Raw genomic sequence first — 57,671 nt, 5'->3', positions numbered from 1 at the left:
GAGGAATATGCAAATAAATTAGGATTAATAGGTGCAATCAGTTGGCATGGAGATGTTTACCATATTGAAGATTTTCATCAGATCGAGGAAGATGAGGGAAGAGTATTTACGAACTCTGAAAATAAAAAAGATAATAATTTAGTTGCACAAACAGGGATAGGTCAGCAGGAAGTAAGAGTCACCCCATTAGGTGTTGCAAATATGATGGCCACAATTGCAAGAGGCGGGGAAAAAGAAATGGTAAGGACTGTTTCTGCTTTGAAATATAAGGATGCTACAACACTACTATCATTTCCGCAAATGAATTTGGAAGGAGAAACAATTTCTCCATTAACCGCTTTAAAACTTCAAAAAATGCTAAGGCATGTTGTTACTAGCCAAAAAGGAACTGGGGTGTCGTTTCAAAACCTTCCATATGAAGTAGCTGGTAAATCCGGTACCGCAGAAACGGGCATTTTTGCTGGAAATGCTCAACTTCATAATAAATGGTTTGCTGGTTATTTTCCTTTTAAAAAGCCTAAGTATGCATTAGTAGCGGTTAATTTAGGTGTTCGGGAAAATGAGGGAGGGGTCAATCCTTTATTTGCAGATATTGTGAATCTATTATACGAAGAAGATCATAAGTAAACCTACATAGGAAAAAAGGGCGAAGTACATTCTTTCTTATGATATTCCTTTCCTCCGGATAGAACTCATGTTATGATATTGACATTGGAAAAGGGAGGTTGAAAGATGGCAAATGATTATAATCATCCAAACCGATCTCGCTCATTACAAAGAGCAAAACGTCGAAAAACAAATATTGTCCTAAATTCATTGATTGTAATCGTATTACTGTTAATCATTATAGTGGCTACCTCTATTTTTTGGAGCGGCGGAAAAAACGATAAAAATACCTCCGCACCTGCCACTACGACACATAAAAAAGCTGCATCCAAAAATACAGATCAATCGAAAAATGAAACAAATGATCAAAACAATGGAAATAACGACAATTCTGCAGATAATAGTAACACAAATGGAAATGATACGGATGATAATCATTCAAATAATTCTAATGTGGATGAGAATGGCGGTAGTAGCTTAGATGACTCTGAAGTTGTTGCTAATGAAGGCAATGATGCAAATGTAGAGAAAACGTATGCAAATCCTAATTGGGCACCAGTTGGCACAAACCAAACGAACGGACATCAATATTCTTCTGATTCAAACTCAGTTGATTGGAAAGAAAAAGAAAAAGCATTATCATATGCTACGGGTATACCTTCCGATCAAATGACCATTTGGTATATGTCACGTGATCAATCTGATTCCTCAGTAATTGGAACAATTACATCAAAGGAATCTAAACAAGCGTATCGTGTATACCTTGAGTGGGTAGATGGCCAAGGTTGGAAACCAACTAAGGTAGAAGAGTTAAAACAAAATGATCGTCATTAGAAAAGCGGAAGCGCCTTGCTCATCGGCGTACGGATTTCGTAGTCTTCGACTGAGATAAAGGAAACACGACGAGGGACGAGTCGATGTTGACTTATCGTAGGGAGGAGACGTAGAAATCCGCTAGCCGATAGGCGCTGGAGCTAGACAGAAAAAGGATATTAATTTGATGAATTAATATCCTTTTTTTGTATCTTTTTTTAACTTAAAATGAACTACTGCAGAAAAGTATCTTTTTCCTGAATCATCTATATGCATTTGATGGGAAACAGATGCAACTTCAAGCATGATTGCTTTATTATGGTCTATTTTTTCATTTATTTGCTTTTCAATTGTATGTAAATCAGTTCCTTCGAAAAATTCGATTTTATCCTCGATCATTTCTAATTGAAAATTCATCCTTATCCCTCCAAACTTATTTTAGCCTTCAAACATAAATCATTCAAGGATTCATAGTATGTTTTCACCTCCATTTGCTTTATAATAATGAAAGTATTGATTTTTTGATTAGAAAGAGGTTTTAAAATGAAAGCAGCTATTATAGGAGCAATGGAAGAAGAAGTAGTTTTATTGCGAAATAATATTGAAAATCCGAAGCTTGAAACAATCGCAGGTTATGAATTTATTTCAGGGACAATGAAAGGGAAAGACGTTGTCCTGCTTCGCTCAGGCATTGGGAAAGTAAATGCCGCTATGTCAACTACGCTTCTTTTACAGGAATTTAAACCGGATGTTGTTATTAATACTGGTTCTGCAGGCGGATTTGATCCAAAACTCCATGTAGGGGATGTGGTGATATCAAGCGAAGTTCGTCATCATGACGTAGATGTAACGGCTTTTGGATATGAGTATGGACAAGTTCCACATATGCCACCGGCTTTTATTGCAGATGAAAAATTAATGAAGATCGCAGAGAATTGCGCTAAAAAAATTAATGATATCCAAGTTGCAAAAGGACTTATAGCTACTGGAGATTCCTTTATGAGTGACCATGAAAGAGTTGAGGCAATTCGTGATAAATTTCAAAATCTGCAAGCTGTTGAAATGGAAGCAGCCGCGATTGCACAAGTTGCTCATCAATTTAATATTCCGTTCGTTATTATCCGTGCCTTATCTGATATTGCAGGACAAGAATCAAATATTTCTTTTGAGCAATTTTTAGAAAAGGCTGCATTTCATTCAGCAACCATGGTAATGGACATCATATCAAATCTTTAGGTGGAAAGAAAAAGGGACAATTCATCACATTAGTCCCCTTTTTTTCCACCCTTCCCTTCATTTACATACCAATTTTCCTATAATTCTATGATAAAGTATAAATATAGTTTCATAGAGAAAGTTAGGTGAGTCAATGTGAATAAGGAAAAGCGAATATATGGAAAAATGAACGATTTTAAAAGATTTGGTTTCACTTTATTAGCATTAACTGCCTTCTTATATTTAGGTGTAGTTATGCCTATTGCAGGAAAAACGTTAGTAAAAACTTATACGTTAATAGGTGGCACTTTTGCCTTGATTATACTTTCTGTAATATGCTTTTTATATTCTTATAAATGCCGAAACCTTTTATTAGAATCTGAAGAGGGACAAGAATATTTGTTTAAAAAATAACGTTGTATAACGTTATTTTTTTTATGAATAATTTATGTATTACCTGTAGATAGAAATGTATTATTTCACCCCAAAATTTACCACGAATTGTAAGCGTTATTATTTTCCTAATATAAACCTTTCTAATTGACATACTAATATACGTGTATGTTATTATAATTTTTGTTTACTTATTTCGCATGCGAAATATTCGAATAGGAATGAAAAATCGAGGAGGGGGGAAATTGAAGCTTCTTAACAATGAAGTAATTGATTCATTTATAAGAATTAACAAAGCTATTTACAGACTCTTAAAAAAAGATGCAGAGTCAATAGGTGTTACAGACGTTCAGCTAAAAGCGCTATATAGAATTCAAGAATATCCAAATATTGGGTTAAGTGAATTAGCGGAAGGCATGAGATTAACAAATAGTACGGTAAGTGGGGTTATTGATAGGCTTGTGAATCAAAAGCTTGTTACTAGGGTAACTTCACCACATGATCGCCGTGCTATTAAGTTACAGCTGACTCCTGAAGGTGAGGATAAAATGGTTAAGTTATTTCAGTCAGATTCCATTCTGATTGAAAAACTAAATGAAATTCAGCAGTTCCCACCTGAAGAGATAAATAAATTGCTCAGCCTACATGAACGAATATTAGAAACATTGACCATTAAGGAGGATTAAATCATCTATGAATGCAAGACGTATGGTTTTAATTAATGTTATTTTACTAATTATCCTTGTTGGAGGAGGATTTACCGGTTACTACTTCTACAATAAATCAGTTACTTATTTGTCTACTGATAACGCACAAATTGCTGGCCAACAGGTTTCTATTGCATCTCCAGCTGCTGGAAAATTAATTGCTTGGAGTGGAAAAGTTGGTCAACAATTTAACAAAGGTGATAAAGTCGGTACAGTAGAAGTGATGGGCGATAAGGGTGTAATGGATATGTCTATTACTGCACCTGCAGACGGAACAGTTGTTCAATCAAGTGCCGTTAAAGATACTTATGTTGGCGCTGGAATTCCTATTGCTCAAAGTTATGATTTGGCTAATTTATGGGTAACGGCGAACGTTAAAGAAACAGATATTAATGATGTAAAAGTTGGTCAAGATGTCGATTTATATGTTGATGCATATCCAAATACTAGTTTAAGCGGGAAAGTACAGAGTATTGGGTTAGCAACAGCAGGCACTTTTTCATTACTACCAAGCAGCAATGCTTCAGGTAACTATACAAAAGAGGTACAAGTCATTCCTGTTAAAATTTCTATCGAAAATTATGGTGGTTTAGATTTAGTTCCTGGTATGAATGTGACTGTGCGAATTCATAAGTAGGTGATAATATCATGACAATATATATCGCTAGTTATATTCTCATTTCGGTTATATTACTTATCTTTGTCAATTTAGCGATAAGAAAAAGTAAAAACAACCGTAAAAATATAAAGGAAGATATACAAGAGAAACAGGACTCATTAAAAACTTCCGAAAAAATTAAGGAAGAACAATTACAGCAACATACGAATGAAAAAATAAATAGTAAAGAAGCTATAGTCGAAGAAGATAAAACGCAGGAAGAACAAGGGACTGTTGCAGACAATTTAATTCGTGAAACATTAAAAGAATCACCTGTCTCAGAACCTGCAGTTGAATATGTTAATGAAGAAGCAGGGAATACGGAAAAAGAATCGGATAAAACTTCTGCGAAGCAAGGTCCAATTATTTCACCGGATATTGCAAAACATCGTGGAAAAATCATTGCTGCCTTGATGCTAGGTGCATTCGTTGCCATCTTAAATCAAACACTTTTAAATGTTGCAATACCACACATTATGAATGATTTAGGAGTTACGGCGAACACAGTTCAATGGTTATCGACGGGATACATGCTAACAAACGGTATCTTCATTCCAATAACTGCCTTTTTAATTGCACGTCTAGGAACTAGAAAACTATTCTTATCGGCCATCTTTGCCTTTACAATAGGGTCTATTATTTGTTCCATTTCTACTGGATTTTCCATGCTTATGTTAGGAAGGGTTATTCAAGCAGCAGGTGCAGGTGTTATTATGCCGCTGTTAATGACAGTATTTATGACCATTTTCCCTCCTGAAAAGCGTGGTGCTGCGATGGGATTAATGGGAGTTGCAATGATTTTTGCTCCTGCTATTGGTCCAACTTTATCAGGATGGTTAATAGGACATTTTTCTTGGAGATTATTGTTTGATATTGTTATTCCTTTTGGCATCCTAGATCTTATCTTAGGTTTTATATGGATGAAGGATGTTACAAAAGTAACCAAACCTAAATTTGATACATGGGGCTTTATTTTCTCTACCCTTGGATTTGGTTTCTTATTATACGGATTCAGTGAAGCAGGAAATGATGGTTGGAGTAGTGCAACAGTTGTTGTTTCTCTCTTAGTTGGGATAGTTGCATTAATTGCATTTATTATCAGAGAATTTTCAACTGATCATCCAATGCTTGATTTGCATGTATTTAAGTACGATATTTTCGCGCTAACAACGGTCATAAGCATGGTAACCAACATGGCAATGTTTGCAGCTATGATCTTATTGCCGATTTACCTGCAAAATATTCGTGGATTTACAGCACTTCAATCAGGTTTAATGATGTTGCCTGGTGCTATTATAATGGGAATCATGTCTCCTATTTCGGGACGATTATTTGACAAGATGGGGGCACGACCACTTGCTATTATTGGTCTAATTATTACTGTTGCGACCACATGGCAATTCACCCATTTAACAATGCAAACTACGTACGGGCATATTATGCTTCTATATGTATTAAGGATGTTTGGTATGTCATTTATTATGATGACAGTTATGACAGAAGGGATGAACCAATTACCGCTTCATTTAACTAGTCATGGTACTGCAGCCTCGAATACAGCTCGTACGATTGCTGGAAGTATCGGAACTGCTTTTCTTGTTACGGTAATGACTACGAGAGCAAGTTTCCATACAGCAAATTATGCAAACGTGATGACTAGTGACAATCCATATTTAGTAAGTAAACTTAGCCAGCTTGGACATGGGCTTGCTCAAATGACAGGACTATCAGACCAAGCAGGGCAATCTTTAGCAATATCCACTATTTATGGAAAAGCTGCTGTCCAATCTACGGTAAATGGAATAAATGATGCTTTTGTAGTTGCGACAGGTATCGCTGCGGTAGCACTGATATTAGCATTCTTTATCAAAAGGTCTAGACCTGCAACAAAGAAATAAATAACTTTTTTAGCCAAAGAGAGGAAACTTTCTTTGGCTTTTTGCATATAGTAAAGGGTCGGCTTTTTTGGGGATACATAGAAAATGTATTTTTATTAAAATTTTTCTAAAAGGAAAAAATATTTTACATTTTTTAAAAATTTATGTTTACTTTTGAATAGTAGTTGGTTATACTTACCTTTGTAAGCAAAAATTTCTTAAAGGAGGTCGTTTGAAATGAAAAAGTTAAAAGTAAACGTTACTGCTTTAATTTCATATTGTTCACATTCGACCTTGGATGGATTGAATTTTCTTTAATCTGACTTTAACTATCCAGCCGTAGGAAGAATGTCTGTCTTCCTACGGCTTTTTTGTGCCCTTTTATAGGTGCGCGCAACTTTTATGCCGCAGGAGGAATCGATATCTTCCTGCGGCTTATTTATGTTTAGGGGGTGAAAACATGACACTTAATCTGATCTTTACAAAAATTAACGTAAAAAAGAAAATCAAAACTATGAAAGAATACAAACATGAGCAAACTATTGCAGATATTATGGAGCAAAACAAATTGAAGCATAATGATATGATGCTAAGACATTATTATTAATTACTTAACTTAAATGTTAATGAACACATGGAGGTGATAATGATGACACTTAATTTGATCTTTACAAAAATTAACATGAAAAAGAAAATCAAATCTATTAAAGAATACAAACATGAGCAAACTATTGCAGATATTATGGAGCAAAACAAATTAAAGTATAACGATATGTTGCTAAGAAATTATTATTAATTACTTAATTCAAATATTAACGAACACATGGAGGTGATAATGATGACACTTAATTTAATTTTTATTACGGTAACAATAAAAAAACGAAGAAAAACGACTGAAGAATATTTACACGAAGAAAACATATCCAAGATCTATGAGGAAAATAAATTAAAGCATAGTGATATTCTTTTAAGAAGTTATTTTTAAAAATTTAAATTGGAAAGGAGAGGTTAATGATGATGTGTGTATTTCAAATTAAAAGATTAAATTTCTTATGGGTGGAGAAAGATACCGCCTAACTACCTATATTAGGGGGAACCGATGATGTTTTTGCGCATATTAGTGCTGACCGTTATTTTGAAAAAAAAACCAAAAAACAGCTGACATTATTATTGTCAGCTGTTTTTATTATGGAATGTGCATAGGTAATAATTACTGAATATTAATATAAGTCAGAAACATCATGAAAACTTACTTATGAATAGATTAAAATAAATATTAATATAGGAAAGGAGATGTGACTAATGGACAAGCATATTCGAATTTCAGGCAGTGAACGAAAGGATTATCCAAATGCAAGAAAACTAGACCGAATGAATAATAATGAACAGATTTCTGTGATGGTCATTGTGCGTAGGTTTAGTAATATTACGAATCCATCTGCAGAAACGAATGAATGTCAATTCTCCAATGAGCATTATACACGAGAAACCTTCTCTCAAGATTATTATATTCATCAAGATGATATAAAAATATTAGAGGAGTTTGTGAAGGATTATGAACTTGTTTTAGAGGAAATAATGTCTTCTGCAGGTATTGCTATTTTATCTGGCACAATCGAGAAATTAAAAATTGCCTTTAATGTTGAAATATCCGACTATGAGCATCCTCAGTTTTCATTTCGCGGCAGAAATGGTTATGTTCATGTTCCTGAAAGGCTTGCTGAAATTATACTAGGAGTTCTTGGTTTGGATAATCGTCCACAAACGAAACCACATTTCCGAGTTTTAAAGGAAACTGAAATCAATATGAGGAAAAACCAAGTGAAATCATCTTTTACTCCCCTAGAGATAGCAAGTCTATATAATTTCCCTAACAACATAGATTGCACTAATCAATGCATCGGTATTATTGAATTAGGTGGAGGATATCGCCAAGAGGATATGGAACAGTATTTCTCGACTTTAGGAGTACCTGCACCAGTAATTACTGATATCGAAGTAGATGGGACAAAAAATACCCCGAATGGTGATGCAAATGGTGCGGATGGTGAAGTAGCTCTTGATATAGAAATAGCCGCAAGCGTTGCACCGAATGCAAAAATTGCTGTGTATTTTGCTCCTAATTCCGATAAAGGATTTTTACAAGCTATTAATACTGCAATCCATGATAAAGTGAATAAACCTTCTGTTATTTCTATAAGTTGGGGGGGACCGGAAAGTTTTTGGACTAAACAAGCAATTCTTGCGATGAATCGTGCATTTAAAGATGCTGCGGCGCTTGGTATTACCATACTCTGTGCCTCAGGAGACAATGGGTCATCTGATGGGGTGGAGGATGGATTAGATCATGTTGATTTCCCAGCATCTAGCCCATTTGTAATCGCATGTGGAGGAACCCGCTTAGAAGCATCAGACGGGAAGATCATACAGGAAATCGTTTGGAATGAGTTAAATAATGGAGCTACCGGAGGAGGAATAAGTACTGTTTTCAAGCTCCCTAAGTGGCAAAATGAGATAGATCTTCTTCGTTCAAAAAATCCAACAAGAAGAGGTGTTCCGGATGTTGCAGGGAATGCAGATCCCCTAACTGGTTATCAAATTTTAGTTAATGGTAAGAAATATATTTTTGGGGGCACTAGCGCGGTTGCCCCGCTATATGCAGGTCTAATTGCGAACATAAATCAACAACTAGGACAAGCTATCGGGTTTGCAAATCCCCTTTTATATCAGGACTTATTCTCCGATAATGGCTTTCGTGATATTACAAGTGGAAATAATGATACTGTTGGAAATGGATCTTATGAAGCAGGGATAGGCTGGGATGCATGTACTGGCCTAGGTAGCATCGATGGAATGAAACTATTAAATACTTTAAAACCATATTATTCTTCGAATATCATTATGAAGTAAGAAATGGAAATGATACACACAGCGGGCAGAAGGGCATATCCTTCTGCTTTTTTTAACGGTAAAGAATATTCTTACAAAAAAATCACTTGCGAAATGAAAAAGTGTGATATGATTGCATTTGTAAATATTTCGATACACTAAACATTTAACTTGAGGGAAGTCTTAAGGAGAGAAGTCATCATGAAGTATTGGAAGCGTAATTTATGGATACTTTGGATTGGGGCGTTTTTTACTTCAGCAAGCTACTCAATGGTAGTTCCTTTTTTACCATTATTTCTTCTTCAAATTGGAGTACATCATCACACAGAATTGTGGTCAGGAATATTATTTAGTGCAGCCTTTTTTGCTGGAGCTATAGCATCTCCCTACTGGGGAATGTTATCAGACAAATATGGACGTAAGCCAATGATTATTAGAGCCGGAATATCATTATTTGTAATATATACATTAACTGCTTTTGTTACAAATCCTTATGAATTACTAATTTTAAGGATTTTACAAGGGCTTTTATCTGGATATATTCCAGGCGCAATTGCACTTATTGGTACGAATACTCCAAACGACAAAGTGGGGTACGCTCTTGCTATGATCTCAACTGCTACAGCCTCTGGTGGAGTAATCGGTCCACTATTAGGCGGCGGTATCGCTGAGTTAGTAGGAAATCGCATTGCCTTCGCAAGTGCAGGAATTCTCGTGTTTATCTCTACATTGTTAGTAATCTTTTGGGTAACAGAAAAAAATTTCACTCCTAGTAAATCAAAGGGTTCAGTTTTAAGTGATATTAAAGAAGCTGCTTCCAATCGTACCTTCATGATTGTGATGGCATTAACGATTATAACGACATGTTCATTGATGACCATAGAACCAGTTCTTCCATTATATATTGTGAGCTTAGGTGGCGCTGCAAAGAGTGCATCATTCATAGCTGGAATTGTTTTTTCTTTGCCTGGAATTGCTAGCGTCATATTTGGACCATTTTGGGGTAGATTCGCAGACAAAGTTGGCTTTCGCAAAGTTTTAATGATTGGCTTATTAGGTGGTGCGATAGGAACATTCGCCCAGATGATATTTGGTCATATATGGGGATTCTCCATTGTCCGTTTTATGTTCGGGATTTTCTTCTGCGCCGTATTTCCTGCGATTAATGGACTTGTTGTCCGTTCAACACCTGAAGACTTTAGAGGACGTGCATTTGGACTAAATCAAACGGCTAACCAAATAGGTGGAATGATCGGCCCCATAATTGGTGGTTTTATCGGAGGTATATTCCCAATTCAAACTGTATTTTTCGCAACAGGAATCCTCTTAATTGCCGCCATGGCCATGGCCTCCTTCACCAAAGAAAAACAAACAAAAAAGACGGGGTGCCAGGCACGATCAGTGGACATTTGATGGTTTTGTCCACTGCATACGGATAGTCGATTATTAAATAAGTCTTAAAAAATTTAGAAGTAAGAAAGCGGTATATATTTCCTAATAAATTTATATACATGGACAGACACAAACAACCTTCGTTTATCATAAGCATTACTATAGGCAAAAGCCTAACGGAGGTGAAAAAATGTCCGGTATCTTAACCGCTATAGGCTATTTATTTAAAGAACTTGTTTTTTTGGTTTCTTATGTAAAAAATAATGCTTTTCCACAGCCTCTTTCAGCCAATGATGAGCGGAAGTACTTACGAAAAATGGCTGAAGGCAATGAAGAAGCCCGGAACATTTTGATTGAACATAATTTACGTCTAGTAGCACACATCGTCAAAAAATTCGAAAATACGGGCGAGGACGTTGAAGACCTAATCTCGATTGGAACAATCGGATTGATTAAAGCTATTGAAAGTTATTCTGAAGGTAAAGGCACAAAACTTGCCACATATGCCGCCCGCTGTATAGAGAATGAAATTTTAATGCATTTACGAGCATTAAAGAAAACCAAAAAGGATATTTCATTACATGATCCAATTGGTCAAGATAAAGAAGGCAATGAAATTTCTTTAATCGATGTATTAAAATCAGATGCTGAAGATGTTTTTGACACCATTCAATTGAGTATGGAATTGGAAAAAGTTAAGGAATATATACGGGTATTAGATGATCGCGAAAAAGAAGTGATAATTGGGAGATTTGGCTTGGATCTACAAAAGGAAAAAACTCAAAGAGAAATCGCAAAGGAGCTAGGTATTTCCAGAAGTTATGTATCACGTATTGAAAAGCGGGCATTAATGAAGATGTTTCACGAATTTTATCGTGCTGAAAAAGAAAAGCTGAAAAAAAATCAACAAGAATAAAAAATTCGGACATATGTGTTTGTCCGAATTTTTTATATACTATTTTTGTATTTGCATAACTTTTGAAAAAGGTGTCTACGTCTAGCTCCAGGTGAAATTTGCACTGCAATTTCAATAGCGCCTATCGGCTAGCGGATTTCTACGTCTCCTCCCTACGATAAGTCAACATCAATTCGTGAACTACCTCACTGTGTTTCCTTTATCTCAGTCGAAGACTACGAAATCCGTACGCCGATGAGCAAGGCGCTTTCGCTTTTGGTTATTTCGGATTCATTGATGTTTAAAATATTAGAAAAATTAATGAAATTAGTATATAATATTCCCGTATAAAACATATATGAGGAGGATTATGATGACAACCAGTACATATTCATTGACATGGGATCTTGATGTATTCTTTCAAGGCGGAAGTAATTCAAATGATTTCCAGACTTTTTTAACACATATAAAAGAAACATTAGGGAATTTTGAACTCCAAGTAAAAGAATGGAATCCAAATATAGTTTTGAGTGAGATTTCTACTTTCACAGCTTTACTTTCAAGCTTACAAAATAGCAGCCAAATGCTTGGACAAGCAGGTGCTTTTGTTGGCTGCCTTCAAGCACAAAATACTCAGGATGATAAAGCAAATGAGCTTAAGGGATCTGTTACAAGTTTAAGAGCGCAGTTACATACTATCCTTACAAACTTCGACGATAAATTGAAAAATATTGATGATGTGGATTGGGAGAAGCTTTTGAACAAAGAAGAAATAAAAGAGCTGGAATTCACATTAACCGAGCGACGTCAAAAAGCGAAAGAAAAACTTTCTAAGGACCAAGAAGCATTATTAAATGCCTTAAGTGTGGACGGATTTCATGGTTGGGAAGATATGTATGATTCCTTAGTAAGTAAAGTGAAAATCGCGATTGAAGAAAATGGAGATAGGAAAGAACTTTCGGTCGGACAGGCACATAACAAATTTTCAAACCCAAATCGTGAAGTAAGAAAAGAAATTTTTCAAAAATGGGAAGAAGCGTGGGGAGATAAAGCTGATTTATTTGCCGCTACTCTAAACCATATAGCTGGTTTTCGCTTATCGGTTTATAAACAACGTGGTTGGAAGGAAGTTTTGAAAGAACCATTAAGCTATAACAGAATGAAAAAAGAAACACTCGATATGATGTGGCAAGTTATTAGCGAGTATAAACAGCCACTTGTTGACTATTTAAATCGCAAAGCAAAGCTTCTTGGAGTTGAAAAACTTAGTTGGTATGACCTAGATGCACCAATTGGAAATGTGAATAGTCAGTTTACCTTTGATGAAGGAGCACAATTCATCATTAAGCATTTTGGAGAATTTGGCGAAAAATTAGCGGGATTCACCGAAAAAGCATTCGAAGATAGTTGGATTGAAGCGGAAGATCGACCAGGAAAAAGTCCAGGTGGATTTTGTACAGGATTTCCATTAAGTAGTCAATCAAGGATTTTTATGACATACTCTGGGACGCCATCAAATGTATCAACATTAGCACATGAATTAGGTCACGCTTTCCATTCCTATGCTCTCCGCGATGTACATCCATTAAAACGAGGTTATGCAATGAATGTTGCAGAGACAGCTTCAACATTCGCGGAAATGATCGTTTCGGATGCATCCGTGAAAAATGCTAAAGATGATCAAGAAAAATTAACATTACTAGAAGATAAAGTACAAAGATCCGTAGCTCTTTTGATGAACATCCATGCACGTTTTCTTTTTGAAACAAGATTCTATGATGAACGTAAAAATGGATTAGTAAGCAAACAACGTTTAAATGAGCTAATGCTTGAAGCACAAAAAGAAGCATATGGAAATGGACTAGAGGAGTACCATCCATTATTCTGGGCTTCGAAATTGCATTTCTTTATTACAGGGGTACCTTTTTACAACTTCCCTTATACTTTTGGATACTTATTCTCTTTAGGTATTTACGCTCAAGCGTTACAAGAAGGCAAAGGTTATGAAGAAAAATATATGGCTCTTTTACGTGACACAGGATCGATGAATGTGGAAGATTTGGCATTAAAACATTTGAATGTCGATTTGACACAAAGAGATTTCTGGGAAGCAGGAGTCAAGCTTTGTATAAAAGACGTGGAAGAATTTTTGGAAATGACAAAATAACAAAAAATCCGGCATGATGCCGGATTTTTTATACTTTCTTCAGTTTAAACGAAGAAACCATCAAAATGGACAAAATAATAATAATGAATAAATATGAATGCGATGGGATAAACCGAGTCCCTAAGTAGCTTAAAGTAAGCAGACAACCTGCAGCTGTTATTGGCAAACCTGTAAAATATCCGTTACTTTCTGTAATGTTGAACCTCGCTAAGCGAAAAGCTCCACATCCAATATATAGAACTGTAAAAAATAATCCCGGAAATCCAAACAAATTTAATATTCCTTGGTATAATAATAAAGCTGGTGCGACACCAAATGATATAATATCACTCATAGAGTCGAGTTGCTTACCAAGATCTGATTCGATATTTAATTTTCTCGCTATCAAGCCATCAAATCGATCAGCAAGAGCAGCAAGAAAAATTAACAGCAAACTTAAGCTTAATTGTCCACGGACTGCGACCAAAATCGCAAATCCCCCTAAACTTAAATTTGTTAATGTCATCAAATTTGCCGTTTGTGCTCTAAGCTTTTTAATGGTTTGATCAAATACACTGGACCAAAACAAACCCTATCACCCCCTGTAAGAAGGATTTTAATTTCACTTTTTTATCTATATTATATTATTATATGCCTAAACTCATATAAAGTTAAGAAATATTTTTTTTGAATATGGAGGTTATACTTTGAAGACTTGGTTATATAGATTGTTAATCGAACTAACTAATCACAAATTTACGTCACACTTATTGAAAAATTTTGCTGGTTCAAAATGGAGTAAACCATTGATTCCGTCATATGCAAAAATTTACCGTATTAATCAAGCGGAAATGATGCATGATATTCAATCATATTCCAGTTTACACGATTTTTTTACAAGAAAATTAAAACCTGGTGCCCGTACTTTTACGGCCGAGAGTGATACGGTTACAAGCCCTGTTGACGGGGTATTAGAAGACTATGGAATTATCGACGTAGATAAAATGATAACGGTGAAAGGGAAGCAATATTCCATAAAAGAGATGGTAGGAGATGATGAACACGTAAAAAGATATATTGGAGGAAAGTTCCTAATTCTTTATTTAAGTCCAAGCCATTATCATCGTATACATAGCCCAATAGATGGGGAAGTCATAACGCAATATTCTTTAGGAACGAAATCATATCCTGTAAATCGCTATGGATTAAAATATGGGAAGTCTCCATTAGCGAAAAATTATCGATTAATTACAGAATTAAAGACGAATGATCGTCATTTATTAGTTGTCAAAGTCGGTGCAATGTTTATTAATTCTATAGAATGCATTGCAACACACGAAAATTGGAAAAAGGGCGAAGAAGTTGCTTATTTTTCATTTGGTTCTACTGTTGTGCTATTATTCGAAAAGGATTCCTTCGAGATGAAAGATCATATCCATGTTCCTTTTGATATTAGAGTTGGAGAGCCATTAGGGAAAATAAAATAAAAGAAAAAATCCCTGCCAAAACAGCAGGGATCTACATATTGTCCAGCGCAAGCAGCCATCGACTAGCGGATTTATGCGGGCATCAAGTGAAATTAAACTTCAAATTTCAGTCATCCGTACGCCGATGGACGAGGCGCTAATGCATTTCTTATTAGGAAGAAATTTTAATTCTATGTGTTAATGAGCGACGATGAATCTCTAACTCAATGAGGCGGATAAAATCCTGGCTTAAATGTAATTCTTTTGCTTTAAAATAGGATTCGATTAATAATTCATTTGATAATTTTCTCATAAGCCATCACCTCCACTATGACGTTCTAAAATATTTAATTGCTGAATATTATGTAGGTTGTCATGTTGTAATTTAACTCTATCAAACAATAAGGAATAGAACAAGCGTTCCAACTATCCACAATGAGCGGTGGATAACCTGTTATTAACTTGTTTATAATTGGAAGAAGCATATATGAAATCAGTGTGTAAAATGTGAATAAACTTATCCACAACTGTTGGGAATAGGTGGATTTTGTCGAATTTTCTTTATACTAAATATATTTTGCAATATGCATACAAATAGTTTTTCTTCTTTGATTATCAAAAAATAATTGATATGATTAAACGGTAAAAATAGATTGGAGTGTACATGATTTTGCTATTAAATAAATTTTTGCCTAATGAACATGTTAAAGATGTTTTTCAAATAGACCCGGAAAGTTTAAAAGCTAGAGGGGTAAAAGCTATTATTACGGATTTGGATAATACATTAGTAGAATGGGATCGTCCAAATGCAACACCAAATCTAATCAAATGGTTTTCTAAGATGAAAGAATATAATATTCTTGTCACGATCGTTTCTAATAATAATGAAAAAAGAGTAAAGGCATTTGCTGACCCACTTGAAATCCCGTTTATATTTCAGGCAAGAAAACCGCTTGCAATGGCATTTAATAAAGCAGTTGCAAAGATGGGAGTAAAAAAAGAAGAAACGGTTGTGATTGGTGATCAATTACTTACTGATGTACTTGGTGGGAATAGAAGTGGTTTTTATACTATTTTAGTTGTTCCTGTTGCACAATCGGACGGTTTGGCAACCCGTTTCAATAGGATGATTGAACGAAGAATAATGTCTTGGTTTAAGAGAAAAGGATTATTACAATGGGAGGATAAAATGTGAATAGTTCAGAAATAACATGTATTGGATGTGGGGTTGCGATTCAAACCGATGACCCAAAACTAATAGGATATGCACCGCCTTCCTCGTTAGGGAAGGAATCGGTTATCTGTCAACGCTGTTTTCGACTTAAGCATTATAATGAAGTGCAAGATGTTTCTTTAACAGATGATGATTTTTTGAAAATATTAAATGGATTATCAGACGTCGATGGGCTTATTGTAAAAATAGTAGACATTTTTGACTTCAATGGTAGCTGGCTACCGGGCTTACATCGCTTTGTAGGAAAAAATCCTATTTTACTCATTGGTAATAAAGAAGATTTATTGCCTAAATCAGTGAAAAGATCAAAGCTCATTCAATGGATGAAGCATGAAGCGAAACAATTAGGGCTTCAGCCAATTGATGTTTTATTAGTAAGTGCTACAAAAGGTAGCTCCATAAGCGAAGCAATTGACGCAATCGAATATTATCGAAATGGCAAAGATGTTTACGTTGTCGGATGTACCAATGTAGGGAAGTCTACCTTTATTAATAGGATAATCAAAAATGTGGCAGGGGAAGAGGATGTTATTACAACTTCTCATTTTCCGGGGACAACTCTTGATATGATTGAAATTCCTTTAGATGATGGAAGTGATTTAGTAGACACTCCGGGGATTATCAATCACCATCAAATGGCCCATTTTGTTGATAAAAAGGATTTAAAACTTATTACACCAAAGAAAGAGATAAAACCAATGGTTTTTCAGCTTAATGAGGAGCAAACATTATTCTTTGGAGGATTAGCACGCCTTGATTATATAAAAGGTGGGAGACGTTCTCTAATTTGTCATGTTTCAAATGAGCTGAAGATTCATCGCACTAAGATGGAAAATGCTGAATCCTTATATAAAAACCATGTTGGAGAACTTCTTCAACCTCCAAGGAAAAATGATTTGGAGGAATTTCCTCCTTTAGTTCGTCATGAATTTTCTCTTAAACAAGGAAAAACTGATATAGTTTTTTCAGGTCTGGGCTGGGTAACTATTAATGATCCGGGAGCGGTTGTCGCAGCTTATGTTCCAAAAGGTGTTAGTGTGCTGACACGTCCATCTTTGATATAATACATTTTGTCTTTGGATAGCTTTAGCGCCTATCGGCTAGCGGATTTCTACGTCTCTTCCTTGCAGGTAAGGGCATCAGGTACTCGGTGAAATTTAAAATGCTAATTTCACTCAACTGTACGCCGATGGGCAAGGCGTTTGAACTTTTCTAATTTAGGGGGGATTTTATGAAACGGTTATTCGGAGTGATTGGAGACCCAATTTCCCATTCCATGTCCCCGATGATGCATAATGATGCATTTAAAAATGTAAAAATTGACGGATACTATCATCCATATAGAATTGCACCTGAGGACTTAGCGACTGCTATAAAGGGAATGAAAGTGATAGGCATAGAGGGATTTAATGTTACGATACCTCATAAATCCTCTATACTTCCATCGCTGGATCGATTAGACCCGCTTGCAAAAGCAATTGGAGCCGTAAATACAGTAGTTCGTGAAGGAAATGACTTCGTAGGCTATAATTCAGATGGTTTAGGTTTTATTCGTTCCTTGCAGGAAAGATGGAAAGAGGATTTTAAAAAGGAAAAGACGCTTATTATAGGTGCAGGCGGTGCTGCTAAGGCAATTTATTATTCGCTTGCGTCAGTTGGCGTGCAAAGAATAGATATATGTAATCGTACAACCGCTAGAGCCGGGGGCCTAGTGGAATATTGTCCTTTCAAGTGCGAAACAAATATTTTGGATCTAAACCAAGCTAGACAAAATTTAGGAGCATATTCTTTAGTGATACAAACGACTTCGATTGGAATGAGTCCAAATATAGATGAAATTCCTTTTAATCTAGAGAATATGCTACCAAACACACATGCAGTAGATATAATTTATAACCCATTAGAAACAAAATTTTTAAAAGAGGCAAGGCTAAAAGGTGCCACGATTCAAAATGGTATTGGAATGTTCGTGCATCAAGGTGCCATTGCCTTTGAAAAATGGACAGGTATAAAGCCTGATATCAATCGTATGGAATCTATTGTTCTTCAACATTTAGGAGGTTAAAAGTATATGTTAACTGGTAAACAAAAACGTTTTTTACGTTCACAAGCTCATCATTTAAATCCAATTTTCCAAGTTGGAAAAGGTGGAGTAAATGATAATATGATAAAACAGATTAGTAATGCTCTTGAGGCACGTGAGCTTTTTAAAGTAAGTGTACTGCAAAATTGTGATGTAGATAGGGATACGGTTGCAGAACAGCTCGCAGTAGGAGCAAAAGCGGAAGTTGTACAAATAATTGGAAATACGATTGTATTATATAAGGAATCAAAAGAAAATAAACAAATTCAGCTTCCATAGAGGCTCTTTTCTTCAACTTTGTAGCTTTTAAAGATGAAAGTCCTGAAAACATCGCTAATTAGGTTATGAATGAATAGCCCATATAAGAAAAGATACCTTGAAATTAAGTCCGTATTAGGATTAATAGCCATTTACGAAAAACATTCTCCATTGAAGGTGGAAAAAATGAAGAGACGAGTGGGGATTTTAGGAGGGACATTTGACCCTCCGCATCTCGGTCATTTAATCATAGCGAATGAAGTACTGCAGGCGCTAGAACTTGATGAAATTCGATTTATGCCAAATCAGGAGCCGCCACACAAACAAAAGGATAGATGGATTTCGAATGATGATCGCATTAATATGATAAAATTATCGATAGCAGATCATCCTTGTTTCGTATTGGAAACAATTGAACTGGAAAGAGAAGGAAGCTCTTATACATATGATACTATTAGACTTTTGCGTGATAGGGAGCCAGATATCGAATTTTATTTTATTATTGGAGCAGATATGATCGAATACTTACCTAAATGGTATAAAATTGATCAATTGCTAGAGTTGATACAGTTTGTCGGTGTAAATCGTCCGAACCATTCTCAAAAAACGGATTACCCGATCCACCACGTTACAATTCCGGAAATCAATATTTCTTCAACACTAATAAGGACAAGGATATTTGATAAAAAGTCTGTGAAATATTTAATTTTAGAGAAAGTTTGGAACTATATTAAGGAGCGTCATTTATATGGATCGAAATAATGCCTTGAATATAGTAAAGGCACAAATTACAGAAAAACGCTATATTCATACTATAGGGGTAATGGAAACAGCCATCCAGTTAGCAATAAAGTATGGTGCTGATCAAAAGAAAGCGGAAACGTCCGCTATTTTTCATGACTATGCAAAATTTCGACCGCTAAGTGAAATGAAAAGGATCATCGTCGAACAACATTTTGATCCTCGACTTCTACAATTTAACCCTGAGTTATGGCATGCTCCAGTTGGTGCTTATTTGGTTGAAAAAGAAGTGGGAATACGTGATGTACAAGTATTAAATGCAATTCGTTTCCATACTTCTGGTAGAATAGAGATGTCATTGCTAGATAAAATTATTTATCTTGCCGATTATATAGAGCCTGGCCGGAATTTCCCAGGTGTTGAAGAAGCAAGAGAGTTAGCTCAGATAAGTCTGGATAAGGCATTAATCTATTCTGTTCGAAATACGATCCAATATTTATTAAAGCGAAATCAGACAGTATATCCTGATACGATTGACTTTTACAATGATCTTATTATGAAAGGTGAAGATGTAAGATAATGAAAAATCATGAGTTATTATCTTTAACGGTTAAGGCTGCCGATGATAAAAGAGCCGAAAATATTGTTGTCTTAAATATGAATGGAATATCCTTAATTGCCGATTATTTTTTAATTTGCCATGGAAATTCCGATAAACAAGTACAAGCAATTGCAAGAGAAATTAAAGATAAAGCAGAAGAGATAGGTTACAATGTTAAAAAAATGGAGGGCTTTGATGAAGGGAAATGGGTATTAATAGATCTTGGAGATATTGTTGCCCATGTATTTCATCGGGACGAAAGAACATACTACAATCTTGAAAGACTGTGGGGAGATGCTCCGACGGTTAATGTTCTAAGTGAGTGATGACGATGACGTATGGAGAATTTGCATATGTATATGATTACCTTATGAAGGATGTTCCTTATGATGAATGGTTGAATTTTTTACAAACCAAAGTCACAAAGTATCAACATACTCCAGGGAATCGTATACTAGAAGTCGCATGTGGCACCGGTGAATTGTCAATAAGGTTGGCGAAAGCTGGTTTTGAAACAACAGGTGTTGATTTATCAGAGGATATGCTTACCGTTGCAAGTCAAAAATCAGTTCAAAACCATGTGAATATTGCTTTTTTTCAACAGAACATGTGTGAGTTAGAAGATTTGGGACAGTATGATATTGTGACCATTTTTTGTGATTCTTTAAATTACTTAAAGAATCCAGAAGAGGTTAAAGAAACGTTTCGAAGGGTATATGCACATCTGAAAAAAGATGGACTATTTGTATTTGATGTCCATTCGATTAATAAAGTGGAAAATATCTTTGCTAACCAAACGTATGCTGATAATGATGATACTGTTTCATATATTTGGAACTGTTTCGAAGGTGAATATCCATATTCTGTTGAGCACGAGCTTACTTTTTTTCTATATGATGAGGAAATAAAAACGTATAATCGATTTGATGAAGTGCATGTTCAACGTACATACACAGAACATGATTATACCGAATGGTTACATACAGCTGGTTTTCAAATTCTTGAAGTAAATGCTGATTTTCATCATGACAACCCGGACAAAACTTCAGAGAGAATCTTCTTTACTTGCAAAAAATGAGTGGGGGTTATAAACCTCCGCTCATTTTTTTTGAAATAATTTCAATTATTTTGCAGGAAATTCGAATAAGATGTTGAATAATTTGAATAAGCTAAACTCCAAATTGTTTTGTTACAACTTCAACATCCTCGTTAAACTTCTCATGGGTAGCGATAAAAATATTTTCGAAAACATCCCCTAGCTCGTTTTCTAAGACTTTTATTCCTTCACCTGTAATACCGCCTTTTACACAAACTTTTTCCTGTAGTGTAGGAAGAGTATAGTATCCTTTTTTCAATAAGTCACCTAAACCTACAAGCATTTCTCCTGCTAAAATAGTCGCAGTAGATGTATCAATACTTGTCTTTTTAACCGCTGCATCGATGAATGCCTGTGTTAAATAACTAAAAAAAGCAGGACCACAACTTACAATATCTGAAGAAACACGTGTAATATTTTGGTCTATTTCGAGGGGGATAGAAATAGATGACAGTAATTCTTTTATGGTTCTTTTCCAGTTTTCGTCACAAGACGGTGAGAACGTTATTAAGGAAACTCCCGCTAATGCCCGATTGGTTATGCTTGGAATTGCTCTTGCACATGAACACTGTGTGACGGACGAGAGTTGTTCAACAGAAACGGAACTTGTAATAGAAACCAAACATTTATCTTTTGTAAACAAATCTTTGTATTTTGTTAATAATGGATGAAAATCTAATGGTTTCACACACAAGAAAATTAAATCACATGAATGGATTAACTCAGGTATTTCATTGCAAATATGGATTAAGGGATATTTATTCTGCAAGTTTTTAGCTTTTGCTATCGTTCTATTTGTAATATAAAGATTGGAAGGAGAAATTGCCTTACTGTCTACGAAGGATTCCACCAAAATAGTCCCCATATTTCCAGTTCCAATGATGCCTATTTTCACTTTTTCTCTCCTCCTTTACGAAAGGCTCTTTTCTTAAACTTTGTGCTTTTGTAAAAGAAAATCTTATAAATTCCTTATTCGGCTTAGAATGGATATCCATTTCAAGAAAAGATGCCCCGAAACTAAGTCTAATTTAGGATTAAAAAAATTACGAAAAGCAATAATTTATAGGAAAACGTCCTCATGAGAAAATTATGGCCATAATTAACCTTCGTTTTGTCGTTACTATTCCTTCATAAAACTCTATGTCATTTCCTATGTGAATATTCATCACAACATTATACTACACTGCGAAAAGGTGGTTTGTATGAAAGAACTATTATTAAAAAATAAAATCATTATTTTAGGAATTGCCGTCATCGGAATAGCAATAAGCATTTATTTTTTTCAACAAAAATCAAATGGAAAGGAAGATACTGAATTTTCATTCTCTCAGATTGATAAAGTGCAAAAGGACGAGAATAATCAAGTCGAGAAGAAGCCAACTGGAAAAATGTTTATAGATGTGAAAGGAGCTGTGGTACACCCGGGAGTTTATGAAGCAATGGAAGATGACAGAGTGTTAGATTTAATTCAGAGGGCTGGAGGTTTTCATAAAAAAGCTGATCAGCGAAAAGTAAATTTGGCGCAAAAAATACATGATGAAATGGTTATTTATGTCCCAACAAATGAAGAGGACGTAGATGCAGATATAAATATTACGACAACTCCTCAACATCAAGATAATGACCAAGTCAATATTAATACTGCAACGGCAGAACAATTGCAAACACTAACGGGGATAGGTCCTTCAAAAGCAGCGGCAATCATGGAATATCGAGAAAAGAATGACGGTTTCAAAAAAGTGGAGGAAATAAAGAACGTAACAGGAATAGGGGATAAAACATTTGAAAAATTAAAGGACTCTATTACTGTCCAGTAATGTTACACTTATAAATACAAGTATATAGATCATAGAAAGGGGGAAATTCGAGAATGGAAAGAATCTCTTGGAACCAATATTTTATGGCGCAAAGTTTTTTATTATCTTCCCGAAGCACATGTACACGATTAACGGTTGGTGCCACGATTGTACGTGATAAAAGAATTATCGCAGGAGGATATAATGGATCAATAGCCGGCGGTGAGCATTGTATTGATGAAGGATGCTATGTCATTGATAATCATTGTGTAAGGACCATCCATGCTGAAATGAATGCTATTCTCCAATGTGCGAAATTCGGGGTTCCTACGAATGGTGCAGAAATATATGTTACGCATTTCCCATGCTTACAATGCTGTAAAGCAATTATCCAAGCAGGCATAAAAGCAGTTTATTATGCGCACGATTACAAAAATCATCCATATGCTATAGAACTTTTTCATAAAGCAGGTGTATATACAGAGCAAGTCCCATTTGATCAAAATTCCTTGGATCTTACGGCAAATGAAAAAGCTGATTTTGTTCAGTCCCTTATAAAATTATTAGAGGAAAAAGGAATAGATGATCAGTCATTAGCTTCTTTACAATTACAAGTTGATAAATTATTTTAAAAAACAGCCCTTTTCTTAAAACCTAAATAAATAGTAGGTGGAGGTTTTTGCTTCCACTTATTATGCAAAGGAGAGTATATGCAAGGATATTGGTTATACGCAGCAGTAGCCTCGCTAAGTGCAACTTCACTGGCATTACATGTTCATTGGGGGCTAACCTTAACATTCCATCTTTTTTGTCTTCGTAGTTTCCTTACTAAAAAAAGAAAGCTAATGTTGATAACTATATTGGCGTACATCCTCTTTTTTACAATAAGTACCTTCAGCAATAATTCCCATCACAAAACAAATTTTCATCCAAATCAAAGTGAATTTCAAATTACTTTTCAAAATAAACCTTTAATTGATGGAAACAAATTAAGTGCTACTGTCCAAACAGATAAAAAAGAAGATGTAGTTCTAAGCTATATAATTAAAAGTGAAGCAGATAAACAATCGCTAGAAAAACTTCTTCAACCCGGTGTTACATGTAACTTAGTAGGAGTATTATCCGTGCCAGAGAAAAATAGAAATGAGCATTTATTTAATTACAAACAATATCTTTTTAGGCAGAATATCCATTGGCAGCTTAAAGTAGATGAATTTACTAAATGTATAGATGATAGAAAGGGAGTATTGAATAAAATTAAACGCTTGCGAGAAATTGCGCTCCTAAACATTGAACAACAATATCCAACTGCAATAATTCCTTATGCTAAAGCTCTCCTTTTTGGAGATCGAATCGATTTTGATGATGAAACGTACTCTTTGTACCAACGATTAGGAATTGTCCATTTATTAGCGATTTCTGGCTTGCATGTATCTCTAATATTTTGGGGGTTTTATTTTATACTTATCCGAATCGGTATAACGAGAGAAATGAGTTCGAAAATAATTATTCTAATCTTGCCTGTATACACTGTATTGAGTGGGGCAAATCCACCAGTTATCCGTGCAGGCATAATGTTAATCATCATCCTACTCTCCACCCATTCTAAACTATCATTGACCTCATTAGATGGGCTAGCCATTAGCTTCTTACTATTTTTGATAAAAAATCCATTTATCCTTTTTAATGTTGGCTTTCAATTATCTTTCATCGTAACTTTGTCAATCCTTTTATCATCACAGACAATAATGAAACGATACAAAAACAGTGTAATACAATTGATTGTGATCTCCTTGATTTCTCAAATTTCCTCCCTCTCTATTATGATTTACCAGTTTTATCAAATTTCAATCGTGAGTATTGTTAGTAATCTTTTCTTTGTCCCATTATACAGCTTTGTTATTTTACCGCTTTTGATCTTTTCTTTTTTTGCACAATTTATTTTTCCGTTGTTATTCAGCTTGATAAAGCAATGTTTACTGTTCATTATTTTTTTATCGGAAAAGCTGGCGCAATTACTGGATTTTAAATGGGCGGTTTTAATTGTTGGAAGGCCGGGTATATGGGTATTGATTTTTATCATCGCAGCAAGTTTATTTTTGTTTTACCAATGGGAACATAGTATGAAAATATTTACTTCTGGATTGCCGCTTCTAATTGTTGTTAGTTTATACATGACAGCAAAATTTTACAATCCATACGGTGAAATTGACTTTGTTGATATTGGTCAGGGAGATTGTATACTTATCCATCTTCCTTATCATCAAGGGACCTACCTTATTGATACCGGCGGGACTATTGAGTTTGAAGTACCAGAATGGGCTAAGAGAAAACGCAACTTTACCATTGGAAATGATGTATTAATACCTTTTTTAAAAGGAAAAGGAATTACCAAAATTGACAAATTGATTTTGACTCATAGTGATGCAGATCATATGGGGGCAGCGAAAGAGCTTATTGGAAATATAAAAGTAAGCCATGTTTATATTCCTCCGAACGCTACGACTAAACCATTAATGTACGATACAGTAATTGCTTTCCAAAAGGAAAATACCCCAATATTAGAAGTGAAAGCTGGCTTTGGATGGGTAAATAGAGAAGGGGAATTTCGAATAGTTTCGCCATTTGATAATAACTATGATGGTAATAATCATTCATTAGTACTGCGTGCTGTGGTTGGCGGGAAAAGTTGGCTGTTTACCGGTGATTTAGAAAAGGAGGGGGAAGAAAAGCTAATCCATTCCTATCCATTTCACGTAGATGTGTTAAAGGTTGGACATCATGGGAGTAGAACATCAACCACCCAACCGTTCCTCGAAAATATTCAACCATCCATTGCGATTATTTCAGTAGGAAAAAACAACCGATATGGCCATCCTACGGACGAAGTTCTGAAGCGTTTAAATAATGCGCATATTAAAATTTATAGAACAGATGAACAAGGCGAAATAATGTATAAATTTAAAGGAAAAAAAGGAACTTTTCATACGATACTTCCATAAAATATTGTAAGATTTTACGGGAAATAAAAAAGGAGTTTGCAAAAGCAAACTCCTTCACAAACTCATTATAATTATCCAACGAGCTTGATGACAGTTGCGATAATGAACATAATTGCAAAAAATGCAAATGACACTCCGAATCCAATCCCAGAATCGATTGCGTCATTTCCTTTATACTGTACATGTTTTTCAAATTCGTTCACAACTACCCCTCCTATTTCCACTTTAGTATAGACGATTCAGTCTGAAAAAGCTATAGTAACCGTCTAATTTCCTTCGCTGACAAGAGTTAACACAAATACTTTTCACTATTAAGGTGAAAATATTATTACTCAAGATTTCCGTTAATGAAAAAGTATCCTAGGTCTTTTTCATTGGCGTTTATTATAGATAATGGAGATTGACTCTTCAAACACGAGAGTTAATCTCCTCTTGTCAAAATCACAATCCTTTTTTACGATAGAGATAAGATAAAATAAGAAAGAAGGCATTTGATGATTGACATTTGGAAAAAAATTGAACGAAAGCAATTTTCGCCGATATATCTATTATATGGAATGGAAAGCTTTTTAATCAATGAGACAAAACAAAAATTATTGAAAAATATGTTAACAGATGAGGAATTGGATTTTAATTTTGCTAATTATGATCTCGAAGAAGTATCATTAGATATTGCAATTGAGGATGCGGAGACACTTCCTTTTATGGGAGAAAAAAGACTGATCTTTTTACATAATCCATATTTTTTAACTTCTGAAAAACAAAAATCAAAGGTAGAGCATGATATTTCTAAATTGGAAGCTTATCTAGAGGAACCTGTTCCGTATAGTACGATTGTATTTGTTGCGCCATATGAAAAACTGGACGAACGAAAAAAAATTACAAAGCAACTAAAACGATTGGCAGAAGTATTCGAAGCGAAAAAATTAAGTGAACAGGAATTAAGAGCATGGATTCGTCATCGTGCAGAAGCAAATCACGTAGAAATTAACGATGAAGCCATTGAAATGTTAATGATGCTTTCAGGCACAAATTTAATGATGCTAGCAAGTGAAGTAGATAAACTATCCCTTTTTTCCGAGCAGAGTATTGATAAACATACAGTAGAAATGCTAGCTTCCAAATCCTTGGAACAAAATATTTTTTCGTTAGTTGATAAAGTAATTCAACGGAAAATTGATGAAGCTTTGCGAATATATTATGATCTTTTAAAGCAAAACGAAGAACCAATAAAAATTCTTTCGATTATTGCAAATCAATTTAGATTGTTATATCAAACAAAGGAATTAACAAGACGTGGGTATGGACAACAGCAAATTGCTAGTTTCCTTAAGATTCACCCATATAGAATAAAGCTTGCTGCTGGACAAGCAAAAATGTTTACGGAAGATGAGCTAAATAAAATGATGATGTGGATAGCTGACGCGGATCTTCAAATGAAGACAAGTTCTTTACCAAAATCTATGTTAATTGAAATGTTATTATTTAGGATCCAACGAAGTAAATAATATGGAAATAAAAAAAAACGATCCATTCTGGATCGTTTTTATTATGCATTTGCAACAGTTAATTTTTTCATTAAGCGTGCTTTTTGTCTGTTTGCAGTGTTTTTATGAATAAGACCGTTAGAAGCAGCTTTATCAAGTTGCTTAACAGCAGTAGCTAATAATGTTTTAGCGTTTTCATCTTTATTTACAACTGCAGCTTCGAATTTCTTCACAGCCGTACGCATAGTTGATTTTTGAGCTGAGTTTTGTGCATTACGCTCTTCGCTTGTTTTAACGCGTTTGATAGCAGATTTAATATTTGGCATTTATTTCACCTCCTACGAGTAATAAAGAAATCACTACTCGACTTTCACAGTAAGAACAAGTGATATTTTATCAAACGAGTGGTGATTTTGCAATACTAATAGACAAAAACAGAATTTATCTATAAATGGAAAAGGGTATTTAGGATTCTTTTCTTTATCAAAAACGTAATAGTAGAACCTAAAATGAATGAATTTTAATTTGTAAGGTAATCATGTAAATTATGGATAAATTCTAAGTGATTTAAGAAAAAAAGGAGGAATAGGATTGAAAAGGGAAGAAAAGCTGGATTTAAGTTTGTATTCAGTAAGAACCGATCTAGCCCTCGAAGCACGCGAAATGGTTGTAGAGGATCGAAAACATAAACTGAATGATGAAAAAGCTACAGAAATTGATGGCGTTATTGTTAAAGAACGAACCGTAGACGATATAAAAATTTCAACAGTCGAAATTACAAAAGAAGGAGAACAGGTGATTGGAAAAAAGGCAGGATATTACTTAACTATTGAAGTCCAAGGTATCCGCCAACATGATACGGTATTACAGCAAAAAGTGGAAAAGGTCTTTGCAAACGAATTTAGTCAATTTCTTAAGCAACTAAATATCCCGAAAGATGCCAGTTGCTTAATCGTTGGATTAGGAAATTGGAATGTTACGCCTGACGCATTAGGTCCAATGGTTTGTGAAAATGTAATCGTAACTCGGCATTTATTTCAACTTGATCCAGATAATGTAGAAGAAGGTTATCGATCTGTAAGTGCCTTAGCACCTGGAGTAATGGGGTTAACAGGGATTGAAACAAGCGATATTATTTTTGGTGTTGCAGAAAAAGCAAAACCTGATTTTATTATTGCAATTGATGCTTTGGCATCTCGCTCTATTGAAAGAGTGAATGCAACCATCCAAATCTCAGATACTGGCATTCATCCTGGATCTGGAGTGGGGAACAAACGAAAGGAATTAAGCAAAGAAACATTGGGTGTGCCTGTTATCGCTATTGGAGTCCCCACAGTTGTCGACGCAGTTTCTATTACAAGTGATACTATTGATTATCTATTAAAACACTTCGGGAAAGAAATGAGAGAAGGGGGCAGGCCGTCTAGTTCGCTTGCACCGTCTGGGATGACATTTGGAGAAAAACGTGTGTTAACAGAAGCTGATTTACCCGGTGAGGAGCATCGAAAAATGTTCTTGGGGATGATTGGTGGCCTTGAGGATGAAGAAAAACGGCGTCTTATCCATGAAGTATTAGCGCCGCTTGGTCATAATTTAATGGTTACACCAAAGGAAGTGGATCTCTTCATAGAGGACATGTCAAATTTAATAGCAACGGGGTTAAATGCAGCTCTCCATCAAGTGGTTGATCAAACGGATAGCGGTTATAAAACAAGGTAAATGGTGACCATCTTTGAAATTGATTGTTATTTTTCGTAAATGGTTAATAACCTTAACGTGGACTTTATGTCGGGGCATCTTTTTTTAAGAAATTCTTCTTTCTTAATCTGAACAAGGATATGTATAAGGTTTCTGTTAACAAAGCAACACTGATTAAGAAAAGAGCCATTAAAGCTAGCAAATTTTGTTCTACTTTCTCTAGTAATTTCATACATTGTAATAGATTAGCTACGAGAGGGTGGAACAAATGAAACCATACAAAAATCAAAGCTTTGTTATCACATTACAATTATCTAGTATTTTGAAATTCATTGGTATTATCGTTCTAACCCTTATTCTTATTTTTTCATTAACAGGAATATTAACGACGATAAAACCTGGATATAGAATGAATTCAAATCTAGTAACAGATGCAAGTTCACATATGTCAGGACAAGTTCTCTATCATCTTATGGCGTCGGAAAGTCATGTATTAAGTTCTGGTATACAGAAAACCAGTGATTCTGTATCTCTAGGAAATATTATTTTTAATCTAGTGACAAATGTTAGTTTTAAAGACCCAAGAAGTTTTATCAGTAGAGAGCTTCCAGGATTTTATATGTTTGATAGTAAAATACTCGTAGCAGGAGAAGGATTAAATTATACGAACCTCCCGATTGAATCAGTTCCACCGGATGGAGTATTTCATTCGAAAAAGGATCCGGATTTAAAAAATACAGAAAATATTATGGATACCAATAAATCGAAGGATTCCAATAAACAAAACACAACATTATCGACAGGGAAAAAGAAGGTAGTATTCCTGTATTTTACTCATACTAGAGAATCATACTTACCATATTTAAAAGGGGTAACAGACCCAAATGCGGCAAGCCACTCGAAAATCAACGTGACAATGGTCGGTGAAAAGTTTAAAGAGGAATTAGAGGATCGTGGTATTGGAACGTTTATTGATAAAACGGACGTTCAAAGTCTCTTGTTAAAAAAGGGTTGGAAATATGGGCAGTCCTATCTCGAGTCGAGAACACTCGTTCGAGAAGCGATGGCTGGGAATCGAAATCTAAATTATTTTATTGATATTCATCGTGATTCGGAACGAAAGCAGAAAACAACTGTGAAAATAAATGGTCAATCATATGCAAAGATTTCTTTTGTTATCGGTGGAGAAAATCCTAATCATGAAAAGAATTCTCAACTTGCAAAGGAATTGCACAGGCGTCTTGAAAAAAGATATAAGGGATTGAGTAAAGGGGTAATTCAAAAGGCTGGTGCAAGTACTAACGGAAAATTTAATCAAGACCTTTCATCCAATTCATTTTTAATTGAAGTAGGTGGAGTCGATAATACGTTTGAAGAAATGTATAGATCGGTAACTGCCCTTGCAGATGTATTTAGTGACTATTATTGGCAGGCAGAAAAGGTAGATGGAGAGCAGCCACCTGTAAAAAATTAAGATAGCGGAATTTCAAGGTGCTTCATTAAAATAAAGGAATGATGAAAATGACAAGGTTTTTTATTAAATGTTCCTTGCTTATCGCATTATTATTTGTAGGTGTTTTAGTAGGCATGGAAAAAGCGAATGAGGGAATGGTTAAGATGAAGGGATATAATGATCCAACATTACAATCCCCCGTTACTTTTCATGAAAAAAACAATGGAAATACGGAAACTTCTGGATTAGGAAAAAAAACAACATCCCATAATTTGGATGAAAAAAAAGAACATTTGCAAAATATTAAAGCATTTAATCTTTTCTCATCATTAGGAAAAGCATTAACGAACATTATTTCTTCCATGACAGAAAAAATCATTGAACTTGTATCTTCAATAATATAAATGGAAAAAGCATCCAACTATAAAAACGGATGCTTTTCTTTATGTCTAGCTAAGCGGCTTGCACTTTTCTTGTTGTCTAGCTCCAAGTGAAATTTGTACTTCAATTTCAATAGCGCCTATCGGCTAGCGGATTTCTACGTCTCCTCCCTACGATAAGCGGGCATCAGGTGAAATTGGAAATGCTAATTTCACTCGGTAAAATTAAACTTCAAATTTTACTCGGTGAAAATGGTAGTTCAATTTTCAATAACTCGTGAACTACCTCGTTGTGTTTCCTTTATCTCAGTCGCAGACTACGAAGGTGAAATTGGGAGTACAAATTTCACTCATCCGTACGCCGATGAGCAAGGCGTTTGCGCTTTTCTTGTTGAATCTTAAAATACGTGCTGATATAATCAAAAATAGTGTATACGTGTCGATTAACAGGAGTGAAACATTATGAATCATGAAGAAAAACTACAACGACAAGCAAAAATTCGCAACTTTTCTATTATTGCACATATCGATCATGGCAAATCTACCTTAGCAGATCGTATATTAGAAAAAACAAACGCATTAACCTCTCGTGAAATGAAGGCTCAATTGCTAGATTCTATGGATCTTGAACGTGAGCGTGGGATAACAATAAAATTAAACGCAGTCCAATTAAAATATACAGCTAAAGATGGAGAGAATTACATTCTCCACTTAATTGATACTCCAGGACATGTTGATTTTACTTATGAAGTTTCAAGGAGTTTGGCGGCATGTGAAGGTGCAATACTCGTCGTGGATGCTGCTCAAGGTATTGAAGCTCAAACATTAGCAAATGTCTATTTAGCACTTGATAATAATCTAGAAATATTACCAGTTATCAATAAAATAGATTTACCTGCTGCCGATCCAGAGAGGGTAAGACAAGAAGTTGAGGATGTGATCGGACTTGATGCATCTGAGGCTGTTCTAGCTTCGGCAAAGGCTGGTATCGGTATTGAAGAAATTCTCGAGCAAATTGTCGAGAAGGTGCCAGCACCAGCTGGTGATCCAGATGCACCTTTAAAAGCACTTATTTTTGATTCCCTATATGATGCATATCGTGGAGTTATTGCATATATCCGTGTGGTTGAAGGATCTGTAAAAGTAGGCGATAAAATCCGAATGATGGCAACAGGAAAAGAATTTGAAGTGACGGAAGTTGGGGTTCACACGCCAAAACAAACGCTATGTGATGAACTTACTGTAGGTGACGTAGGATTCCTAACGGCGGCTATAAAAAATGTTGGAGATACTCGCGTTGGGGATACAATTACAAGCGCTAAAAACCCTGCAAATGTGCCACTCCCTGGTTATAGAAAGTTAAATCCAATGGTTTATTGTGGTCTTTATCCAATTGACTCGGCTAAATTTAATGATTTACGAGATGCATTGGAAAAACTTGAATTAAACGACTCATCTCTTCAATTTGAACCGGAAACATCCCAAGCTCTTGGCTTTGGATTCCGCTGTGGATTTCTAGGATTGCTACACATGGAAATTATCCAAGAACGTATTGAACGGGAATTTAAAATTGATTTAATTACAACGGCTCCAAGTGTTATTTATACTGTTCACTTAACGGATGGAACGGAATTGAATGTAGATAACCCATCAAATATGCCTGATCCGCAAAAAATTGATAGGGTTGAAGAGCCATATGTAAAAGCATCGATAATGGTTCCTAATGATTATGTTGGAGCGGTTATGGAACTGTCTCAGGCTAAACGCGGTAATTTTATTGATATGCAGTATTTGGATGATATCCGTGTAAATGTTGTTTATGAAATCCCACTTTCTGAAATTGTTTATGATTTCTTTGATCAATTGAAATCTAGCACAAAAGGATATGCTTCATTTGATTATGAATTAATTGGCTATAAGCCTTCCAAGCTAGTGAAAATGGATATTCTTTTGAACACTGAAAAGGTTGATGCATTAAGCTTTATTGTTCACCGTGATTTTGCATATGAACGTGGAAAGATAATTGTAGAAAAGTTAAAAGAAATTATTCCACGCCAACAGTTTGAGGTACCTATTCAAGCTGCTGTTGGTCAAAAGATAGTTGCCCGTTCAACTATTAAAGCAATGCGTAAGAATGTACTTGCCAAATGTTACGGAGGCGACATTTCACGAAAACGTAAACTTCTTGAGAAACAAAAAGAAGGGAAAAAGCGCATGAAGCAAGTAGGTTCTGTTGAAGTGCCTCAAGAAGCATTTATGGCTATTCTCAAAATGGACGATAACAATCCAAAATAGTGGTATTTTAAGGGGGGAGTATGCTAAGGGAAGTAGAACTCCCTCTTTTCTATTCTATAAATTGATAGGTCGTGATGTAATGGAAGCTGCATATATTCATATTCCTTTTTGTGAACATATTTGTTATTACTGTGATTTTAATAAAGTGTTTTTAAAGGGCCAGCCAGTGGAAGAATATATTGAAGGATTATTAAAAGAAATGAAACTACAATTGGATAGTACTCCAACAAAGGAATTAAAAACTATTTTTGTAGGAGGAGGTACGCCAACTGTCCTAAACGAATCCCAGTTGGATAAGCTATGCAACGGAATTCGGTCTATCCTTCCTTTTTACAATGGTGAGTTTACATTCGAAGCAAACCCAGGTGATTTATCGGATGAAAAGCTAAGGATCTTACGTGAATATGGAGTGAATCGCTTAAGCTTTGGGGTTCAGTCATTTAATGATGATTTATTAAAAAAAATTGGCCGTACACATACTTCTGCAGATGTATTTGAAACGTTAGCAAAAGCAGAAAAAACAGGATTTGAAAATATTAGTATTGATTTAATTTACGGTCTTCCTGGGCAAACCGAGGAGGATTTCCGTTCCACTTTAAAGACTGCTTTATTATTAAATCTTCCTCATTATTCTAGTTACTCATTAATTGTTGAACCGAAAACTGTCTTTTATAATTTAATGAAAAAAGGGAAGCTTCATCTTCCATCAGAGGAAGCTGATGCCAAGATGTATCAGCTCTTAATGACAGAAATGGATAAATACGGATTAAACCAATACGAAATCAGCAATTTTTCTAAACTTGGATACGAAAGTAAACATAATCTCGTTTATTGGAAAAATGAAGAGTATTTCGGTTTCGGTGCGGGTGCACATGGTTATGTTAATCAAGTAAGAAGTTCAAACTATGGGCCAGTTAAAAAGTATCTTACCCCATTGGAAAAGGATGAACTGCCTATCTTTGAACAGCACAAACTTACGAAACAGGAAATGATGGAAGAGGAAATGTTTTTAGGCTTAAGGAAAAATGACGGTGTAAGTTTATTGCATTTTAAGGAAAAATATAATGAAGATGTTTTAAAAATATTTGCAAATGCTATTTCTGAAATGGTTGAAAAAAAGCTTCTAGAAGTAACAGATGATAGGATCAAATTGACAAAAGAAGGCAGATTTATCGGGAACGAAGTATTTCAGGCTTTTCTTATGAATTAGAAATTATATAAATTTTATACTGTGTTTGACCTTTTATAAAAGTTGTCTACGTCTAGCTTCAGGTGAAATTTGCACTTCAATTTCAATAGCGCCTATCGGCTAGCGGATTTCTACGTCTCCTCCCTACGATAAGTCAACATCAGGTGAAATTGGTACTTCAAATTTCACTCGGTGAAAATGGTAGTTCAATTTTCAATAGCTCGTGAACTACCGAGCACGGTTTCCTTTATCTCAGTCGCAGACTACGAAATCCGTACGCCGATGTGCAAGGCGCCCCGCGCATTTGATCTACTGTGCAAATATGTTGACATTATCGACCTGTTTTGATAATTTATTATTAGATTTAGCACTCATCCTCGAAGAGTGCTAACAGAGGTGATAGAAGTTGTTATCAGATCGTCAACTCCTTATATTACAAGTAATTATTGATGATTTTATTCGGTCTGCACAACCAGTGGGTTCAAGAACTCTTTCCAAAAAAGAAGAAATTTCATTTAGTTCTGCTACGATCCGAAATGAAATGGCTGACCTTGAAGAGTTAGGTTTTATTGAAAAGACTCATACATCGTCAGGCAGAATTCCTTCAGAGAAAGGGTATCGCTATTATGTTGATCATATTCTGTCACCACAAAAGCTTGATTCAAAAGATATTTCACTGATTCATTCCATCTTCGCAGAAAGAATTTACGAGCTTGAAAATATTGTTCAAAAATCAGCGAAAATACTATCTGAATTGACAAATTACACAGCAATCCTACTTGGACCGGATGTTAAGGAAACAAAATTAAAACATTTGCAAATTGTTCCACTTAATAATGATACTGCTATAGCGATTATTATTACGGACACCGGCCACGTTGAAAATAGGATGTTTACGTTTCCGCATGGATTCAATGTCGGTGAACTGGAACGTATGGTGAATATACTTAATGAGCGATTGGTTAATGTTCCTATTCATGATTTGAAGGATAAGATCTACAAGGAAGTTGCTGAAATTTTAAAGCAACATATTCATAATTATGATTCCATGTTATATACCATTTCTGAAACATTGATGATACCTGATCATGAAAAAATCTTTTTCGGCGGGAAAGCAAATATGCTTAATCAACCCGAGTTTCATGATATCCAAAAAATTCGTTCATTAATGGATATGATAGAACGTGAACAAGGATTTTATGATTTATTCAGACAAATCCCAAAAGGTATTCATGTCAAAATCGGGAAAGAAAACAAGTTGTCAGTAATGGAAAATTGTAGTCTTATTACAGCAACATATTCGGTTAGAAATGAACCGGTTGGAACAATTGCCATTTTAGGCCCAACAAGAATGGAATATTCAAGGGTAATTAGCTTGTTAGACTTTTTAAGTAATGATATGTCCAGAGTGCTTACGAAATTGTATCAAGCCTAACAGAGCTGGATATATTTAAAGGTAACTGGAGATTAGCGAGTCTTGCTAATTTCTAGTTATTTTCAATGACTTATAAAGAATAGATATTTCTTTTTATGTCCTTAAGGGAGGTGAATGCAGATGGCAGATGAAAAAAAGCTGACAGAAGAAATGGAACAAACAGAAGAAAACCACAGCGAAAGTGTAGAAGAAATCTTTGCTGAAGAAAATAATTCTTCAGATGATAATAATGCAAATGTGGAAACAAACTTGGTTCAAGAACAAATTCAAGAGCTTGAAGAAAAATTAAAGGAATCAGAAAATCGCTATCTCAGATTGCGCGCAGATTTTGATAATTTCCGAAGACGTGTCGGGATCGAACGCGAATCAAGTGAAAAATATAGAGCACAGAATTTAATTACAAATCTATTGCCTGCTATTGATAATTTCGAACGCGCAATGCAAATTACACCAGATAATGAGCAAGTATCACAGCTTATGCAAGGAATGGATATGGTGTACAGAAGCATTATTGAAGCATTGAAACAAGAAGGTGCCGTATCGATTGAATCTGTAGGGAAGGAATTCGACCCGCAATATCATCAAGCAATCATGCAAGTGGAAGATGAAAACTACGGATCTAATACAGTAGTTGAAGAGTTCCAAAAGGGCTATGTTTTAAATGACCGTGTTATCCGACCATCTATGGTAAAGGTCAATCAGTAATCTATACATATTAAAGAGTAGGAGGAAAAAACATGAGCAAAATTATTGGTATTGACTTAGGTACAACTAACTCATGTGTATCAGTCCTTGAGGGTGGCGAACCAAAGGTAATTCCTAATCCGGAGGGAAATCGAACAACACCTTCAGTAGTTGCATTTAAAAATGGTGAACGTCAAGTGGGTGAGGTTGCAAAGCGTCAAGCAATTACGAATCCCAATACGATTATATCGATTAAACGCCATATGGGAACAAGCTATAAAGAAACAATTGAAGGCAAAGAATATTCTCCACAAGAACTTTCTGCTATGATCCTTCAATATTTGAAATCATATGCAGAGGAATACTTAGGAGAAAAAGTTGATAAGGCTGTTATTACCGTACCTGCATATTTTAATGATGCGGAACGTCAAGCGACAAAAGATGCTGGGAAAATTGCCGGTTTAGAAGTTGAACGTATCATCAATGAGCCGACTGCTGCAGCATTAGCATACGGTTTAGATAAAATGGATCAAGATCAAACTATCCTAGTATATGACCTTGGTGGTGGTACATTCGACGTTTCTATTTTGGAACTTGGAGACGGTGTATTTGAAGTACGTGCTACTGCTGGTGATAATAGATTAGGTGGGGACGATTTTGACCAAGTCGTTATCGATTATTTAGTAGCGGAATTTAAGAAAGAGAATGGAATTGATCTTTCAAAAGATAGAATGGCTTTACAGCGTCTAAAGGATGCTGCTGAAAAAGCGAAAAAAGATTTATCCGGTGTTACTTCTACACAAATCTCATTACCATTTATTACAGCTGGCGAAGCAGGTCCATTACATTTAGAACTTACACTTACACGTGCTAAATTTGATGAACTTTCTGCTGGTTTAGTAGAGCGTACAATGGGACCAACTCGTCAAGCGTTAAAGGATGCAGGTTTGTCACCTTCTGAAATCGATAAGGTTATTTTAGTAGGAGGATCTACGCGTATTCCTGCTGTACAAGATGCAATTCGCAAAGAAGTTGGTAAAGAACCACATAAAGGGGTAAACCCAGATGAAGTTGTTGCAATGGGTGCAGCAATTCAAGGTGGTGTATTAACAGGAGATGTGAAGGACGTTGTACTTCTTGATGTAACTCCACTTTCATTAGGTATTGAGACAATGGGATCAGTATTTACAAAGTTAATTGATCGCAATACAACGATTCCAACATCTAAGTCACAAGTATTCTCAACTGCTGCTGATAGCCAAACAGCTGTTGATATTCATGTATTGCAAGGTGAACGTCCAATGGCAGCGGACAACAAAACACTTGGTCGCTTCCAATTATCTGATATTCCGCCAGCACCGCGAGGAATTCCACAAATTGAAGTTACATTCGATATTGATAAAAACGGTATTGTAAATGTAAGTGCTAAAGATTTAGGAACTGGAAAACAACAAAACATTACGATTAAATCCTCCACAGGCCTTTCTGATGAAGAAATTGATCGTATGGTGAAAGAAGCAGAAGAAAATGCGGAAGCAGATAAAGAGCGTAAGGAAGAAGTTGAATTACGCAATGAGGCAGATCAGCTCATCTTTACAACCGAAAAAACATTAAAAGATCTTGAAGGAAAAGTCGATCAAGAAGAAGTGAAAAAGGCGGAAGATGCAAAAGATGCCTTAAAAGCTGCAGTAGAGAAAAATGAATTAAATGAAATTCGTGAAAAGAAAGAAGCACTTCAAGAGATTGTGCAAAACTTGTCTGTGAAATTATATGAAGAAGCTGCAAAACAAGCGCAAGCTTCACAAAATGCTGAGGGCCAAGAAGGTTCTAAAAAAGCTGACGATGTTGTAGATGCGGAATTTGAAGAAGTCAAGGACGATAAATAGAAAAGCGAAGGCGCCTTGCTCATCGACGTACAAACTGTAGGGCTTCGACTGAGATAAAGGAAACACAGTGAGGTAACTCAGGAACTGATGTTGACTTATCGTAGGGAGGAGACCGGAAGTTTGCTAGTCGATAGGCTCCGTAGCTAGACAAATAGAAAAGCGATGGGAGTTTTTTGAAATTCCCGTAAAGAATAAAAGTCAAAGTCAGGTCCATCTTGGCTTTGACTTTTCTTATGATGTATTCTTTTATTGATTGTTCCTACTGTGAATGTTAAAATAACCTTTATGTTAAGTGTTTCGGGAGTGTGTTTGTATGAGTAAAAGGGATTATTATGAAGTATTAGGATTACAGAAAAATGCTACAAAAGATGAAATAAAAAAAGCGTATCGAAAATTATCAAAACAATACCATCCGGATATTAATAAAGCTCCAGATGCAGCTGATAAATTTATAGAAATTAAAGAAGCATATGAAGTACTAAGTGAAGACGACAAACGTGCACATTATGATCAGTTTGGGCACACAGATCCGAATCAAGGTTTTGGCGGTGCAAGTGATTTTGGTGGTTTTGGTGGCTTTGAGGATATTTTTAGTACGTTCTTTGGTGGCGGTGGCGGTAGACGCCGTGATCCGAATGCACCAAGACAAGGGGCGGATCTTCAATATACGATGGCATTATCTTTTGAAGATGCTGTTTTTGGAAAAGAAACAGAAATCGAAATACCACGAGAAGAAGAATGTGATACTTGTCATGGAACAGGTGCGAAGCCTGGAACAAATCCGGAAACATGTTCACATTGTCATGGAAGCGGTCAATTAAATACAGAGCAAAATACACCTTTTGGAAAAATTGTAAACAGAAGAGTTTGCCATTATTGTAGTGGAACCGGGAAAATGATTAAAGATAAGTGTAAAACTTGTGGCGGTGCTGGAAAAGTTAAGAAACGCCGAAAAATTAATGTCAAAATTCCTGCAGGTATTGATGACGGACAACAATTACGTGTGACTGGTCAAGGGGAGCCAGGTATTAACGGTGGACCTTCAGGTGATCTTTACGTTGTATTCCATGTAAGAGAACATGAGTTTTTCGAACGTGATGGCGATGATATCTACTGTGAAATTCCAATTACCTTTGCTCAAGCTGCATTAGGTGATGAAATAGAAGTGCCAACATTGCATGGAAAAGTTAAGTTGAAAGTTCCAGCTGGAACACAAACAGGCACAAAATTCCGTTTGCGCGGAAAAGGTGTACCAAATGTTAGAGGCTATGGAGTTGGTGACCAGAACATCCATGTGAAGGTGATAACTCCAACGAAATTAACGGATGGACAAAAACAACTACTTCGGGAATTCAGTGAAATAAGTGGAAATGTTCCTGATGAACAGCATGAAACATTTTTCGGCAAAATGAAGAAAGCTTTTAAAGGGGAATAATGGATGAATGGAGTTGGCAGGTTTTGAAATGGTCTGAGATCATGATTCACACTACAAATGAAGCAATTGAACCAATCTCAAATATTTTACACGAGGCAGGTGCAAGCGGGGTTGTAATTGAAGACCCATTTGAACTCATTAAAGAACGCGAAGATCAGTTTGGAGAAATCTACCAACTTGATCCAGGAGATTACCCCGAAGAAGGCGTTATTATGAAAGCGTATTTGCCTGTTAATAGCTTTTTAGGTGAAACCGTAGAAGAAATAAAGCAAGCAATAACGAATTTAGCATTATTCAATATTGATATAGGCAAGAATAATGTTTCCATCAGCGAAGTGAACGAGGAAGAATGGGCAACTGCTTGGAAAAAATATTATAATCCTGTTAAAATCTCGGCGAAATTTACAATTGTGCCTACGTGGGAACATTATGAGCCGGTTAATAGTGATGAATTAATTATTGAATTAGATCCCGGTATGGCATTTGGCACCGGAACACATCCAACAACTGTAATGTGTATTCAAGCATTGGAACGCACGGTTAAAGAGAACGATCACGTCATTGATGTTGGAACGGGATCAGGGGTCTTAAGCATTGCTGCTGCACTACTTGGAGCAAATAAAGTTACCGCACTTGATCTTGATGAAGTTGCCGTTCAATCTGCTAAATTAAATATTAAACTGAATAAGGTTCAAGAAGTTGTTTCGGTTTCTAAAAATGATTTATTAAATGGTGTCGATAGGCAAGCAGATGTTGTGGTAGCAAATATTTTAGCAGAAGTCATCATGCGTTTTACGGACGATGTTGCTAAGGCAGTGAAAAAAGATGGTTATTTTATTGCTTCGGGAATTATTCAACAAAAGAAAAATGAAGTGAAAGAAGCAATCATTCAATCTGGCTTTTCCATTGAAGAAACGATTGCAATGGAAGATTGGATTGCATTTATTGCAAAGCGTAGGTGAAATAGTTTGCAACGCTATTTTTTAGATGAACAGTATACAGGTGAGAATGAAATATCCTTAAAAGGTGATTATTTTCATCATATTGCACATGTGATGAGAATGTCTTCTGGTGATAAAATTTATCTAGTATTTCATGAGAAGAAGGCGTGTATAGCAGAAATAGTGGATATTTCCAATGATGAGGTTATTACTTCTATTGTAAAATGGGAAGAAATGAATAAAGAAATGCCTGTTCATGTTACCATTGCGAGCGGACTGCCTAAAGGGGATAAATTAGAACTAATCATCCAAAAAGGAACTGAACTCGGTGCATTTCAATTTATCCCTTTTATTGCGGATCGCTCGATCGTTAAATGGGACGTAAAGAAGGAAAAAAAGCTTGCCAGATGGGAAAAAATTGCGGAAGAAGCAGCGGAACAGTCTCATCGTCAGCATAAACCAGCAATACTACCACCAGTCCCTTTTAAAGAGTTACTTAAAATTAGTTCCAACTATACTCATAAAATTGTTGCGTATGAAGAAAATGCGAAACAAGGTGAAAGTACAAATTTTGCTAAATTGCTAGCAAAATTTAATCCCGAAGATACGGTTTTAATTGTTTTTGGACCAGAAGGCGGGATATCAAATTCGGAAATTGAGCTGTTAAAGAATAATGACTTTGAAATTTGTGGGTTTGGACCGAGAATTCTTAGAACAGAAACCGCACCATTATATGCTTTATCGGCAATTTCCTATCATTTAGAATTAATGAGGTGAAAAACAATGTCCTCTGTAGCATTTCATACTTTAGGTTGTAAAGTTAACCATTATGAAACAGAAGCGATATGGCAATTGTTTAAACAACAAGGCTATGAACGGGTTGAGTTTGAATCAACATCAGATGTTTATGTCATAAATACTTGTACAGTAACTAACACTGGTGATAAAAAAAGCCGTCAAGTTATCAGACGAGCAGTTCGTAAAAATCCAGATGCAGTTATTTGCGTAACAGGATGCTATGCTCAAACATCACCGGCTGAAATTATGGCAATCCCAGGTGTTGATATAGTAGTAGGTACTCAAGACCGTGTGAAAATGCTTGAGTATATTGAACAATATAAAACAGAACGCCAACCAATTAATGGCGTGAAAAATATTATGAAAAATCGTGTATATGAAGAATTAGATGTTCCAGCATTTACGGATCGTACACGCGCATCATTAAAAATTCAAGAAGGTTGTAATAACTTTTGCACTTTCTGTATTATTCCTTGGGCACGCGGACTAATGCGCTCACGGGATCCGAAAGAGGTTATCCGTCAGGCACAAGGATTAGTAGATGCAGGTTATAAAGAAATTGTTTTAACAGGTATTCATACTGGTGGTTACGGTCAAGATCTAAAGGATTATAACTTAGCGATGCTATTAAGTGATATGGAAGCAGAAGTCAAAGGGTTAAAACGAATTAGAATCTCGTCAATTGAAGCAAGTCAGCTGACAGATGAAGTAATTGAAGTAATCGAGAAATCTAAATTAATTGTTAGACATATGCATATTCCATTACAGTCTGGTTCAGACACTGTTTTAAAAAGAATGAGACGTAAATACACGATGGCGGAATACGCAGAAAGACTTGTGAAGCTAAAGAAAGCATTACCAGGTCTTGCGGTAACATCTGATGTTATTGTTGGTTTTCCTGGTGAAACCGAAGAAGAGTTTATGGAAACATATAATTTTATAAAAGATCATCAATTCTCTGAGCTTCATGTATTCCCATATTCAAAACGTACTGGAACACCTGCAGCTAGAATGACAGATCAAATTGATGAAGAAGTGAAAAATGAACGAGTACATCGTCTGATTGCTCTTTCAGATCAACTTGCAAAAGAATACTCTTCCCAATTCGAAAACGAAGTATTAGAGGTCATTCCAGAAGAAAAGTTTAAAGAAGATCCAAATAGTGGCTTATATGAGGGCTATACGGATAATTATTTGAAGGTAGTTTTCCCTGCTACGGAAGATATGGTTGGAAAGCTTGTAAGAGTGAAAATAACAAAAGCAGGATATCCTTATAATGAGGGACAGTTTGTTCGCATTATGGATGATACCGTTGATAAAACCGAACTTAAGGCAATATAAAGCTACAGAAATTTTCTGTAGCTTTTTTTATCGTTTAGGAAATTATAAAATTCAAGCTTGTGGATAATTTTTCAACAAATTGTCTACGTCTAGCTTCAGGTGAAATTTGCACTTCAATTTCAATAGCGCCTATCGGCTAGCGGATTTCTCCGTCTCCTCCTTACGATAAGTCAACATCAGGTAAAATTACACTTCAAATTTTACTCGGTGAAAATGGTAGTGCAATTTTCAATTGCTCGTGAACTACCGAGCACGGTTTCCTTTATCTCAGTCGAAGACTACGAAATCCGTACGCCGATGAGCAAGGCGCTTGCGCATTTGTTCTAAAGTTTCTAAAGAAAATTTTATTATTTAATGGGCAAACTGATAGTGCTCGAACCTAAGTAAAGAAAATGGTATAGTAAGCAGTAATGAACATATAGTAGGAGGAGTTTATTATGAATCAAACAATTGCCAAAATGATTGATCATACACAATTAAAGGCTGACGCAACAAAAGATCAAATACATACACTATGTCTGGAAGCAAAAGAATATTCTTTTGCATCTGTTTGTGTAAATCCAACATGGGTACAATATTGTGCGGAACGGCTAAAAGGTACAGAGGTAAAGGTCTGCACTGTAATTGGCTTTCCTCTTGGGGCGAGTACACCTGAGACAAAAGCATTTGAAACAAAGAATGCAATTGAAAATGGTGCCGGTGAAATAGACATGGTCATCAATATTAGCGCATTAAAAAGCGGTGATAATGAGCTAGTAGAGAACGATATAAAAGCGGTGATAGATGCTGCAAAAGGAAAAGCCTTAACAAAGGTAATTATTGAAACATGCTTATTAACGGATGATGAAAAAGTTCATGCTTGTGAGATTGCCGTTAAAGCAGGTGCAGATTTTGTGAAAACCTCCACAGGGTTTTCTACTGGTGGAGCGACTACAGAAGATATTTCCTTAATGAGAAAAACAGTCGGACCAGATATCGGTGTAAAAGCTTCAGGTGGCGTTAGAAGTGTAGAAGATGCAAAGGCTATGATAGAAGCAGGTGCTACACGTATAGGTGCAAGCTCTGGCGTGAAAATTGTACAAGGATTAACAAGTGATACGGACTATTAATTAAAAAACGAGGATTTGATCTCTATTTTTTTAATTAATTATCGTTTTTTTACCATGAATTTTCACAATAAGTCGTCCGAATTTAGTAGCAAATGGCAATACTAAAATGGATGAAAACAAATTAAAAATAACACTCGCATGGGCAAGCTGTGTTTCGGGATAAGAAGATAGCTCTTGGCATATGGATGATAATTGACTTAAAAATGGCAAACAAATAAGTGCACCGCCTACATTAAGCCAAATATGTGCATAAGCCGTTAATCTAGCTTCTTCTCCTGCTCCAATACTTGCTAATAGACCTGTAATACATGTACCAATATTTGCTCCAATCATTATGACAATACCTGTTTCGAGTGAAAATATGTGGACGCTTAAAAAACTCATTGCTATACCAGTCATAACAGTGCCAGATTGGATACAGGCTGTAATGATTATTCCGACTATAAATGCGTACAGAAAGTGATCATTTAATAATATCAATAATTTTTGTGTAACCGGTAATTGCGTTAAGGGGATAGCCAACCGTTCAAAGGATCTCATTGAAGAAAATATTAATGCGAAACCAATAAAACACAAGCCTAAGCTTTTTAATTTTGTTTTATGGAAAAACATACATATAATTCCCAAAACGAAAAAGGGGATGACAAGAATAGTTAAATTAAATGACAGGAATTCTAATGTAAAAGTAGTGCCGATATTTGTTCCTAATATAATTCCAATTGTTTGTGGAAATGCTAATACCCCAGCTGCAACTAACCCCACTGTAATCACCATGACAGCACCACTACTCTGCAGGATAGGAGTCATAATAATTCCTACAAGCATTCCTTTAAAAGGAGTATTCGTCACTTGTTTTAGCCATTTTTCCATTGCTTTGCCGGATAAATTAAAGAGACCCATTCTTAACCAGGTAATCCCCAAAATAAAAATTCCTACTAGACATATAAAAAGGATTATATGCAACATGTCCTACCACCTCTAATTAAATGTATGCATGAGGTGAAAAGACATGATTATAAGTTGTATATTTAATAAACTATTCGAATTTACAGATTTCCTTATGATTAGCAAAACAATTGAATATCCTGCTATAATGTTATTATTTAAGACACTCTTTCATTTTTTTATTTTAAAGTTGACTTATTGTTTTTTGGAAGATTGTTGACCTAAAATGAAGGTTATATTATAATTGCAAGGTACATGGTTTTTTACATGCGTGAACATGTAACCGTAGTGTGTTCGGAGGGAGGGAAAGAGAGATGTCAAAAACAGTTGTTCGTAAAAACGAATCGCTTGAAGATGCTCTTCGCCGCTTCAAACGCTCAGTTTCTAAAACGGGAACTTTGCAAGAATATAGAAAGCGCGAATTTTATGAAAAACCAAGCGTAAGACGTAAGAAAAAGTCTGAAGCTGCTAGAAAACGTAAGTTCTAATTGAGGGTGAAAATATGGGTCTTCTCGAGCGTTTAAATGAAGATATGAAAAAAGCAATGAAAAACAAAGAAAAAGAAAAACTCTCTGTCATTCGTTTGCTTAAAGCTTCATTACAAAACGAAGCGATTAAGCTAAAAAAGGAAAATTTAACTGAAGAAGAAGAGTTGACAATCCTTTCTCGCGAAGTTAAGCAACGTAAAGACTCCCTCCAAGAATTTAGTGATGCAGGTCGTGAAGATCTAGTTGAAAAAATTCAAACGGAATTGACTTTTGTAAATATATATATGCCAAAACAGCTAACAGAAGAAGAATTGACTGCGATTGTTGAAGAAACGATTCGTGAAGTAAATGCAACCTCAAAAGCTGATATAGGTAAAGTCATGAATGCCATTATGCCGAAAGTAAAAGGTAAGGCAGATGGAGCAACCGTAAACAAGAGAGTACAGCAGCTTTTATCTTAAAATGATAAAAAAGGTCGAGAAGGGAACTTTTCGACCTTTTTTATTTAGAAGGCATCGTAAGAAAATTTTTTCTTTTGGAAATGCTTCATTTTTTTGAAACTTACAAAGCTTTTTAATCGTAGAATAGGTAAAATGGGGGTGATTAGCTTTGCAAAAAAAATGTGCTGGAATCATCGGGTTTTGCATCTTAATGATGACAGTAAATATTCCTGTTCATGCTGCGGTGAATCAAGGGATAATTGTTGCTCCAAATAGTCCTATTGAAAATTTCGCAAACTTTCTTACAGATCCAATTGTAGTGACAATTCTATTATGTTTTGCAAGTTTAGGATTCGTGATGGAAATGTATACACCGAAATTTGGATTGTATGGGATTATTGGAATCATCGCACTTGTATTATTTTATTTTAGCCATATAGTGACGGGTGATGCGAGTTTCAATTCTCTTATTCTATTTTTTATTGGGGTTGTACTAATTATCGCTGAACTCTTTTTACCAGGTGCAATTGCCGGGTTTTTAGGAGTTTTGGCCATTATCGGTTCCTTATTGATGACTGGCGGTAATCTCCTTTATACAGGGATTTCTATTATGATTGCACTTCTCATCACTATCATTGCTATGATTGTTATGATAAAGGTGTTCGGAAGAAGAATGAAACTATTTAAAAGAATTGTTTTGTCAGATTCAGCAAGTACCGAGAAAGGTTATGTATCAAATGTAAACCGAACCGATATACTCGGACATATTGGTAAAACAATCACTCCATTAAGACCAGCAGGCACCATTGATATTAATGGAGAACGTTTAGATGTGGTGGCTGAAGGAGTGTTTATTGCCAAAGATGTTGATGTCAAGGTAATAAAAGTAGAAGGAGTTAGAATTGTCGTCAGACAAAATTAACATTAAAAGATTCGTTGAATGAGGAGGAATTAATTTGGTAATAGAAGCTGGTACTGTATTATTAATTGTTGGAATTATCGCTGCTGTTATTATCATAGGTATTTTACTAACATTTGTGCCTGTGATGCTTTGGATTTCGGCGCTAGCGGCAGGGGTTCGGATTGGAATCTTCACGTTAGTTGGGATGAGACTAAGAAGGGTTATACCAAGTAGAGTCATTAATCCACTCATAAAAGCAAGAAAAGCTGGAATTGAAGTGAGTATTAATCAATTGGAAAGCCACTATCTTGCTGGTGGTAATGTAGACAGAGTAGTAAATGCTTTAATTGCAGCGCATAGAGCAAATATTGAACTATCATTTGAAAGATGTGCAGCGATTGATTTGGCCGGACGTAATGTTTTAGAAGCAGTCCAAATGAGTGTTAATCCAAAGGTTATTGAAACACCATTTATTGCCGGTGTTGCCATGAATGGGATTGAAGTGAAGGCGAAAGCTAGGATAACAGTACGTGCAAATATTGAAAGATTAGTCGGTGGAGCGGGTGAAGAAACGGTTGTCGCTCGTGTCGGAGAAGGGATTGTCAGTACGATTGGTTCTTCTACAGATCATAATAAGGTACTCGAAAATCCGGATTTAATTTCTAAAACTGTCTTATCGAAAGGCCTAGATGCCGGAACAGCATTTGAAATTCTTTCTATTGATATAGCGGATGTGGAAATCGGTAAAAACATCGGTGCAGAGCTTCAAACAGAACAAGCAGAAGCTGATAAGAAGATTGCTCAAGCGAAGGCTGAGGAACGTCGCGCAATGGCGGTAGCAACGGAACAAGAAATGAAAGCACGTGTCCAAGAAATGAGGGCAAAAGTAGTAGAATCAGAGGCAGATGTTCCGTTAGCGATGGCAGAAGCTTTAAGAACAGGAAATCTAGGTGTAATGGATTACATGAACTTCAAGAATATCGAATCGGATACGGATATGAGAGGATCCATTGGGAAAATGACTGGAGATAGAAAAGATCCAAATAAGCCTGAATAAAATATCGCAGGAGGGAAGGAGGTTTTCCTTTGGAAGCGATTTTAATTGCGATAATCGTTGGTATTATAGGAGCAATTGCTAATAAGAATAAACTTGAAAAAGCTAAAAGTAACAAACAAACTTCGACTCCAAGATCCCTTTTTGGAGAAATGCAAAAAACTTTTGAAGAAAATATAAAAAAAATCTCTCCAGAAGTGGTTTCTGCGCCTGCTCCGAAAAAGCATGAAAACGATAAAATTTATCGAGATAAGAAACTGGAAGCTGAATTACAAACGGACCACTTGAAAAATCAAGAGGAGATTTATGTAAAGAGAATCGAGCAAATAAACAAAAAAGTAGAAGATATAAAAACAGGGGAAACTCACCCGCTAATAAATGATGGTAATGATTTAGTAAAAGGAATCATTTTAGCGGAGGTACTTGGTCCTCCTCGTTCAAAAAAACCATATAGAAGAAATTGAAAAAATCCGTGCCACTATGTTGTGGCACGGATTTTTTATCTGTCTAGCTCCAGGTGAAAATACACTACAATTTTCACTCGGTGAAATTTGCACTACAATTTCAATAACGCCTATCGGCTAGTGGATTTCTCCGTCTCCTCCCTACGATAAGTCAACATCGACTGTTCCTTGTCGTGTTTCCTTAATCTTGCGTCGAAGACTACGAAGGTGAAATTGGAAGTACAAATTTCACTCATCCATACGCCGATGTGCAAGGCGTTTCCGCTTTTCTAAATTAATAAGAAATTAAGTGCTGAATCCTCAATTATTTTCATAAATATGATATGAAAGGGGGTTCTTTTCTATGGCAAAAAAATGGAGCCGACTTCTGCAAAGATTAATGACCAACACGATGCAACTTCCACAGGATGTCATGATGGACCTGCCGCGTATTACCATGATTGGCCAAATTCATATTTACATAGAAAATCACCGCGGACTTCTTGCCTTCTCTGACCAAGAAGTAAGGCTGCTTCTCAAACAAGGTCAATTACTTATTATCGGGAAATCGTTTGTTATTAAAACCATTTTACCAGAAGAGATATTGTTGGAAGGGAAAATAGATGCTGTCAAGTTTTTGAATGAATAGGAGTGACGAAGTGTGAAAAATCATTGGGTTACATTTCTAGGTGGTACCATTCATGTTAAAGTGGAAGGGAAAGGGGGAGAGCGATTTATAAATCAACTCACCCGCTCCCGTTTAATGATATGGAATGTAAAGCGCCAAGGTACTGATGCTATTACTTTTTATATTCGGTTGCAGGATCTTCATAAGCTAAGGCATCAAGCTAGAAAATTTGATTATCGTATTTCTTTTATAAGTGGACAAGGTCTACCGTTTCTTTGGAAAAGAACATTAAAAAATGCCGGTTTTTTAACAGGTCTAATCTTATTTTTTATCATAATCACATTGCTCTCTAATGTCGTTTGGGGAATACAAATAAAAGGGGCAAGCCCGCAAACTGAACACCAAATCAAAAAAGAATTAACTAAAATGGGAATTCAAGTTGGTAAATTACAATTTAATATGGATAGCCTTGAGTCTATTCAACATGAACTTACAAATAAAGTTCCAAACATTACTTGGGTTGGTGTTGACTTGCATGGGACAACCTTCCAATTGCAAGTAGTAGAAAAAAATACACCAAAACCAAAAAAGATATTAAGTCCAAGACATTTAGTAGCCAATCAAAAAGCGGTTATTGTTGATATGTTTGTAGAAGCAGGTATTCCGGTAGTGAAAGTAAATCAGTTTGTAAAAAAAGGGCAATTGCTCGTTTCTGGTTTAATTGGAAGGGAAGAAGATCAAAAGCCCGTTGCAGCAATAGGAAAAGTATATGGAAAGACATGGTATAAATCGGATGTTGAGCTCCCATTACAATCAGAATTTCAAGTATTTACCGGTAATGAACAAAAAAAATATTCCTTAAAAATAGGTTCTTTCAGTATGCCTTTTTGGGGATTTGGTAAGATAAAATATAAAGCATATGAAACAGAGAAGAATGTACATCCTATTAAGTTTTTAAAATGGAAGCTCCCTATTGATTACGTAAAAAAAAGTGTACGTGAAAAGGAATTGGCTAAAAGGGATTACACAAAAACACAAGCAATTAGTGCAGCAAAAGAGCTTGCCGTAAATGATTTAAAAACAAAAATTCCAAATGATGCAAAAATCGTGGATGAATATATTTTGCATGAACAAGTGGAGAATGGTAAAGTTAATTTATCAATCTATTTCCAAGTTATTGAAGACATAGCGGAGGCAAAACCAATCGTTCAAGGAGACTAAGAATGTCAATAGAAATCATTACAGCAAAGATTCAATTACAAAACCCAAATGAAGCCATTTCTTTATTTGGAGTATCCGATAGTAATTTAAAATTACTAGAGGATTCTTATAAGATATCTATTATTACAAGAGGTGAATCTGTTCATATTTCTGGTAATTCGGAGGATGTCGAACGGGTAAATAATGTTTTAGAAAGTTTATTAATCATTATCAGAAAAGGGATTAATATAGGCTCCCGGGATGTTCTATATGCCATTCAATTGGAGCACAAGGGAACATTGGAATTCTTTGCAGATATGTATAATGAAGAAATTACGAAAACGGCTAAAGGTAAATCAATCCGTGTCAAAACATTAGGCCAAAAACAATATATCACAGCTATAAAAAAACATGATTTAGTGTTCGGGATTGGGCCGGCAGGTACAGGGAAAACGTATTTAGCTGTTGTGATGGCTGTTCATGCACTAAAGAATGGAATGGTGAAAAAAATCATTTTAACTAGACCAGCAGTGGAAGCCGGAGAAAGCCTCGGTTTTTTACCAGGTGATTTGAAAGAAAAGGTTGACCCCTATTTACGCCCGCTATATGATGCCCTGCACGACATTTTGGGCAGTGAGCATACAGCACGTCTGATAGAACGTGAAACGATTGAAATTGCCCCTCTTGCGTACATGAGAGGAAGAACCTTAGACGATGCTTTTGTCATATTGGATGAAGCACAAAATACCACGCATGCCCAAATGAAAATGTTTTTAACTAGGCTAGGGTTTAATTCTAAAATGGTCATAACTGGCGATAGAACACAAGTTGATTTGCCAAAAGGTGCAATGTCGGGACTAGCTGAAGCAGAAAAAATTTTAAGTGGTATACCAAAAATTTCCTTTATATATCTCGAACAAACTGATATTGTTCGTCACCCACTAGTAGCAAGGATAATCGAAGCGTACAGTCAACATTCTTCCTGATTTGATGGGATTCTAATTAATATATCCTATAAATACAAAGGTGAAATATCGTAACAGTCTTGTTGCGGGGCATCTTATCCTAAAAGATCATATATAAAGATGAGCAAAGATTAGTTGTGATTTATTTTAAAAATGCAAAAATTTAAGAAAAGAGCCGTACCTGAACATAGACTGTTCAGGTATTTTTTTAAAATAAAGTGCAATAATGTACAAAAACTGATATCATTTTACATAATTAGGTATGATATAAACTTTTTAATGGGTATAATTAACGGTGATCTTGGGTAAAATTGTAAATTTGTAATATTGAAATATTAAGGTGGTGGGAGAACAGCGTGAATATTCAAGACTACATTGGAAAAATTCGTACTCTACTAAGCTATAAAGTCTTTACCATTATTACACTCCTTTTATTATCGGTATTAATATATGGGGTCCTATATTATAATGTTAAGCCGCAAACGTATAATATGGAGTTATTTTCCATAGCAGATAAAACAGTTCGTTCTCCTAAAACGGTTGAAGATGAAGCAAAAACAAATGAAGAACGCCAAAAAGCAGCGGATGAAGTTGGTAGGATATATACGTTTAAAAAGGAAACTTTACAAAATAGAGTTTCCCTAATAAACTCTATTTTCGATTTTGTTAATGATGTAAATTATGAGCCTGGTTTACCAGAAAACACAAAAGATAAGCAGAAAAAAAAATCCGATGCCGAGAAATTAGAAATATTAAAGGATGATTTATCAAAAAATGTGAACGAAGATGTTACCAAGAGAATACCGGATGACATATTTTATACTTTGTTGAAAACGAATCATTATGATTTGGAGGATGCGAGGAATATTGTGATTCAGCAAGTGGAATCACTTATGAGTGACAAAATTAGAGAGGATCAAGTTTCACAAACAAGATTAAAAATTGCGGATAGAATCAATCAATCTAATTTAGGAAGGGACTTGAGAGAAGCAGCAGTTGAGCTTGGTAAATACGCGATTGTCCCTAATGATATCTATGATCCTAGTTTAACAGAGGCTAGGCAAAAACAAGCAATGGAAAATGTTGAACCAGTAAAAATTTTGCAAGGTCAGGTTATTGTCCAGGAAGGGCATCTTATTGATAGAGATATCTACCACCAATTACAATTACTTGGTTTATTAAAGAGTAATCCTACAGTAAAACCTTTTTACGGCTTAGCTTTGTTTGTCTTATTAATGATAAGTCCAATATATATTTATATAAGGAATACTTCGTACTCAGAAGAAAAAAAGCAAACATATTTAGTTCTTATTAGTTTCATTTTTATCATCTCCCTATTATTGTTGAGGATTATTGGATTTATTGATAACACGAACTTACCTAATTTAGGTTATATTTATCCTGCTGCATTGGCACCTATGTTAATTCGAGTTATGTTAAATGAGCGTTTTGCATTTATTGTAACCATTTTGTTGGCTGCTTGTGGGAGTATTATATTTAGAGATGAATTAGCTGGCACTATTAATATTGAGATAGCAGTTTACATTTTATTTAGTGGTATTGCTGGCATCCTTTTTTTATCGAATCGTAATCGTCGCTCCAATATTTTACAAGCAGGTTTGTTTGTATCCATCATTAATTTAATGATGATATTTGCATTAATTCTATTAGGAAATGGACAGTTTTCAAAGATCGAGTACATATATTTCATCGTGTTTGCTCTTGTTTCTGGTTTATTGTCAGCAGTATTAACAATTGGTCTCGTCCCATTTTTTGAAGCGGGTTTTGGGATATTATCCACCATTAAATTAATTGAACTTTCAAATCCGAACCACCCTTTATTGAAAAAGATTTTAACAGAAGCACCTGGAACATATCATCATAGTGTAATGGTTGCAAACTTAGCTGAGGCGGCATGTGAAGCTGTAGGTGCAAATGGTTTCTTGGCTAGAGTAGGATGTTATTATCACGATATTGGTAAGACAAAACGTCCGCAGTTTTTTATTGAAAATCAAATTAACATGGAAAATCCACACAATCATTTATCTCCGGAAGTGAGCAGGGATATCATTATTGCACATGCATTAGACGGAGGAAAAATGTTAAGAAAACATAAATTTCCTAAGGAGATTATCGATATCGCTGAACAACATCATGGTACGACTTTGTTGAAATATTTTTATGTAAAGGCAAAGGAAGAAAACCCAAATGTTGATATAGAATCGTTTCGTTATCCAGGACCAAAGCCACAGACGAAAGAAATTGCTATAATAAGTATCGCTGATAGTGTTGAAGCTGCAGTTCGATCGATGGCACATCCGTCACCAGATCAAATAAAAGAACTCATTCATCATATTGTTCAGGATCGCTTGCAGGATGGACAATTAAACGAATGTGATATAACCTTAAAAGAGCTAGAGGTTATAAAGAAGACATTTTGTGAGACATTAAATGGTATATTTCATTCGCGAATTGAATATCCAGAATAAGAAAAGCGAAAGGCGCATTGCCCAACGGCGAATGGATGAGTAAAATTTGAAGTTTAATTTTCCCGAGTAAAATTTGAAGTTTAATTTTCCCTGATGTTGACTTTTCGTAGGGAGGAGACGGAGAAATCCACTAGCCGATAGGCGCCGGAGCTAGACAAGATAAATTTGATTTAGAGGTGGATATTATGTCCTTGTCCATTGATTTTATGGATGAAACAAATGAAATAACAAAAGAAGATTTTGATTTAGTAGAGAATCTATTGAACTTTGTTGCTAATAAATTGGAAATAGAAAATGAAAGTGAAGTTTCTGTTACCTTTGTGTCAAACGAAAAAATTCAAGTAATCAATAAGGAATTTCGGGATAAAGATTTGCCTACAGACGTTATCTCCTTTGCCATGGAAGAATTAGGAGAAGGAGAAATGGAGATCAATGGAGTTGATATTCCAAGAATACTCGGAGATATAATTATTTCTGTAACAAAAGCACATGAACAGGCTAATGATTATGGTCATCCGTTTACTCGTGAATTAGGATTTTTGGCCCTTCATGGATTTTTGCATCTTCTCGGCTATGATCATATGACAGAAGAGGATGAGAAAGAAATGTTTGGACTTCAAAAGGATCTTTTAGATGAATATGGACTTAAACGATAAAAAAAAGACGCCTTTTTCAAAAACATTTTCCTGTGCATTCTATGGAATTGTTCATGGTTTAGAGCATGAAAGAAACTTTAAAATACATACTGCTGCAGCAATTTTAGCAACTTTATTAAGTTTCCTTTTGCAAATTTCTTCGGTGGAATGGTTATTTGTTATTGTTTCTATTTTTGGGGTTTTTACTTTAGAGTTATTGAATTCTGCAATTGAAAGAGTAGTGGATTTGACGACATCGGAATATCAACCATTGGCAAAGCAGGCAAAGGATTTAGCTGCAGGTGCTGTCTTGGTCTATTCTATAATGTCTGTCATTATAGCCTGCATTATCTTCATTCCAAAACTTGCACACCTATTTTTGATTTACATATGGTAATAATAAGAACATGATGTATGGGTGTAACAATTTTCCCCGTAAGGAATTTGAATCCACTTTTTATTTGAGTTAAAATAAGTTTATCCAATTTTTCAGTGGATAAACTTTTTTAATCAGATTTTTTAATATTTTCAAACTAATTAAAAATATTCTATAATTTATGACAATTTTGTGATAAAATAAGATTTGAAGGGAAAAGGAATATGAATTTAGAGCATTTAATTGAGGAAGCAAAATTAGCAAGAAATAAAGCATACGTACCGTATTCAAAGTTTGCTGTTGGTGCAGCGTTACTCACAAGTGACGGAAAAATTTATCATGGCTGTAATATAGAAAATGCAGCATATAGTGTCGCGAATTGTGCGGAACGTACTGCGTTATTTAAAGCATATTCAGAAGGAGATAAATCCTTTACTGCTTTAGCTGTAACAGCAGATACTAACCGTCCAGTACCTCCATGTGGAGTTTGTCGTCAAGTTATCTCAGAGCTTTGCCCAAAGGATATGAAGATTATTCTTACAAATTTAAAGGGTGATATAAAAGAATTAACAGTTGAAGAGCTATTGCCTGGTGCATTTTCTCCGGAGGATTTAAATGAATAATAATCAATTTGAAGAAAATGCATATAAATCTGGTTTTATTTCGATAATCGGCCGCCCGAATGTAGGAAAATCTACGTACTTAAATAGAGTAATTGGGCAAAAAATTGCAATTATGAGCGATAAACCACAAACAACTAGAAATAAAGTTCAAGGTGTCTATACAACAAATGATTCTCAAATGATCTTTATTGATACTCCGGGCATTCATAAACCAAAACATAAACTTGGCGATTTCATGATGAAGGTTGCAACCAATACTCTAAGAGAAGTCGACTTAATATTATTTATGATAAATGCTGCCGAAGGCTTAGGACGTGGTGATGAATTTATCATAGAAAAATTGAAAGAATTTAGAACTCCTGTATTCCTTGTTATTAATAAAATTGACCAAATACATCCTGACGAGTTATTTTCAATCACCAATCAGTACAAGGATCTTTTTGATTTCAAGGAAATAATTCCGATATCAGCATTGCAAGGGAATAATACCGAACGATTATTAGATCAAATCAAAAAGTATTTGCCTATTGGTCCGCAATATTATCCTGCAGATCAGATTACAGACCACCCAGAACGATTTATCGTTTCCGAGTTGATACGGGAAAAGGTGTTACATTTAACTCGCGAAGAGATTCCACATTCCATTGCTGTTCTTATTGATAAAATGGAAAAAAAATCAGAATCCGATATTGTTCACGTAATGGCAACGATTGTGGTTGAACGCTCCTCGCAAAAGGGTATTATTATTGGTAAACAAGGGAGTATGCTGAAAGAAGTTGGAAAAAGGGCTCGGGTTGATATAGAAAATTTACTTGGATCGAAGGTTTTTCTGGAATTATGGGTAAAGGTCCAAAAGGATTGGAGAAATAAAATTAATCAGCTGCGAGATTTTGGATTTAGGGAAGATGAATACTAAGGTTAGCCTTAAGTTGTGGTTTAGTGATGGATTATGCATCCTATTTCGTTAGTAATTTTTACGTCACATGATTTCAAGAAATCTCGGTGAAACTAATATTAGCATCACAAAAGATTTCATGAGTTTTCACAACATGAAAGGCGGGGGTTTATATGCTAGAGTTTACATGGAAATTTTTTACTGAAACTGGTAGTATTGATACCTATTTGCTTTTTAAGGAACTGGAAAAAGAAGGACAAGATGAACCTATGAAAACAGAGCATGAAATCTCAGAAATTGATTATCCGATTTCCTGATATGTTTCTTCTGTTATCACCTGAATGAGGCAATAGATTGCTTTGGTAGGTGGACATGATGCTTCAAAAATGTGAAGGTATTGTAATTAGAACTCATGATTATAGTGAATCCAACAAAATCGTAAATGTATATACACGTGAATTTGGGAAACTGGGTATGATGGCAAGAGGTGCAAAAAAACCGAAAAGCCGTCTATCTGCTGTTTCCCAGCTTTTTACTTACGGATATTTTCTTGTACAGACAGGTAATGGTCTCGGGACCTTGCAGCAAGGAGAAATGATTTCTTCAATGAGATCTATTCGAGAAGATATCTTTAAAACCGCATATGCTTCTTACATTGTGGATCTTTTAGATAGAAGTGTAGAAGAAAGACAACGTAATCCTTTTCTATTTGAACTTTTATTTCAAACATTAAATTATATTAATGAAGATGTTGATCTAGATATAATTACAAATATATTTGAGATGAAAATGTTAAATGTTTTAGGGTTATATCCTGTGATGAATCAATGTGCGGTTTGTGGTAGTAATGATGGAAAATTTGCATTCTCCATTCGGGAAAATGGTCTCATTTGTCATAGATGTTTCCAAAAGGATCCATATCTTTTGCCAGTTTCACAAGGTACCATTCGACTTCTTAGGCTATTTTACTTTATTGATATTGGGAGATTAGGTAACATATCTGTAAAGCCTGAGACGAAAAAGGAACTTCGCACAACTATAACAATGTATTATGATGAATACTCTGGATTACATTTGAAATCAAAAAAATTTATAGATCAAATTGAAAAATTTAAAGATATTCTTTAACTATGCAATAACAAGAAGGCTCTTTATTTCGCCTGAGAAATGAGAGTCTTTATTTATGCACCTTACTGTTGCAAATTACTTTTCAAATTTTATAATTAGTATATAATAATTCTTATAAAAGTATAACACATCTGTACGTTTTTGAATTGGGGGTGTAAACGATAGAACTTAATAAGAGGCAACAACAAATTTTACAAATTGTAAAAGATAATGGTCCAATAACAGGGGAACATATTGCTGAAAAACTTATGCTGACAAGAGCGACATTAAGGCCGGATTTAGCCATTTTGACCATGGCAGGTTATTTAGATGCACGCCCAAGAGTAGGTTACTTCTATACAGGGAAAACAGGCGCACAGCTTCTTACAGAAAACCTAAATAAAATCTTTGTAAGAGACTATCAATCTATGCCGGTAGTAGTAAATGAAAATATTTCTGTATATGATGCAATTGTAAATGTGT

At 35.3% G+C, this 57,671-nt stretch carries 63 protein-coding genes (2 of these 63 cut by a window edge); 56 read left to right on the top strand and 7 right to left on the bottom strand.

Annotated features, from left to right (window positions below):
• Together AC3WJF_RS07855 and AC3WJF_RS07850 are read left to right on the top strand one after the other, a co-directional pair.
• Positions 1–627, top strand: partial view of a peptidoglycan D,D-transpeptidase FtsI family protein gene (locus tag AC3WJF_RS07855; RefSeq protein WP_492450927.1) — the 3' portion only. Its footprint begins 1,122 nt before the window's first position; the window shows 627 of its 1,749 coding nt (coding positions 1,123–1,749); its start codon lies beyond the left edge, outside the window; the stop codon is at positions 625–627.
• Between the two features lie 105 nt (positions 628–732).
• Complete coding sequence (locus AC3WJF_RS07850; protein WP_492450925.1) at positions 733–1,440, top strand: YrrS family protein; 708 nt, start codon at positions 733–735, stop codon at positions 1,438–1,440.
• 171 nt (positions 1,441–1,611) lie between these two features.
• Here AC3WJF_RS07850 and AC3WJF_RS07845 read toward each other — a convergent pair whose 3' ends face one another.
• Positions 1,612–1,836, bottom strand: coding sequence for a YrzA family protein (locus AC3WJF_RS07845; protein WP_492450923.1), 225 nt, complete (start codon positions 1,834–1,836; stop codon positions 1,612–1,614).
• A 126-nt stretch (positions 1,837–1,962) separates the two neighbouring features.
• On the opposite strand from AC3WJF_RS07845, the gene mtnN reads away from it, so the two are divergent.
• From mtnN to AC3WJF_RS07785, 12 genes are all read left to right on the top strand, one after another.
• Positions 1,963–2,655: a 5'-methylthioadenosine/S-adenosylhomocysteine nucleosidase gene (gene mtnN, locus AC3WJF_RS07840; RefSeq protein WP_492450922.1), complete on the top strand. Its 693-nt coding sequence runs from the start codon at positions 1,963–1,965 to the stop codon at positions 2,653–2,655.
• A 135-nt stretch (positions 2,656–2,790) separates the two neighbouring features.
• Positions 2,791–3,048, top strand: a complete 258-nt coding sequence (locus AC3WJF_RS07835) for a YrhC family protein (RefSeq protein ID WP_492450921.1) — start codon at positions 2,791–2,793, stop codon at positions 3,046–3,048.
• Between the two features lie 224 nt (positions 3,049–3,272).
• Complete coding sequence (locus tag AC3WJF_RS07830; protein WP_492450919.1) at positions 3,273–3,713, top strand: MarR family winged helix-turn-helix transcriptional regulator; 441 nt, start codon at positions 3,273–3,275, stop codon at positions 3,711–3,713.
• A gap of 7 nt (positions 3,714–3,720) precedes the next feature.
• Entirely contained in the window at positions 3,721–4,371 is a 651-nt protein-coding gene (locus tag AC3WJF_RS07825) for a biotin/lipoyl-containing protein (protein ID WP_492450917.1), read from the top strand.
• Positions 4,372–4,382: 11 nt separating this feature from the next.
• The gene (locus AC3WJF_RS07820; RefSeq protein ID WP_492450915.1) at positions 4,383–6,290 is read left to right on the top strand and encodes a DHA2 family efflux MFS transporter permease subunit; all 1,908 of its coding nucleotides are present in this window, start codon (positions 4,383–4,385) and stop codon (positions 6,288–6,290) included.
• A 439-nt stretch (positions 6,291–6,729) separates the two neighbouring features.
• Positions 6,730–6,876: a YrzI family small protein gene (locus tag AC3WJF_RS07815; RefSeq protein ID WP_492450913.1), complete on the top strand. Its 147-nt coding sequence runs from the start codon at positions 6,730–6,732 to the stop codon at positions 6,874–6,876.
• A gap of 39 nt (positions 6,877–6,915) precedes the next feature.
• Complete coding sequence (locus AC3WJF_RS07810; RefSeq protein WP_492450911.1) at positions 6,916–7,065, top strand: hypothetical protein; 150 nt, start codon at positions 6,916–6,918, stop codon at positions 7,063–7,065.
• A gap of 39 nt (positions 7,066–7,104) precedes the next feature.
• Positions 7,105–7,254 carry a YrzI family small protein gene (locus AC3WJF_RS07805; RefSeq protein WP_492450909.1) on the top strand — a complete coding sequence of 50 codons (150 nt, stop codon included), beginning with the start codon at positions 7,105–7,107 and terminating at the stop codon, positions 7,252–7,254.
• 317 nt (positions 7,255–7,571) lie between these two features.
• Complete coding sequence (locus tag AC3WJF_RS07800; RefSeq protein ID WP_492450907.1) at positions 7,572–9,179, top strand: S53 family peptidase; 1,608 nt, start codon at positions 7,572–7,574, stop codon at positions 9,177–9,179.
• A 180-nt stretch (positions 9,180–9,359) separates the two neighbouring features.
• Positions 9,360–10,571 (top strand): MFS transporter, encoded by a 1,212-nt coding sequence (locus tag AC3WJF_RS07795; RefSeq protein ID WP_492450905.1) that lies wholly within the window; start codon positions 9,360–9,362, stop codon positions 10,569–10,571.
• 169 nt (positions 10,572–10,740) lie between these two features.
• Complete coding sequence (gene sigK, locus AC3WJF_RS07790) at positions 10,741–11,466, top strand: RNA polymerase sporulation sigma factor SigK (RefSeq protein WP_492450904.1); 726 nt, start codon at positions 10,741–10,743, stop codon at positions 11,464–11,466.
• Positions 11,467–11,818: 352 nt separating this feature from the next.
• Entirely contained in the window at positions 11,819–13,612 is a 1,794-nt protein-coding gene (locus tag AC3WJF_RS07785) for a M3 family oligoendopeptidase (RefSeq protein ID WP_492450902.1), read from the top strand.
• Between the two features lie 28 nt (positions 13,613–13,640).
• Here the strand turns inward: AC3WJF_RS07785 and pssA are convergent, their stop codons facing one another.
• The gene (gene pssA, locus AC3WJF_RS07780) at positions 13,641–14,180 is read right to left on the bottom strand and encodes a CDP-diacylglycerol--serine O-phosphatidyltransferase (protein WP_492450900.1); all 540 of its coding nucleotides are present in this window, start codon (positions 14,178–14,180) and stop codon (positions 13,641–13,643) included.
• Positions 14,181–14,298: 118 nt separating this feature from the next.
• On the opposite strand from pssA, the gene AC3WJF_RS07775 reads away from it, so the two are divergent.
• Entirely contained in the window at positions 14,299–15,078 is a 780-nt protein-coding gene (locus AC3WJF_RS07775) for a phosphatidylserine decarboxylase (protein ID WP_492450898.1), read from the top strand.
• A gap of 151 nt (positions 15,079–15,229) precedes the next feature.
• Here AC3WJF_RS07775 and AC3WJF_RS07770 read toward each other — a convergent pair whose 3' ends face one another.
• Positions 15,230–15,370 carry a sporulation histidine kinase inhibitor Sda gene (locus AC3WJF_RS07770; RefSeq protein ID WP_492450896.1) on the bottom strand — a complete coding sequence of 47 codons (141 nt, stop codon included), beginning with the start codon at positions 15,368–15,370 and terminating at the stop codon, positions 15,230–15,232.
• Between the two features lie 351 nt (positions 15,371–15,721).
• Here AC3WJF_RS07770 and AC3WJF_RS07765 point away from each other — a divergent pair, with 351 nt between their 5' ends.
• The 8 genes from AC3WJF_RS07765 to AC3WJF_RS07730 all read left to right on the top strand — a co-directional run bounded on the left by AC3WJF_RS07765 (position 15,722) and on the right by AC3WJF_RS07730 (position 21,052).
• Positions 15,722–16,252, top strand: a complete 531-nt coding sequence (locus tag AC3WJF_RS07765; protein ID WP_492450894.1) for a YqeG family HAD IIIA-type phosphatase — start codon at positions 15,722–15,724, stop codon at positions 16,250–16,252.
• A complete protein-coding gene (yqeH, locus tag AC3WJF_RS07760) occupies positions 16,249–17,355 on the top strand; it encodes a ribosome biogenesis GTPase YqeH (protein WP_492450892.1) in 1,107 nt (368 codons plus the stop codon). Before AC3WJF_RS07765 ends, yqeH begins: the two co-directional genes overlap by 4 nt.
• Before the next feature lie 167 nt (positions 17,356–17,522).
• Positions 17,523–18,356, top strand: a complete 834-nt coding sequence (gene aroE, locus AC3WJF_RS07755; RefSeq protein WP_492450891.1) for a shikimate dehydrogenase — start codon at positions 17,523–17,525, stop codon at positions 18,354–18,356.
• A gap of 6 nt (positions 18,357–18,362) precedes the next feature.
• Entirely contained in the window at positions 18,363–18,653 is a 291-nt protein-coding gene (yhbY, locus tag AC3WJF_RS07750; RefSeq protein WP_492450890.1) for a ribosome assembly RNA-binding protein YhbY, read from the top strand.
• Positions 18,654–18,818: 165 nt separating this feature from the next.
• Positions 18,819–19,394: a nicotinate-nucleotide adenylyltransferase gene (locus AC3WJF_RS07745; protein ID WP_492450889.1), complete on the top strand. Its 576-nt coding sequence runs from the start codon at positions 18,819–18,821 to the stop codon at positions 19,392–19,394.
• On the top strand, positions 19,381–19,953 hold the full coding sequence (gene yqeK, locus AC3WJF_RS07740; RefSeq protein ID WP_492450888.1) for a bis(5'-nucleosyl)-tetraphosphatase (symmetrical) YqeK: 573 nt from the start codon (positions 19,381–19,383) through the stop codon (positions 19,951–19,953). The genes AC3WJF_RS07745 and yqeK overlap by 14 nt, the downstream gene beginning before the upstream one ends.
• Positions 19,953–20,300 (top strand): ribosome silencing factor, encoded by a 348-nt coding sequence (gene rsfS / locus AC3WJF_RS07735; protein ID WP_492450886.1) that lies wholly within the window; start codon positions 19,953–19,955, stop codon positions 20,298–20,300. Before yqeK ends, rsfS begins: the two co-directional genes overlap by 1 nt.
• Positions 20,301–20,305: 5 nt before the next feature.
• Positions 20,306–21,052 carry a class I SAM-dependent DNA methyltransferase gene (locus AC3WJF_RS07730; protein WP_492450884.1) on the top strand — a complete coding sequence of 249 codons (747 nt, stop codon included), beginning with the start codon at positions 20,306–20,308 and terminating at the stop codon, positions 21,050–21,052.
• A gap of 91 nt (positions 21,053–21,143) precedes the next feature.
• Here AC3WJF_RS07730 and comER read toward each other — a convergent pair whose 3' ends face one another.
• Positions 21,144–21,965 carry a late competence protein ComER gene (gene comER, locus AC3WJF_RS07725; RefSeq protein ID WP_492450882.1) on the bottom strand — a complete coding sequence of 274 codons (822 nt, stop codon included), beginning with the start codon at positions 21,963–21,965 and terminating at the stop codon, positions 21,144–21,146.
• Positions 21,966–22,272: 307 nt separating this feature from the next.
• On the opposite strand from comER, the gene AC3WJF_RS07720 reads away from it, so the two are divergent.
• From AC3WJF_RS07720 to AC3WJF_RS07710, 3 genes are all read left to right on the top strand, one after another.
• Positions 22,273–22,887 carry a helix-hairpin-helix domain-containing protein gene (locus tag AC3WJF_RS07720; protein ID WP_492450881.1) on the top strand — a complete coding sequence of 205 codons (615 nt, stop codon included), beginning with the start codon at positions 22,273–22,275 and terminating at the stop codon, positions 22,885–22,887.
• A gap of 53 nt (positions 22,888–22,940) precedes the next feature.
• The gene (locus AC3WJF_RS07715) at positions 22,941–23,498 is read left to right on the top strand and encodes a ComE operon protein 2 (protein WP_492450880.1); all 558 of its coding nucleotides are present in this window, start codon (positions 22,941–22,943) and stop codon (positions 23,496–23,498) included.
• 78 nt (positions 23,499–23,576) lie between these two features.
• On the top strand, positions 23,577–25,868 hold the full coding sequence (locus tag AC3WJF_RS07710; protein WP_492450879.1) for a DNA internalization-related competence protein ComEC/Rec2: 2,292 nt from the start codon (positions 23,577–23,579) through the stop codon (positions 25,866–25,868).
• A 71-nt stretch (positions 25,869–25,939) separates the two neighbouring features.
• On the opposite strand, the gene AC3WJF_RS07705 is transcribed toward AC3WJF_RS07710, so the two are convergent.
• A complete protein-coding gene (locus tag AC3WJF_RS07705) occupies positions 25,940–26,071 on the bottom strand; it encodes a YqzM family protein (RefSeq protein ID WP_492450877.1) in 132 nt (43 codons plus the stop codon).
• A gap of 288 nt (positions 26,072–26,359) precedes the next feature.
• On the opposite strand from AC3WJF_RS07705, the gene holA reads away from it, so the two are divergent.
• Positions 26,360–27,376: a DNA polymerase III subunit delta gene (gene holA / locus AC3WJF_RS07700; protein WP_492450876.1), complete on the top strand. Its 1,017-nt coding sequence runs from the start codon at positions 26,360–26,362 to the stop codon at positions 27,374–27,376.
• A 41-nt stretch (positions 27,377–27,417) separates the two neighbouring features.
• Here the strand turns inward: holA and rpsT are convergent, their stop codons facing one another.
• The gene (rpsT, locus tag AC3WJF_RS07695; RefSeq protein ID WP_492450875.1) at positions 27,418–27,681 is read right to left on the bottom strand and encodes a 30S ribosomal protein S20; all 264 of its coding nucleotides are present in this window, start codon (positions 27,679–27,681) and stop codon (positions 27,418–27,420) included.
• 265 nt (positions 27,682–27,946) lie between these two features.
• On the opposite strand from rpsT, the gene gpr reads away from it, so the two are divergent.
• The 13 genes from gpr (at position 27,947) to deoC (ending at position 43,999) form a co-directional block, all read left to right on the top strand.
• Positions 27,947–29,074 (top strand): GPR endopeptidase, encoded by a 1,128-nt coding sequence (gene gpr / locus AC3WJF_RS07690; protein ID WP_492450873.1) that lies wholly within the window; start codon positions 27,947–27,949, stop codon positions 29,072–29,074.
• A 247-nt stretch (positions 29,075–29,321) separates the two neighbouring features.
• The gene (gene spoIIP, locus AC3WJF_RS07685) at positions 29,322–30,527 is read left to right on the top strand and encodes a stage II sporulation protein P (protein WP_492450871.1); all 1,206 of its coding nucleotides are present in this window, start codon (positions 29,322–29,324) and stop codon (positions 30,525–30,527) included.
• Between the two features lie 47 nt (positions 30,528–30,574).
• Complete coding sequence (locus tag AC3WJF_RS07680) at positions 30,575–30,910, top strand: DUF3679 domain-containing protein (protein WP_492450869.1); 336 nt, start codon at positions 30,575–30,577, stop codon at positions 30,908–30,910.
• A 438-nt stretch (positions 30,911–31,348) separates the two neighbouring features.
• Positions 31,349–33,181 carry a translation elongation factor 4 gene (gene lepA / locus AC3WJF_RS07675; RefSeq protein ID WP_492450868.1) on the top strand — a complete coding sequence of 611 codons (1,833 nt, stop codon included), beginning with the start codon at positions 31,349–31,351 and terminating at the stop codon, positions 33,179–33,181.
• Positions 33,182–33,260: 79 nt separating this feature from the next.
• Positions 33,261–34,391, top strand: a complete 1,131-nt coding sequence (gene hemW, locus AC3WJF_RS07670) for a radical SAM family heme chaperone HemW (RefSeq protein ID WP_492450866.1) — start codon at positions 33,261–33,263, stop codon at positions 34,389–34,391.
• Between the two features lie 385 nt (positions 34,392–34,776).
• On the top strand, positions 34,777–35,805 hold the full coding sequence (gene hrcA, locus AC3WJF_RS07665) for a heat-inducible transcriptional repressor HrcA (RefSeq protein WP_492450865.1): 1,029 nt from the start codon (positions 34,777–34,779) through the stop codon (positions 35,803–35,805).
• Between the two features lie 120 nt (positions 35,806–35,925).
• Complete coding sequence (grpE, locus tag AC3WJF_RS07660; protein ID WP_492450863.1) at positions 35,926–36,510, top strand: nucleotide exchange factor GrpE; 585 nt, start codon at positions 35,926–35,928, stop codon at positions 36,508–36,510.
• Between the two features lie 32 nt (positions 36,511–36,542).
• Positions 36,543–38,375: a molecular chaperone DnaK gene (dnaK, locus tag AC3WJF_RS07655; RefSeq protein WP_492450861.1), complete on the top strand. Its 1,833-nt coding sequence runs from the start codon at positions 36,543–36,545 to the stop codon at positions 38,373–38,375.
• Between the two features lie 313 nt (positions 38,376–38,688).
• Complete coding sequence (gene dnaJ, locus AC3WJF_RS07650) at positions 38,689–39,810, top strand: molecular chaperone DnaJ (RefSeq protein WP_492450860.1); 1,122 nt, start codon at positions 38,689–38,691, stop codon at positions 39,808–39,810.
• Between the two features lie 23 nt (positions 39,811–39,833).
• Positions 39,834–40,772, top strand: a complete 939-nt coding sequence (gene prmA, locus AC3WJF_RS07645; RefSeq protein WP_492450858.1) for a 50S ribosomal protein L11 methyltransferase — start codon at positions 39,834–39,836, stop codon at positions 40,770–40,772.
• A gap of 6 nt (positions 40,773–40,778) precedes the next feature.
• Complete coding sequence (locus AC3WJF_RS07640; protein WP_492450856.1) at positions 40,779–41,528, top strand: 16S rRNA (uracil(1498)-N(3))-methyltransferase; 750 nt, start codon at positions 40,779–40,781, stop codon at positions 41,526–41,528.
• 6 nt (positions 41,529–41,534) lie between these two features.
• Complete coding sequence (gene mtaB, locus AC3WJF_RS07635; RefSeq protein ID WP_492450854.1) at positions 41,535–42,890, top strand: tRNA (N(6)-L-threonylcarbamoyladenosine(37)-C(2))-methylthiotransferase MtaB; 1,356 nt, start codon at positions 41,535–41,537, stop codon at positions 42,888–42,890.
• A gap of 437 nt (positions 42,891–43,327) precedes the next feature.
• Positions 43,328–43,999, top strand: a complete 672-nt coding sequence (gene deoC, locus AC3WJF_RS07630) for a deoxyribose-phosphate aldolase (RefSeq protein ID WP_492450853.1) — start codon at positions 43,328–43,330, stop codon at positions 43,997–43,999.
• 30 nt (positions 44,000–44,029) lie between these two features.
• On the opposite strand, the gene AC3WJF_RS07625 is transcribed toward deoC, so the two are convergent.
• On the bottom strand, positions 44,030–44,965 hold the full coding sequence (locus AC3WJF_RS07625; RefSeq protein ID WP_492450851.1) for a Na/Pi symporter: 936 nt from the start codon (positions 44,963–44,965) through the stop codon (positions 44,030–44,032).
• A gap of 293 nt (positions 44,966–45,258) precedes the next feature.
• Between AC3WJF_RS07625 and rpsU the strand changes: the two genes are divergently transcribed.
• From rpsU to ccpN, 16 genes are all read left to right on the top strand, one after another.
• Positions 45,259–45,432, top strand: coding sequence for a 30S ribosomal protein S21 (gene rpsU, locus AC3WJF_RS07620; protein ID WP_055739232.1), 174 nt, complete (start codon positions 45,259–45,261; stop codon positions 45,430–45,432).
• Positions 45,433–45,446: 14 nt separating this feature from the next.
• Positions 45,447–45,893 (top strand): GatB/YqeY domain-containing protein, encoded by a 447-nt coding sequence (locus AC3WJF_RS07615; RefSeq protein WP_492450848.1) that lies wholly within the window; start codon positions 45,447–45,449, stop codon positions 45,891–45,893.
• A gap of 148 nt (positions 45,894–46,041) precedes the next feature.
• On the top strand, positions 46,042–46,794 hold the full coding sequence (locus AC3WJF_RS07610; protein ID WP_492450846.1) for an NfeD family protein: 753 nt from the start codon (positions 46,042–46,044) through the stop codon (positions 46,792–46,794).
• Positions 46,795–46,834: 40 nt separating this feature from the next.
• Positions 46,835–47,830, top strand: coding sequence for a flotillin-like protein FloA (gene floA, locus AC3WJF_RS07605; RefSeq protein ID WP_492450939.1), 996 nt, complete (start codon positions 46,835–46,837; stop codon positions 47,828–47,830).
• Between the two features lie 29 nt (positions 47,831–47,859).
• The gene (locus tag AC3WJF_RS07600) at positions 47,860–48,291 is read left to right on the top strand and encodes a YqfB family membrane protein (protein ID WP_492450844.1); all 432 of its coding nucleotides are present in this window, start codon (positions 47,860–47,862) and stop codon (positions 48,289–48,291) included.
• A gap of 343 nt (positions 48,292–48,634) precedes the next feature.
• Positions 48,635–48,919 (top strand): sporulation protein YqfC, encoded by a 285-nt coding sequence (gene yqfC / locus AC3WJF_RS07595; RefSeq protein WP_492450842.1) that lies wholly within the window; start codon positions 48,635–48,637, stop codon positions 48,917–48,919.
• Between the two features lie 12 nt (positions 48,920–48,931).
• Positions 48,932–50,119 carry a sporulation protein YqfD gene (yqfD, locus tag AC3WJF_RS07590; protein WP_492450840.1) on the top strand — a complete coding sequence of 396 codons (1,188 nt, stop codon included), beginning with the start codon at positions 48,932–48,934 and terminating at the stop codon, positions 50,117–50,119.
• A gap of 2 nt (positions 50,120–50,121) precedes the next feature.
• Positions 50,122–51,084: a PhoH family protein gene (locus tag AC3WJF_RS07585; RefSeq protein ID WP_492450838.1), complete on the top strand. Its 963-nt coding sequence runs from the start codon at positions 50,122–50,124 to the stop codon at positions 51,082–51,084.
• Positions 51,085–51,419: 335 nt separating this feature from the next.
• Complete coding sequence (locus AC3WJF_RS07580; protein WP_492450836.1) at positions 51,420–53,552, top strand: HD family phosphohydrolase; 2,133 nt, start codon at positions 51,420–51,422, stop codon at positions 53,550–53,552.
• 185 nt (positions 53,553–53,737) lie between these two features.
• On the top strand, positions 53,738–54,208 hold the full coding sequence (ybeY, locus tag AC3WJF_RS07575) for an rRNA maturation RNase YbeY (protein WP_492450834.1): 471 nt from the start codon (positions 53,738–53,740) through the stop codon (positions 54,206–54,208).
• Positions 54,186–54,584, top strand: coding sequence for a diacylglycerol kinase family protein (locus AC3WJF_RS07570; RefSeq protein WP_492450832.1), 399 nt, complete (start codon positions 54,186–54,188; stop codon positions 54,582–54,584). The genes ybeY and AC3WJF_RS07570 overlap by 23 nt, the downstream gene beginning before the upstream one ends.
• A gap of 203 nt (positions 54,585–54,787) precedes the next feature.
• Positions 54,788–55,186: a cytidine deaminase gene (locus tag AC3WJF_RS07565; protein ID WP_492450830.1), complete on the top strand. Its 399-nt coding sequence runs from the start codon at positions 54,788–54,790 to the stop codon at positions 55,184–55,186.
• The gene (gene era / locus AC3WJF_RS07560) at positions 55,179–56,102 is read left to right on the top strand and encodes a GTPase Era (RefSeq protein WP_492450828.1); all 924 of its coding nucleotides are present in this window, start codon (positions 55,179–55,181) and stop codon (positions 56,100–56,102) included. Before AC3WJF_RS07565 ends, era begins: the two co-directional genes overlap by 8 nt.
• 152 nt (positions 56,103–56,254) lie before the next feature.
• Entirely contained in the window at positions 56,255–56,398 is a 144-nt protein-coding gene (locus AC3WJF_RS07555; RefSeq protein ID WP_213093870.1) for a YqzL family protein, read from the top strand.
• 58 nt (positions 56,399–56,456) lie between these two features.
• Complete coding sequence (gene recO / locus AC3WJF_RS07550; protein WP_492450938.1) at positions 56,457–57,209, top strand: DNA repair protein RecO; 753 nt, start codon at positions 56,457–56,459, stop codon at positions 57,207–57,209.
• Between the two features lie 161 nt (positions 57,210–57,370).
• Positions 57,371–57,671, top strand: partial view of a transcriptional regulator CcpN gene (gene ccpN / locus AC3WJF_RS07545; protein ID WP_492450936.1) — the beginning only. It continues 326 nt past the right edge of the window; only the first 301 of its 627 coding nucleotides appear in the window; the start codon lies at positions 57,371–57,373; the stop codon falls past the right edge of the window.

The sequence above is a fragment of the Heyndrickxia sp. FW510-T9 genome, assembly GCF_058781025.1.
This window is presented reverse-complemented; position numbering and strand designations above follow the sequence as displayed.

Coding starts and splice junctions, on each gene's coding strand:
- yqeK (WP_492450888.1), top strand. CDS start 19,381: ATGGATCGAAATAATGCCTTGAATATAGTAAAGGCACAAATTACAGAA.
- AC3WJF_RS07800 (WP_492450907.1), top strand. CDS start 7,572: ATGGACAAGCATATTCGAATTTCAGGCAGTGAACGAAAGGATTATCCA.
- recO (WP_492450938.1), top strand. CDS start 56,457: ATGCTTCAAAAATGTGAAGGTATTGTAATTAGAACTCATGATTATAGT.
- grpE (WP_492450863.1), top strand. CDS start 35,926: ATGGCAGATGAAAAAAAGCTGACAGAAGAAATGGAACAAACAGAAGAA.
- hemW (WP_492450866.1), top strand. CDS start 33,261: ATGGAAGCTGCATATATTCATATTCCTTTTTGTGAACATATTTGTTAT.
- AC3WJF_RS07820 (WP_492450915.1), top strand. CDS start 4,383: ATGACAATATATATCGCTAGTTATATTCTCATTTCGGTTATATTACTT.
- AC3WJF_RS07795 (WP_492450905.1), top strand. CDS start 9,360: ATGAAGTATTGGAAGCGTAATTTATGGATACTTTGGATTGGGGCGTTT.
- AC3WJF_RS07770 (WP_492450896.1), bottom strand. CDS start 15,370: ATGAGAAAATTATCAAATGAATTATTAATCGAATCCTATTTTAAAGCA.
- AC3WJF_RS07810 (WP_492450911.1), top strand. CDS start 6,916: ATGATGACACTTAATTTGATCTTTACAAAAATTAACATGAAAAAGAAA.
- AC3WJF_RS07710 (WP_492450879.1), top strand. CDS start 23,577: ATGCAAGGATATTGGTTATACGCAGCAGTAGCCTCGCTAAGTGCAACT.
- AC3WJF_RS07555 (WP_213093870.1), top strand. CDS start 56,255: ATGCTAGAGTTTACATGGAAATTTTTTACTGAAACTGGTAGTATTGAT.
- aroE (WP_492450891.1), top strand. CDS start 17,523: ATGAAACGGTTATTCGGAGTGATTGGAGACCCAATTTCCCATTCCATG.
- ybeY (WP_492450834.1), top strand. CDS start 53,738: ATGTCCTTGTCCATTGATTTTATGGATGAAACAAATGAAATAACAAAA.
- AC3WJF_RS07625 (WP_492450851.1), bottom strand. CDS start 44,965: ATGTTGCATATAATCCTTTTTATATGTCTAGTAGGAATTTTTATTTTG.
- AC3WJF_RS07815 (WP_492450913.1), top strand. CDS start 6,730: ATGACACTTAATCTGATCTTTACAAAAATTAACGTAAAAAAGAAAATC.
- AC3WJF_RS07730 (WP_492450884.1), top strand. CDS start 20,306: ATGACGTATGGAGAATTTGCATATGTATATGATTACCTTATGAAGGAT.
- AC3WJF_RS07785 (WP_492450902.1), top strand. CDS start 11,819: ATGACAACCAGTACATATTCATTGACATGGGATCTTGATGTATTCTTT.
- AC3WJF_RS07850 (WP_492450925.1), top strand. CDS start 733: ATGGCAAATGATTATAATCATCCAAACCGATCTCGCTCATTACAAAGA.
- AC3WJF_RS07585 (WP_492450838.1), top strand. CDS start 50,122: ATGTCAATAGAAATCATTACAGCAAAGATTCAATTACAAAACCCAAAT.
- AC3WJF_RS07570 (WP_492450832.1), top strand. CDS start 54,186: ATGAATATGGACTTAAACGATAAAAAAAAGACGCCTTTTTCAAAAACA.
- AC3WJF_RS07765 (WP_492450894.1), top strand. CDS start 15,722: ATGATTTTGCTATTAAATAAATTTTTGCCTAATGAACATGTTAAAGAT.
- AC3WJF_RS07565 (WP_492450830.1), top strand. CDS start 54,788: ATGAATTTAGAGCATTTAATTGAGGAAGCAAAATTAGCAAGAAATAAA.
- AC3WJF_RS07845 (WP_492450923.1), bottom strand. CDS start 1,836: ATGAATTTTCAATTAGAAATGATCGAGGATAAAATCGAATTTTTCGAA.
- AC3WJF_RS07745 (WP_492450889.1), top strand. CDS start 18,819: ATGAAGAGACGAGTGGGGATTTTAGGAGGGACATTTGACCCTCCGCAT.
- AC3WJF_RS07680 (WP_492450869.1), top strand. CDS start 30,575: ATGACAAGGTTTTTTATTAAATGTTCCTTGCTTATCGCATTATTATTT.
- AC3WJF_RS07715 (WP_492450880.1), top strand. CDS start 22,941: ATGGAAAGAATCTCTTGGAACCAATATTTTATGGCGCAAAGTTTTTTA.
- AC3WJF_RS07825 (WP_492450917.1), top strand. CDS start 3,721: ATGAATGCAAGACGTATGGTTTTAATTAATGTTATTTTACTAATTATC.
- dnaJ (WP_492450860.1), top strand. CDS start 38,689: ATGAGTAAAAGGGATTATTATGAAGTATTAGGATTACAGAAAAATGCT.
- rpsU (WP_055739232.1), top strand. CDS start 45,259: ATGTCAAAAACAGTTGTTCGTAAAAACGAATCGCTTGAAGATGCTCTT.
- rpsT (WP_492450875.1), bottom strand. CDS start 27,681: ATGCCAAATATTAAATCTGCTATCAAACGCGTTAAAACAAGCGAAGAG.
- dnaK (WP_492450861.1), top strand. CDS start 36,543: ATGAGCAAAATTATTGGTATTGACTTAGGTACAACTAACTCATGTGTA.
- AC3WJF_RS07805 (WP_492450909.1), top strand. CDS start 7,105: ATGATGACACTTAATTTAATTTTTATTACGGTAACAATAAAAAAACGA.
- AC3WJF_RS07720 (WP_492450881.1), top strand. CDS start 22,273: ATGAAAGAACTATTATTAAAAAATAAAATCATTATTTTAGGAATTGCC.
- deoC (WP_492450853.1), top strand. CDS start 43,328: ATGAATCAAACAATTGCCAAAATGATTGATCATACACAATTAAAGGCT.
- yqfC (WP_492450842.1), top strand. CDS start 48,635: ATGGCAAAAAAATGGAGCCGACTTCTGCAAAGATTAATGACCAACACG.
- rsfS (WP_492450886.1), top strand. CDS start 19,953: ATGAAAAATCATGAGTTATTATCTTTAACGGTTAAGGCTGCCGATGAT.
- sigK (WP_492450904.1), top strand. CDS start 10,741: ATGTCCGGTATCTTAACCGCTATAGGCTATTTATTTAAAGAACTTGTT.
- yhbY (WP_492450890.1), top strand. CDS start 18,363: ATGTTAACTGGTAAACAAAAACGTTTTTTACGTTCACAAGCTCATCAT.
- spoIIP (WP_492450871.1), top strand. CDS start 29,322: ATGAAACCATACAAAAATCAAAGCTTTGTTATCACATTACAATTATCT.
- AC3WJF_RS07615 (WP_492450848.1), top strand. CDS start 45,447: ATGGGTCTTCTCGAGCGTTTAAATGAAGATATGAAAAAAGCAATGAAA.
- lepA (WP_492450868.1), top strand. CDS start 31,349: ATGAATCATGAAGAAAAACTACAACGACAAGCAAAAATTCGCAACTTT.
- mtaB (WP_492450854.1), top strand. CDS start 41,535: ATGTCCTCTGTAGCATTTCATACTTTAGGTTGTAAAGTTAACCATTAT.
- mtnN (WP_492450922.1), top strand. CDS start 1,963: ATGAAAGCAGCTATTATAGGAGCAATGGAAGAAGAAGTAGTTTTATTG.
- era (WP_492450828.1), top strand. CDS start 55,179: ATGAATAATAATCAATTTGAAGAAAATGCATATAAATCTGGTTTTATT.